The 49,532-nt window shown below is 66.8% G+C and carries 46 protein-coding genes and 2 pseudogenes; 14 read left to right on the top strand and 34 right to left on the bottom strand.

The annotated features are described in order from the left end of the window. Positions 1-429 precede the first annotated feature (429 nt). The 15 genes from V9K97_RS25480 to V9K97_RS25410 all read right to left on the bottom strand — a co-directional run bounded on the left by V9K97_RS25480 (position 430) and on the right by V9K97_RS25410 (position 15,009). Positions 430-1,233, bottom strand: a complete 804-nt coding sequence (locus V9K97_RS25480; RefSeq protein ID WP_337321502.1) for an enoyl-CoA hydratase/isomerase family protein — start codon at positions 1,231-1,233, stop codon at positions 430-432. A 21-nt stretch (positions 1,234-1,254) separates the two neighbouring features. Further along, on the bottom strand, positions 1,255-2,091 hold the full coding sequence (locus V9K97_RS25475; RefSeq protein WP_337321500.1) for an SDR family oxidoreductase: 837 nt from the start codon (positions 2,089-2,091) through the stop codon (positions 1,255-1,257). A 37-nt stretch (positions 2,092-2,128) separates the two neighbouring features. After that, positions 2,129-2,560 (bottom strand): PaaI family thioesterase, encoded by a 432-nt coding sequence (locus tag V9K97_RS25470; RefSeq protein WP_337321499.1) that lies wholly within the window; start codon positions 2,558-2,560, stop codon positions 2,129-2,131. A 13-nt stretch (positions 2,561-2,573) separates the two neighbouring features. Continuing rightward, the gene (locus V9K97_RS25465; RefSeq protein WP_337321497.1) at positions 2,574-4,115 is read right to left on the bottom strand and encodes an AMP-binding protein; all 1,542 of its coding nucleotides are present in this window, start codon (positions 4,113-4,115) and stop codon (positions 2,574-2,576) included. 22 nt (positions 4,116-4,137) lie between these two features. After that, a complete protein-coding gene (locus V9K97_RS25460) occupies positions 4,138-4,614 on the bottom strand; it encodes a PaaI family thioesterase (protein ID WP_337321495.1) in 477 nt (158 codons plus the stop codon). Then, positions 4,611-5,618, bottom strand: a complete 1,008-nt coding sequence (locus tag V9K97_RS25455) for a tripartite tricarboxylate transporter substrate binding protein (RefSeq protein ID WP_337321494.1) — start codon at positions 5,616-5,618, stop codon at positions 4,611-4,613. Before V9K97_RS25455 ends, V9K97_RS25460 begins: the two co-directional genes overlap by 4 nt. A 20-nt stretch (positions 5,619-5,638) precedes the next feature. Continuing rightward, positions 5,639-7,354: a long-chain-fatty-acid--CoA ligase gene (locus tag V9K97_RS25450; protein ID WP_443304205.1), complete on the bottom strand. Its 1,716-nt coding sequence runs from the start codon at positions 7,352-7,354 to the stop codon at positions 5,639-5,641. 10 nt (positions 7,355-7,364) lie between these two features. Continuing rightward, positions 7,365-8,525: an acyl-CoA dehydrogenase family protein gene (locus tag V9K97_RS25445; RefSeq protein ID WP_337321492.1), complete on the bottom strand. Its 1,161-nt coding sequence runs from the start codon at positions 8,523-8,525 to the stop codon at positions 7,365-7,367. Positions 8,526-8,541: 16 nt separating this feature from the next. Then, positions 8,542-9,375: an SDR family NAD(P)-dependent oxidoreductase gene (locus V9K97_RS25440; protein ID WP_337321490.1), complete on the bottom strand. Its 834-nt coding sequence runs from the start codon at positions 9,373-9,375 to the stop codon at positions 8,542-8,544. A gap of 31 nt (positions 9,376-9,406) precedes the next feature. Continuing rightward, a complete protein-coding gene (locus V9K97_RS25435) occupies positions 9,407-9,841 on the bottom strand; it encodes a MaoC family dehydratase (RefSeq protein ID WP_443304203.1) in 435 nt (144 codons plus the stop codon). Between the two features lie 21 nt (positions 9,842-9,862). Then, positions 9,863-10,306: a MaoC family dehydratase N-terminal domain-containing protein gene (locus V9K97_RS25430; protein WP_337321488.1), complete on the bottom strand. Its 444-nt coding sequence runs from the start codon at positions 10,304-10,306 to the stop codon at positions 9,863-9,865. An 11-nt stretch (positions 10,307-10,317) separates the two neighbouring features. Continuing rightward, a complete protein-coding gene (locus tag V9K97_RS25425) occupies positions 10,318-11,502 on the bottom strand; it encodes a lipid-transfer protein (protein ID WP_337321486.1) in 1,185 nt (394 codons plus the stop codon). 41 nt (positions 11,503-11,543) lie between these two features. After that, entirely contained in the window at positions 11,544-12,527 is a 984-nt protein-coding gene (locus V9K97_RS25420) for a tripartite tricarboxylate transporter substrate binding protein (protein WP_337321484.1), read from the bottom strand. A gap of 191 nt (positions 12,528-12,718) precedes the next feature. After that, complete coding sequence (locus tag V9K97_RS25415) at positions 12,719-13,756, bottom strand: AraC family transcriptional regulator (protein ID WP_157613891.1); 1,038 nt, start codon at positions 13,754-13,756, stop codon at positions 12,719-12,721. A gap of 83 nt (positions 13,757-13,839) precedes the next feature. Continuing rightward, positions 13,840-15,009 (bottom strand): CaiB/BaiF CoA transferase family protein, encoded by a 1,170-nt coding sequence (locus V9K97_RS25410; RefSeq protein WP_337321482.1) that lies wholly within the window; start codon positions 15,007-15,009, stop codon positions 13,840-13,842. Between the two features lie 225 nt (positions 15,010-15,234). On the opposite strand from V9K97_RS25410, the gene V9K97_RS25405 reads away from it, so the two are divergent. Both V9K97_RS25405 and V9K97_RS25400 read left to right on the top strand, forming a co-directional pair. Continuing rightward, a complete protein-coding gene (locus V9K97_RS25405; RefSeq protein WP_337321480.1) occupies positions 15,235-15,648 on the top strand; it encodes a Zn-ribbon domain-containing OB-fold protein in 414 nt (137 codons plus the stop codon). After that, positions 15,645-16,820: a thiolase gene (locus V9K97_RS25400; RefSeq protein WP_337321478.1), complete on the top strand. Its 1,176-nt coding sequence runs from the start codon at positions 15,645-15,647 to the stop codon at positions 16,818-16,820. Before V9K97_RS25405 ends, V9K97_RS25400 begins: the two co-directional genes overlap by 4 nt. A 13-nt stretch (positions 16,821-16,833) precedes the next feature. Here V9K97_RS25400 and V9K97_RS25395 read toward each other — a convergent pair whose 3' ends face one another. The 4 genes from V9K97_RS25395 to V9K97_RS25380 form a co-directional block, all read right to left on the bottom strand. After that, on the bottom strand, positions 16,834-17,043 hold the full coding sequence (locus V9K97_RS25395; protein ID WP_258506329.1) for a hypothetical protein: 210 nt from the start codon (positions 17,041-17,043) through the stop codon (positions 16,834-16,836). 168 nt (positions 17,044-17,211) lie between these two features. Then, entirely contained in the window at positions 17,212-17,913 is a 702-nt protein-coding gene (locus V9K97_RS25390; RefSeq protein ID WP_337321476.1) for an SDR family NAD(P)-dependent oxidoreductase, read from the bottom strand. Beyond that, positions 17,903-18,874, bottom strand: coding sequence for a Bug family tripartite tricarboxylate transporter substrate binding protein (locus tag V9K97_RS25385; RefSeq protein WP_337321474.1), 972 nt, complete (start codon positions 18,872-18,874; stop codon positions 17,903-17,905). The genes V9K97_RS25390 and V9K97_RS25385 overlap by 11 nt, the downstream gene beginning before the upstream one ends. Before the next feature lie 63 nt (positions 18,875-18,937). Beyond that, a complete protein-coding gene (locus tag V9K97_RS25380; RefSeq protein ID WP_337321472.1) occupies positions 18,938-19,876 on the bottom strand; it encodes a dihydrodipicolinate synthase family protein in 939 nt (312 codons plus the stop codon). A gap of 112 nt (positions 19,877-19,988) precedes the next feature. Between V9K97_RS25380 and V9K97_RS25375 the strand changes: the two genes are divergently transcribed. After that, positions 19,989-20,924 (top strand): LysR family transcriptional regulator, encoded by a 936-nt coding sequence (locus V9K97_RS25375; RefSeq protein ID WP_337321470.1) that lies wholly within the window; start codon positions 19,989-19,991, stop codon positions 20,922-20,924. A 22-nt stretch (positions 20,925-20,946) separates the two neighbouring features. On the opposite strand, the gene V9K97_RS25370 is transcribed toward V9K97_RS25375, so the two are convergent. Beyond that, positions 20,947-22,791, bottom strand: a complete 1,845-nt coding sequence (locus V9K97_RS25370; protein WP_337321468.1) for a pectate lyase — start codon at positions 22,789-22,791, stop codon at positions 20,947-20,949. A 367-nt stretch (positions 22,792-23,158) separates the two neighbouring features. Here V9K97_RS25370 and fusA point away from each other — a divergent pair, with 367 nt between their 5' ends. Next, on the top strand, positions 23,159-25,219 hold the full coding sequence (fusA, locus tag V9K97_RS25365; protein ID WP_337321465.1) for an elongation factor G: 2,061 nt from the start codon (positions 23,159-23,161) through the stop codon (positions 25,217-25,219). A 23-nt stretch (positions 25,220-25,242) separates the two neighbouring features. Here fusA and V9K97_RS25360 read toward each other — a convergent pair whose 3' ends face one another. Continuing rightward, positions 25,243-26,064, bottom strand: a complete 822-nt coding sequence (locus V9K97_RS25360; RefSeq protein ID WP_337321464.1) for an IclR family transcriptional regulator — start codon at positions 26,062-26,064, stop codon at positions 25,243-25,245. 135 nt (positions 26,065-26,199) lie between these two features. On the opposite strand from V9K97_RS25360, the gene V9K97_RS25355 reads away from it, so the two are divergent. The 3 genes from V9K97_RS25355 (at position 26,200) to V9K97_RS25345 (ending at position 30,024) form a co-directional block, all read left to right on the top strand. Next, positions 26,200-27,168 carry a Bug family tripartite tricarboxylate transporter substrate binding protein gene (locus tag V9K97_RS25355; RefSeq protein WP_337295706.1) on the top strand — a complete coding sequence of 323 codons (969 nt, stop codon included), beginning with the start codon at positions 26,200-26,202 and terminating at the stop codon, positions 27,166-27,168. A gap of 21 nt (positions 27,169-27,189) precedes the next feature. Continuing rightward, complete coding sequence (locus V9K97_RS25350; RefSeq protein ID WP_337321462.1) at positions 27,190-29,538, top strand: cytochrome P450/oxidoreductase; 2,349 nt, start codon at positions 27,190-27,192, stop codon at positions 29,536-29,538. A gap of 108 nt (positions 29,539-29,646) precedes the next feature. Beyond that, complete coding sequence (locus V9K97_RS25345; protein ID WP_337321460.1) at positions 29,647-30,024, top strand: YbaN family protein; 378 nt, start codon at positions 29,647-29,649, stop codon at positions 30,022-30,024. Positions 30,025-30,032: 8 nt separating this feature from the next. On the opposite strand, the gene acs is transcribed toward V9K97_RS25345, so the two are convergent. The 10 genes from acs to V9K97_RS25295 all read right to left on the bottom strand — a co-directional run bounded on the left by acs (position 30,033) and on the right by V9K97_RS25295 (position 40,641). Further along, complete coding sequence (acs, locus tag V9K97_RS25340) at positions 30,033-31,955, bottom strand: acetate--CoA ligase (protein WP_443304209.1); 1,923 nt, start codon at positions 31,953-31,955, stop codon at positions 30,033-30,035. Positions 31,956-32,047: 92 nt separating this feature from the next. After that, positions 32,048-32,953 carry an acyltransferase domain-containing protein gene (locus tag V9K97_RS25335; RefSeq protein WP_337321457.1) on the bottom strand — a complete coding sequence of 302 codons (906 nt, stop codon included), beginning with the start codon at positions 32,951-32,953 and terminating at the stop codon, positions 32,048-32,050. Then, the gene (gene mdcB, locus V9K97_RS25330) at positions 32,950-33,813 is read right to left on the bottom strand and encodes a triphosphoribosyl-dephospho-CoA synthase MdcB (RefSeq protein WP_337321455.1); all 864 of its coding nucleotides are present in this window, start codon (positions 33,811-33,813) and stop codon (positions 32,950-32,952) included. Before mdcB ends, V9K97_RS25335 begins: the two co-directional genes overlap by 4 nt. Then, positions 33,810-34,493 (bottom strand): malonate decarboxylase holo-[acyl-carrier-protein] synthase, encoded by a 684-nt coding sequence (gene mdcG / locus V9K97_RS25325; protein ID WP_337321453.1) that lies wholly within the window; start codon positions 34,491-34,493, stop codon positions 33,810-33,812. The genes mdcB and mdcG overlap by 4 nt, the downstream gene beginning before the upstream one ends. Before the next feature lie 26 nt (positions 34,494-34,519). After that, a complete protein-coding gene (gene mdcE / locus V9K97_RS25320) occupies positions 34,520-35,221 on the bottom strand; it encodes a biotin-independent malonate decarboxylase subunit gamma (protein ID WP_258506308.1) in 702 nt (233 codons plus the stop codon). A 23-nt stretch (positions 35,222-35,244) separates the two neighbouring features. Continuing rightward, positions 35,245-36,126, bottom strand: coding sequence for a biotin-independent malonate decarboxylase subunit beta (locus tag V9K97_RS25315; protein WP_337321451.1), 882 nt, complete (start codon positions 36,124-36,126; stop codon positions 35,245-35,247). Next, complete coding sequence (gene mdcC, locus V9K97_RS25310; protein WP_126749912.1) at positions 36,123-36,455, bottom strand: malonate decarboxylase acyl carrier protein; 333 nt, start codon at positions 36,453-36,455, stop codon at positions 36,123-36,125. The genes V9K97_RS25315 and mdcC overlap by 4 nt, the downstream gene beginning before the upstream one ends. A 14-nt stretch (positions 36,456-36,469) precedes the next feature. Continuing rightward, entirely contained in the window at positions 36,470-38,152 is a 1,683-nt protein-coding gene (gene mdcA, locus V9K97_RS25305) for a malonate decarboxylase subunit alpha (protein ID WP_337321449.1), read from the bottom strand. 40 nt (positions 38,153-38,192) lie between these two features. Next, positions 38,193-39,566 (bottom strand): SLC13 family permease, encoded by a 1,374-nt coding sequence (locus V9K97_RS25300; protein WP_337321447.1) that lies wholly within the window; start codon positions 39,564-39,566, stop codon positions 38,193-38,195. A gap of 160 nt (positions 39,567-39,726) precedes the next feature. Then, on the bottom strand, positions 39,727-40,641 hold the full coding sequence (locus tag V9K97_RS25295; RefSeq protein WP_337313157.1) for a LysR family transcriptional regulator: 915 nt from the start codon (positions 40,639-40,641) through the stop codon (positions 39,727-39,729). 113 nt (positions 40,642-40,754) lie between these two features. On the opposite strand from V9K97_RS25295, the gene V9K97_RS25290 reads away from it, so the two are divergent. Next, positions 40,755-41,375 (top strand): ATP-dependent DNA ligase, encoded by a 621-nt coding sequence (locus V9K97_RS25290; protein ID WP_337321445.1) that lies wholly within the window; start codon positions 40,755-40,757, stop codon positions 41,373-41,375. 1 nt (position 41,376) lies between these two features. On the opposite strand, the gene V9K97_RS25285 is transcribed toward V9K97_RS25290, so the two are convergent. After that, positions 41,377-41,742 carry a hypothetical protein gene (locus V9K97_RS25285; protein WP_337321443.1) on the bottom strand — a complete coding sequence of 122 codons (366 nt, stop codon included), beginning with the start codon at positions 41,740-41,742 and terminating at the stop codon, positions 41,377-41,379. Positions 41,743-41,913: 171 nt separating this feature from the next. On the opposite strand from V9K97_RS25285, the pseudogene V9K97_RS25280 reads away from it, so the two are divergent. Together V9K97_RS25280 and V9K97_RS25275 are read left to right on the top strand one after the other, a co-directional pair. Further along, positions 41,914-42,348 (top strand): annotated as a pseudogene (locus V9K97_RS25280) (SDR family NAD(P)-dependent oxidoreductase); the annotation flags it as partial. Between the two features lie 61 nt (positions 42,349-42,409). Then, positions 42,410-42,724, top strand: coding sequence for a hypothetical protein (locus V9K97_RS25275; protein ID WP_337321509.1), 315 nt, complete (start codon positions 42,410-42,412; stop codon positions 42,722-42,724). Here the strand turns inward: V9K97_RS25275 and V9K97_RS25270 are convergent. Continuing rightward, positions 42,708-44,141, bottom strand: a complete 1,434-nt coding sequence (locus V9K97_RS25270; RefSeq protein ID WP_337321442.1) for a diguanylate cyclase — start codon at positions 44,139-44,141, stop codon at positions 42,708-42,710. The genes V9K97_RS25275 and V9K97_RS25270 overlap by 17 nt on opposite strands. Before the next feature lie 628 nt (positions 44,142-44,769). On the opposite strand from V9K97_RS25270, the gene V9K97_RS25265 reads away from it, so the two are divergent. Beyond that, complete coding sequence (locus V9K97_RS25265) at positions 44,770-45,810, top strand: hypothetical protein (protein ID WP_337321440.1); 1,041 nt, start codon at positions 44,770-44,772, stop codon at positions 45,808-45,810. A 3-nt stretch (positions 45,811-45,813) separates the two neighbouring features. On the opposite strand, the gene V9K97_RS25260 is transcribed toward V9K97_RS25265, so the two are convergent. Next, entirely contained in the window at positions 45,814-46,983 is a 1,170-nt protein-coding gene (locus V9K97_RS25260) for an SMP-30/gluconolactonase/LRE family protein (RefSeq protein ID WP_443304189.1), read from the bottom strand. A gap of 266 nt (positions 46,984-47,249) precedes the next feature. Here V9K97_RS25260 and V9K97_RS25255 point away from each other — a divergent pair, with 266 nt between their 5' ends. The 3 genes and pseudogenes from V9K97_RS25255 to V9K97_RS25245 all read left to right on the top strand — a co-directional run. Then, positions 47,250-47,672 (top strand): tripartite tricarboxylate transporter TctB family protein, encoded by a 423-nt coding sequence (locus V9K97_RS25255; protein WP_337321438.1) that lies wholly within the window; start codon positions 47,250-47,252, stop codon positions 47,670-47,672. A 10-nt stretch (positions 47,673-47,682) separates the two neighbouring features. Further along, positions 47,683-49,206 (top strand): tripartite tricarboxylate transporter permease, encoded by a 1,524-nt coding sequence (locus tag V9K97_RS25250; protein ID WP_337321436.1) that lies wholly within the window; start codon positions 47,683-47,685, stop codon positions 49,204-49,206. 250 nt (positions 49,207-49,456) lie between these two features. After that, positions 49,457-49,532: pseudogene (locus tag V9K97_RS25245) on the top strand (type VI secretion system tube protein Hcp); the annotation flags it as partial.

Genomic DNA, 49,532 nt, shown 5'->3' with positions numbered 1-49,532 from the left:
CTCCAGCGTGCGTACGCCGGCCATGCCGTTGCCGACCATCACGAGCTTGAGTTTCTTCATGGGGTGGGGCCTTTCAAATGCAAATGCCGCAACGCAGCCTTGCGTGGCTGCATTGACGAGCGGGGTTGGGGGGAGGGGCGCCCGCAGAGTGCGGGCTGAAGGTGCTGGCGCCTCTTGCGCCGGGTGTTCGCAAGACCGCGAAAACCACACCAAAGCGGTGCTTCGTTACACCGTGATTTCCTGGTCATGCAAAGACCGTGCCTGCGCGGGTGAATCGCCGCTTCGCCAGTGAAGGCCTTTGACGCTACAGGCCAAGGACGGTGGTTGAAGAGAACTGGTGCTCGGAACTGGTGCGGCCGTGCACGTGGCACGTGCAATATTCAATTGGCGAGCCGCGGTAGCTCGCCGGTCAGAAGGCCCGTCGTGCGTTCAGCCCGGCCACTGGAAGCGCGGCGCGCGCTTGGCGAGGAAGTCCGCCACGGCTTCGCGGTGGCCCGTGGTTCCCATCGCCAGCGCCTGGGCGCTGGCCTCCAGTTCGAGCCGGGTGTCCAGGTCGTCCGAAGCAGCCAGGCTGCGCTTGATGAGGCTTACCGCCGAGGGCGATGCGCCTGCAAAGCTGTCCGCGAGCGCGCGTGCGCGGGGCAGCAATTGCTCGGGCGCCTGCAGCTCCATGGCCATGCCCAGGCGCAGCGCTTCTTCGCCGCCGACTTCGCGGCCTGAAAGCATCAGCTCCTTGGCGCGTTGCGCACCGACGATGCGCGGCAGGGTATAGAAGGTGCCGCAGTCGGGCACGAGGCCGATCTTGATGAAGGACACGCACAGGCGCGCCCGCGGCGTGGCAATCACGAAGTCGGCGGCCATGGCCAGGCCGAAGCCGGCGCCGAAGGCCGCACCGTCGACCGCCGCAACCACGGGGCGGTCGAGCGTGATGAGGTCGCGCAGCCAGCCGTGCAGGTCATGCAGGCGCTCGCGCCAGCCCTGGTTGTCCAGCCCCGCGCTTGCAATGCTGCGCAGGTCGCCGCCGGAGCAGAAGTGCCCGCCGGCACCGGTTATGACGAGCGCGCGCACGCTGCGGTCGCGCCGAACGCGCTGTACCGCATCGGCCACTTCTTCGCGCATCGCCGGGCCGAGCGCGTTGCGTGTGGCGGGGTCGTCGAGCGTCAACACGGCCGTTGGGCCCTCGGTTTCGAAGCGGATGCGCTCGTAGGTAGGGGAAGCTTCGGGTGTGGTCATGGCGTAGAAGAAGAGATGGATTCAGGCCGCCGGCTTGAGCGCGGAACTCAGGTCGCGCCCGCCGGCGAGCGAACTGCCGCCGTCCACCGGAATGACAGCGCCCGTGACGAAGCTGGACCAGGGCGAGCTCAGCATCAGCGCCATCAGCGCGACGTCTTCGGTGCGGCCGAAGCGTCCGAGCGGAATGGAAGCCGCCATGGCCGCAAGCGCCTCGGGGCCGGGCGCCAGCCTGCGCACGCCTTCGGTGTCGCCGATGGGGCCCGGCACGATCGAATTGACGCGCACGCCGTCGGCGCCCCATTCCATGGCCAGCACGCGCGTGAGCATGTCGACACCCGCCTTGGCGGCGCACACATGCGCCTGGTAGGGCGTGGGGTTGGCCGCCTGCGGCGCCGAGATGTTGATGACCGATGCGCCCGGCCGCCGCAGGAATTCATGCGCCGAGCGCAGCACGTTGAAGGTGCCCACCAGGTCGATGTCGACCACCGTGCGAAAGCCCTTGCTCGACATGCCGAGTGCAGGCGCCACGAAGTTGCCCGCAGCACCCGACACCAGCACATCGATGGGCCCGAAGGCCTCGTGCGCCGCGGCCAGCGCGGCGCCGATGCTGTCCGCATCGCGCACGTCTGCGCTCCAGCCTTCGGCGCGGCCGCCATGGCTGCGCAGCCGCTCGACGGCGGCCGCCACGCGTTCCGCCGAGCGGCTTGCAATGCCCACGCTGGCGCCGCGACGGGCAAAAGCCTCGGCAATCGAAAGATTGATGCCGCTGCTTCCACCGGCGACGAAAACCGCTCGGCCCTGGAAGTCGAAGGCCGCTTCGGGCGGCGGAGCGAGAGAAGCTTCTGCGTGTTCGGTCATGGGCGATGTATGAATGATGGAAAGGACACCGCCGCGCTCAGGCTTCCGACGGCGGCAGCGGCAGGTAGCGAAACGATCCGAGCGCGCTGGCGACCAGTTCGCCGCTTACGTCGCGCGCTTCGGCCGAGCAGGAAACGACGCCGTCGTTGGTCTCCAGCGCAAAGCCGTCGGCCACGATGCGGCCGAGCCCGGGCCGCACGAAGCTGGTGTTCAGGTTCAGCGTGACGGCGGTCTTGGTGAAGTCGACCAGCGAGACGGCCGCGCTCGCCATCACCACGTCGAGCATGGTGAGGATCACCCCGCCATGCACTGCGCCGATCACGTTTTGCAGCTCGGGCCGCGCATCGATCAAAAGCCGTGCCCGGCCGCCTTCCGAATAGGCGCGCTGCACACCCATCATCCGCGTGAAGGGCACGCGGGCGTAGGCGTTGCGGCGGGCTTCGGCTTCGGCGTGTTCCCCAGTGGACATCTCAGCGGCGATCTCATCGGCCATATGTGGCGCGCAAGGCGGTCTTGAGCACCTTGCCGGCGGCGCTCATCGGCAGGCTTTTGGCAAAGGCGATGCTGCGCGGGCATTTGTAGCCGGCCAGCTCGCGGCGGCACCACGCCGTAAGCTCGGCGATGAGTTCCGCGGCAATGGCATCGCTGGCCGCACCGGCCGCCGGGTGCCCTTGGCGCACCACGACCACCGCATGCACCGCTTCGCCCCAGCGCGTGTCGGGCACACCGATCACCGCGGCGTCGGACACTGCCGGATGGCTGCGCAGCGCCGCCTCGACCTCGCCGGAGTAGACGTTTTCGCCTCCCGAAATGATCATGTCCTTCAGCCGGTCGGCAATGAAGATGTAGCCGTCTTCGTCCATGCGCGCAGCGTCGCCAGTGCGAAACCAGCCCTCGTGGAACGCCTGTTGGGTGGTCTCCGGCAGGTTCCAGTAGCCGCGCGTGACCATGGGGCCGCGCACCACGATTTCTCCGACAACGCCGCGCGGCAGCTCGGCGCCCGATTCGTCGACGATGCGGATCTCCGCGCCCAGACCGGCCCGGCCGACAGAGCGCCAGCGGTCCGCAAGGCGCGCCGCACCGCGGTGGTTCTGCGGCGGGTTGATGCAGACGGCGCCTGCGGTTTCAGTCAGCCCGTACGCCTGGAAGAACTCGGCTTCGGGCCATGCCTGGAGGGCGCGGTCCAGCAGATCGGGCGGCATGGGTGCGGCGCCGAACGCAATGCGGTTGAGCGACTGCGCGCGCGCCGAGTCGAAATGCGGCCAGTCGAGCACGCTCTGCAGCATGCTCGGCACCATCACCGTGTCGGTGATGCCGTGGCGCTCGATGGCCGCGAGCACCGGCTCCGGGCGAAAGCTCGGCATCGTGAGGCAGGTGCCGCCGACCATCGACTGGCCCACCAGCCGCCCCATGCCGGCCACATGGAACAGCGGCGCCACCAGCAGCGCTACGCTGTCGGGCGAGTTCGGCAACTCGGCGCCGCGCGTCATCGAAGCCGTCCAAAAATTGGCATGCGAGAGCATCACGCCCTTCGAGCGCCCGGTGGTGCCGCCGGTGTAGAGCAGGGTGCACAGCGCGTCGCCGCCGGTGCGGCTGTCGGGCAGCGGGGCGCGGCCCGCGGCCTCGCCGGCCAGCGCGCTGAATGAAACCACGGGTGCCAGGTCGCCCAGCAGTGCGGCGGTTTCGCCCAGGGCGTTATCGGTAACCAGAAGCAGGGCGCCCGCATCGGCCAGTGCAAAGCGCAATTCGGGCACGCTCCAGCGCGTGTTCAGCGGGCACGCCACGGCGCCCAGCCACCAGCAGGCCCACAGCGCCACGATGAGGCGGTCGCTGTTGGGCGCCAGCAGCGCCACGCGGTCGCCGGGCCGTATGCCTCTTGCTTGCAGTGCCGCGGCATGGCGCGCGACCGCGTCCAGCAGCTCGTCAAAGTCGAGCGAGCGTTCCGAGTCTTCCGCCACGTGGCGCAGTGCTGTCTTGTGGGGGTGACGCTGCACGGCGCGGTGCAGGCCCTGTGTCAGGTACATGTGTGTCTCCAGCCGAGTGGGTTCAGTTGGGGCGAGGCGCGCCGGTGGCGTTTGCATCGGCCGGCGCGCGGTAGCGGAAGGTGCCCATTGCCTTGGCCACCACCGTGCCGCTGCCGTCGACCAGCTCGGCCTCGCAAAAGCACACCGAGCGCCCGCCGCCCGTCGCGCGGCCGGTGGCCACCAGCCGGCCCGACGCAGGGCGCATGAAGCCGATGTGCATGTCGATGGTCACCACTTCGCGGCTGTAGTCGATGCGGCTGAGCGCGGCGTGCGCCATGGCGCTGTCGAGCAGCGTCATGACCACGCCGCCATGGCCGCCGCCGTGGTTGTTGCACAGCTCGGGCCGCAGTTCGAGCGAGACGATTGCCTTGCCGTCGGCGGCGAAGTCGCGCCTGGCGGCCAGCAGTTCGAGAAAGGGCACATGGCGCTCCGGTCCTGCCACGGGGCGCGCGGTCGATTCCGGTTCGGTAAGGGTTTCGTTCATCTGCACGAGGTTCATTCGGGTTTGAAGCCGACTTCGTCGAGCATCTGCTTCTCGCGTGTGTACTGGGCTTGCGCGTAGGCGCGGAACGCCGTGCTGTCCATCGGCCACGCCGCAAGATCGAAGTCGCTCAAAAGGCGCTGGTAGGCCGGGTCTTCCATGCCCTTGCGCAGGGCCGTCTGCAAGCGGGCGGAAATCTTCGCATCGAGGTTCTTCGGTGCCACCAGCCCGAACGGCGACTGGATCACCAGGTCGTAGCCCTGTTCCTTCACGGTCGGCACGGCGGGCCAGCGCTTCAGCCGCTCTTCGGTGAAGGTGGCCAGCACGCGCACCTTGCCGCCCATCGCCATCGCACCGAAACCCGGGTCGCCCGACACATCGAGGTGTCGGCCGATGAGCGCGGTGAGCTGCTCGTTGCCGCCCTTGAACGGGATGAAGTTGAACTTGACGCCCGCCGCGCGCGCCAGCCGCTCGGCATAGATGCGGTTGATGCTGGTGCTGCCGACATTGCCCCAGCTGATCTCGCCCGGGCGCTTCTTCGCATCGGCCAGCAGGTCCGCAAGGTTCTTCCATGGCGCATCGGCCGCCACGGCAATGCCGGTGGCCAGGCTGGCCATGCCGATCACGTAGCTGAAGTCGGTCCGCGGGTCCCACGGCACCTTGATCATGTGCGGCTGGCGGATGACGGTGTTGTGCATCACGGCCAGCGTGTAGCCATCGGCATCGCCCATGGTGGTGAGGATGGCGGTACCGGTTACGCCGCCTGCGCCCGCCCTGTGCGTCAGCACGAAGGGCTGGCCGATCTCGTGCGAGGCCGCGTCCAGCATGGCGCGCACCACCGCGTCGAGCATGCCGCCCGGCGGAAACGGGAGGATGACGGTGATGGGCTTGGATGGAAACTCCGCCGCCAGTGCCGCGGTGTGCCGCCCGAGTGCCGCCGCGCCGAATGCAGCAAGCGCACCGGCGCCGAGTGCCCGGCGTGTCAGGCCCGCAGGAGCGGAAGAAAAAGATGAGGTCTGCATGCTTGTCTCCTTTGTTTTCGTCAATGCGCGGCGCGTTCGGCTTCGGCAATGGCCTCTTCCTGCAACAGCCGCCACTGCACCTTGCCGGTCTCGGATTTGGGAAGGGCGTTGCGGAACACCACGCTGCGCGGCACCTTGTAGGCCGAAAGCCGTTCGCGGCACCACGCGGCAATGCCTTCCGCGTCAACCTGCGCGCCGGGCCTGCACACCACCAGGGCCCGAACCGACTCACCCTGGCGGGCGTCTGGCACGGCCACCACGCAGGCCTCGTGCACGGCCGGGTGCTGGTGAAGAAGGTCTTCCACCTCGGCCGGCCACACCTTGAAGCCACTGACGTTGATCATGCGTTTGAGCCGGTCGCGCATGAAGAAGAAGCCGTCCGCATCGCGGCAGGCGAGGTCGCCGGTGCGAAAGAAGCGCTTGCCGTCGCGCTCGAAGAAGGCGGCTGCATTGGCCTGTGGGTTGTTCCAGTAGCCGAGCATGAGCTGCTCGCCGTGCGTGACGAGTTCGCCGACTTCGCCGTCGGGCAGCGGCGCCAGCGTGACCGGATCGACGATGCGCGATTCGACGCCGAAGGCCGGCAGGCCGAGCGAAAGCGTCTTGCCATTGCCCGGCGGATTGCCGTGCAGGAAAGAGGCCGTCTCGGTGAGGCCGTAGCCTTCCACGTACGAAATGCCGAAACGTTCCCGCAGCAGCGTGGCAACGGCCTGCGGCATCGGCGCACCGCCGCCGTTGAGCATGCTGAGGCTGCGCAGGTCGCGCTGCGCGGTTTCGGGGTGGGCGAAGAAGTCGTTCAGCATGGCGGGCGGTGCGGCCCAGGTGGTGACGCGGTAGCGCTCGATGGCGCGGCCCGCGGCCGCCACATCCCAGCGCGGCAGCATCACGACAGTCGCGCCTTGCGAAAGGGGCATCAGCATCGCGTTCTGCAGCCCGAGCATGTGAAAGAGCGGCGCCACCGCGAGCACCACTGCCTCGGCATGCAGGCCGCGCCACAGGACGGCGCCGTACGTCGAAGCCAGCACGGTGCGGTGCGTGTGCATGCAGCCCTTGGGGTGGCCCGTGGTGCCGGAGGTGTAGGGCAGCAGGCACAGGTCGGTGGGCTGCACGTCCATCTCGCGCGGCGGCGGTGCGTCGGCCAGTGCGGCCTGCCACGCCACCGCGCGGGGCACGTCGAGCGGCAGGCGTGCCGCCATAACGGCATCGGGCACCGGCTGCGTGGGCGGGTGCAGCAAAGCATCCGAGTAGGTGTGCACGACGGCATGTGCGAGCCGCCCGTCCTGCAGCGCCGGCGCCACCGCCGCGAGCAGCTCCTGTGCCACGCAAGCCACGCGGGCGCCGCTGTCGGCCAGGTAGTGCGACACCTCGGCCGCGGTGCTCATGGCATTGATCGGAACCACCACACCGCCCGCGCGCACGATGGCGTGGAACGCGACGACGAATTGCGGGCAGTTCTGGCTCAGAAGCAGCACCCGGTCGCCGCGATTCACGCCGTGCTGCTGCAGGTGCCCGGCCAGCCGCACGGCCTGGTCGCGCAGCGCGGCATAGGTGACGGCGTTCTCGCAGAAAAAGATGGCGGGCTTGTCCGGAAAGCGCAGCGCCGCCGATTCGAGCTGCTGCCAGAGCGTGATGCGCGGCACATGGATGCGCGCGGGCAGCCCGCGCGGCCAATGCGGTGGCGGAGTTTCCGCGAGAGCAGGGCAGTCGGTCATGGGCGGCGGAACCGGTTCTTGCTGCATGGCTTCGACGTCAGGGCTCGATCGCGCGGGCGATGATTTCCTTCATCACCTCGTTCGAACCGCCGTAGATGCGGCCGACGCGCGCGTCGGCCCAGATGCGCGCAATCGGGTACTCGGTCATGTAGCCGTAGCCCCCATGGATCTGCACGCATTCGTCCGCCACGCGGCACAGTGCGTCGGTGATCCACCACTTGGCCATGGCGGCGGTCGCGCCGTCGAGCTCGCCGCGCAACAGGCGCGCCATGCAGTCGTCGACAAAGCTGCGCGCCATGGTGGCCTGCGTCTGGCATTCGGCCAGCCGAAAACGGGTGTTCTGCAGGCTCATCAGCGTGTCGCCGAAGATCTGGCGCTGCGTGGCGTAGGCCACGGTGTCGTCCACCGCGCGCTGCATGGTGGCAGCAGCGCCCACCGCAATGAGCAGCCGCTCGCGCGGCAGCTGCTGCATGAGCTGAACGAAGCCGCGGCCTTCGGTGTCGCCGAGAAGGTTGCACGCCGGCACGCGCACGTCGTCGAAAAACAGCTCGACCGTGTCCTGGCCGCGCTGCCCGACTTTCTCGAGCAGCTTGCCGCGCCGGAAGCCCGGCAGGTCGGCTGTTTCCACCATCAAGAGCGAAACCCCCTTGGCACCGAGCGCCGGGTCGGTTTTTACCGCCACGCACACCAGGTCGGCATGCAGGCCGTTGGTGATGAAGGTCTTGGCGCCGTTCAGCACATAGCAGTCGCCGTCCAGCCGCGCCGAGGTCTTGATGCGCTGCAGGTCGGTGCCCGCGCCGGGTTCCGTCATGGCAATGGCGCCGACCATGTCCCCGGTGGCCATCTTCGGGAGCCAGCGCAGCTTTTGCTCTTCGGAGCCGTAGCCCAGCAGGTAGTGCGCGAGGATGCCGCTGTGCACGTTGAGGCTGAAGCTGTTGACCAGTGCGCGGCCTTGCTCTTCGCAGATGACCGCCTCGTGCAGCACGCCGCCGCCACCGCCACCGTACGCTTCCGGAATGCCGGGGCACAGCAGGCCGAGCTCGCCCGCGCGGCGCCAGATGGCGCGGTCTGGGTGGTGCTGGCGCGCCCATTCTTCCTGGCGCGGCACACATTCCGTTTCGAAGAAGCGGCGCGCGGTGTTGGCCAGCATGGACAATTCGGCGTCCATCCAGGGGCGGGCTGCGGTAGGCAAGGGCATTGCTCTCGGCTCCGGTTCAGGAGCGGCCGCCGCCGCAGACCAGCACCTGTCCGCTCACGTAGTCCGACTCGGGAATGCAGAACAGGTAGACGGCGCCTGCTGCTTCTTCGGCGGTGCCGCCGCGGCCCAGCGGAATGAGCGATTCGGCGTTCTTCAGGATCTGCGGGTTGACGCCGACCTTGATCTGGCGCCCGTCGATGTCGATGCTGGCGTCGGCATTGGCGTCCGCCTCGGTCAGCCGTGTCTTGATGAGGCCGAAGGCCACGCTGTTCACGTTGACCTTGTAGCGGCCCCATTCCTTTGCAAGCGCCTTGGTCAGCCCGTTGATGCCCGACTTGGCCGCCGCGTAGTTGGCTTGCCCCGCGTTGCCGTAGACGCCGGAGGTCGACGAGATGTTCACCACCTTGCGCAGCACCGGCGTGCCAGCCTCGGCCTCGCGCTTCGACGCTTTGCGGATGAAATCGGCCGCGGCACGCAGGATGCGGAAAGGCGCGGTCAGGTGCACGGCGAGGATGTCTTCCCACTGCTCGTCGCTCATCTTCTGGATGACGTTGTCCCAGGTGTAGCCGGCGTTGTTGACGATGATGTCCAGCCCGCCGTAGGTCTCGATTGCGGTGCCGACAAAGCGCGCGCCGAAGTCCGGCTGCGTCACGCTTCCGATGCAGGCCACGGCCTGCCCGCCGGCCTCGCGGATGGCGGCGACCGTTTCAGCGGCCGGAGCCTCGTCGAGATCGTTGACGACCACGCGAGCGCCTTCGCTCGCGAGCTTGAGTGCGATGCTGCGGCCGATGCCGCGGCCCGAGCCCGATACCAGGGCGACCTTGTCGTGCAACTTGTTCAACTTGTTCATGGATTGGAATGCGTTCGAGAAGATGAAGAGATCAGGGCAGGGCCACCACGGCGTCGCCGCTGAGCTTGACCTGGCCGTCCTGGTCGACGGTAGAGAGCTCGAGCCGTACGCGGCGCTCGCCGCCCGCTTCGAACTTCTCCGCCACGCGGCCTTCGCAGCGCACGCGGTCGCCCACATGCGTGATGGCCGCAAAGCGCACGCCGTAGCTGCGCAGCGCCGAGGGCGGCACCCAGTTGGTCAGCAGCCGGCCGAGCCAGGCCATCGACAGCATGCCGTGGGCGAACACGTCGGCCTGCCCGGCACTGCGCGCGAAGTCGATGTCGACATGAATCGGGTTGTGGTCGCCCGATGCGCCGCAGTACAGCGCGAGCATCAGGCGCGAAACGGGTTCGAGTTGCAGCGCAGGCAGCGTGTCGCCGACCTGCAGGCTGTCGAACCGGGGAGTGTGCGAGGTTGTTGAAGTCACGGTGATGCGGTTCAGACCCGTTCAGGCGTTGCGCAGCACGGTCACGGTGCGCAGTTCGGCCACGCATGCATCGCGCTGGTTGTGCACCTGCGTGCGGCGCACCACAAACTCCAGCGCGCCGCCTTTCTTGTCGTAGATGTCTTCGATGCGCTGCTCGAAGCGCAGCGTGTCGCCGGCATGCGCCGGTGCGTGATACGTGAACTGCTGCTCGCCGTGCAGGAGCTTCCGGTAGTCCATGCCCAGCAGATTGCGGATGGCGGCCGGATCGGGCGCGTCCATCTCAAGGCAGAACAGGAATGTGGGCGGTACGAGCAAGCCGGGCAGGCCGGCCGCGCGCGCGGCTTCTTCATCGACATACAGCGGATCGGTCTGGCCCGTGGCCTTGGCGAAGAAGCGCAGCCGGCCGGCCTCCACGCGCACATCGAAGGCCGGCAGGGTGTGGCCGATGAAGCTACGGTCGATCATGCGGCTGCCCCTCAAGCGCGCTGGTAGAGCGTGACCACGCAGGCGCCGCCCAGCCCGAGGTTGTGCTGCAGCGCGAGGCGCGCGCCTTCCACCTGCCGCTGGTCGGCCTGGCCGCGCAGCTGCCAGGTGAGTTCGGCGCATTGGGCCAGTCCGGTCGCGCCCAGGGGGTGCCCCTTAGAGAGCAAACCGCCGGAAGGGTTGGTGACCACGCGGCCGCCATAGGTGTTGTCGCCTTCCAGAATGAACTTCTCGGCCGTGCCTTCGGGGGTGAGGCCGAGCCCTTCGTAGGTGATGAGCTCGTTGGCGGTGAAGCAGTCGTGCAGCTCCACCACGTCGATGTCTTCGGGGCCGATGCCGGCTGCCTCGTACACCTGGCGGGCAGCCGCCACCGTCATGTCGTAGCCGACCACCTTGCGCATGTCGTGCGAGTCGAAGGTGCTGGGCGTGTCGGTCGTCATGGCTTGCGCAGCAATCGAAACCGTGGTGTCGATGCCGTGGCGTCGCGCAAAGTCTTCCGAGCACACCACCGCCGCGGCGGCGCCGCAGGTGGGCGGGCAGCACTGCAGCCGCGTCATGGGCTCGAACACGGTGGGCGCGGCCATCACCTCGTCGAGCGTGACGGTGTCGCGAAACACCGCCATCGGGTTGCGCGCCGCATGCTGGCGCGCCTTGACGGAGATACGGCCGAAGGTGTCGGCGCGGATGCCGTGTTCCTTCATGTAGTCGCGCCCCGCGCCGCCGAAAAACTGCGCGGCGCGCGGCGCGGCCGGGTCGAAGCCCTGGAGGGTCGTCATCTCTTCGGCGAAGCGCGCCATCGGCGAGGGCCGGTCGTCGTACGCGCCCTTCAGCGCGCCCGGCACCATCTGCTCGAAGCCGAGCGCCAGCGCGCATTCGACCATCCCGCTCTCGACGGCCTGCCGCGCCAGGAAGAGCGCGCTCGATCCGCTGGAGCAGTTGTTGTTGAGGTTGAACACCGGCACCCCGGTCAGGCCGACGCGGTAGATGGCGGCCTGGCCGGCGGTCGAGTCGCCATACACATAACTCACATAGGCCTGCTGCACTTCGGCATACGGCACGCGTGCATCGTCGAGCGCAAGGCGCGCGGCACGCTCGCCCATCACGAGATAGGGCTCGCTCTTGCCCGGCTTGCTGAACGGAATCATGCCGACGCCGGCAACGATGACTTTGCGTTTCATGGTCTTTCCTGGATCACGGGATGGAAGAAAAGGGAGCTCGGCTACTGCAGCTTGATGCCGAGCTGTTCGATGAAGGTCTTCTCGCGCGCCGTCTGCTCGGCGGCGTATTGCTGGTATGCGGCGCTCGACATGTAGATGTCGGGCTGGTCGTAGAGCTCCAGCGCGCGCTGGTAGGTGGGGTCTTTCATCGCGCGGTGGAATGCGTCGTGCAGCGTCTTCACCAGGGCCGGGTCCATGCCCTTGGGGCCGACGATGCCGACCGGCGAATTGACTGTGATGTCGTGGCCCATTTCTTTCAGCGTGGGCACTTGCGGCCAGCGCTTCAGGCGCTTGTCGCCGAGGGTGGCGAGCACGCGGGCCTTGCCGCTTTCGACCAGTGCGCCCCACCCGGGGTCTGAAATGACGTCGATATGCCCGCCGAGCAGCGCGCTGGTTTCCTCCGCCATGCCCTTGAATGGAATGAAGTTGAGCTTCACGCCCGTGGCGCGCGACAGGCGTTCCATTGCAATGTGGCCGCCGCTGCCCACGCCGGTCGAGCTGTAGCTGATCTGCCCCGGCCGGCGCTTGGCATCGTCGAGCAGGTCTTGCAGCGTTTTCCACGGCGCGTCGTCGCGAACGACAAGGCCGTTGGTGTAGCCCGTGAGATTGATGATGTAGGTGAAGTCGGTCACCGGGTCGTAGTTCACCTTCTGCAGATGCAGCAGGCGAAACAGCGTGGCCGGAACGACGGAGATGGTGTAGCCGTCGGGTGCGGCGCTGCGCGCCATGGCCGCGGGCGCCAGGGTGCCGGCCAGGCCCGGCTGGTTGACCACGACGACCGTCTGGCCGATTTCCTTGCCCAGCGCCAATGCGATGGCGCGCATCTGCGCATCGGTTGCACCGCCCGCGGGAAAGGGCAGGATCAGCGTCACGGGTTTGTGCGGATAGGCGGGCGGCTGGGCCAGGGCTGCCGGCGTTGCAAGGCACGCGGCCGATGCGGCAAGTGCGCCGAGGGCCTGGCGGCGGGAAAGAGCGCGATACGTCATCTCTGTCTCCTGTCTTTTTCGGCAGCTGTACCGCTGCCTGTGGGCGATCACCGGCGGTGGCCGGTGTCATGTCGAACCTTGCGAAGTTCGCAAGGCCGATGAGGAAAGTCTAGGGAGACGATGCAGTGCGGCCCATGGCCGAACCGATGAATCGGATTGGCACGATCGATCAGCGTGCCACTCCGAAGGGCTCAGTGCTCGCGCAGTCGCGTGGTGCGGTATTCGCCCGGGGCCACGCCGGTCCAGTGCTTGAAGGCGCGGTGAAAGGTGCTGGCTTCGGAGAAGCCGAGCCGCTGCGCGATTTCGACCAGGTTCAGCTCGGGCCGCGCCAAGTACTCGATGGCGGCATCGCGCCGCAGGTCGTCCTTGATGGCGCGGTAGCCCTGGCCTTCTTCGGCCAAGCGGCGGCGCAGTGTTTGCGGCGTAACGGCCAGCTGCTTGCCGACCGCCTCGAGCGAGGGCAGTTCATCGGCCAACTGCCGCCGAAGGATGCGGCGGATGCGCTCGGTCATGCTGGTCTGGTCGCGATACTTCACCAGCAGGCTGGCCGGCGCCTGGCGAAGAAACTCCTCCAGGCTCTGCTCGTTCTGCACCACCGGCAGTTCGAGCCAGCGCGCCTCGAAGCGCCAGCCGGTGCAGCCCGCGCCAAAACGCACCGGTGCCTGGAACAGGGCTGGCGCGTCGCTGGCACGCTCGTCCTGGTGCGGGTAATCCACCTGCAGCAGCGGCACGCGCCGCGCAACCAGCCAGGAGACCAGGCCATAGGCAAGAAAAGAAAACGCCCGCTGCGCATAAGCCACAGAAGCCGTGAGCGGCACGCGCGGCACCAGCGCGAACGTGGCCTCGCCTTGCTGCACATGCAGGCGCGGCACGAAGTCGCTGAGCAGCAAACGGTAATGGCGCAGGCCCAGCGTCAAGGCCTCTCCGAGCGTGCGGCAGCGAATGAGGAGGCGCGTGGCCTGCGCAAAGCTCCCCGTCGGCACCGGCTGGCTGCACAGGCCCCACAGCTCGTCGCGCAGGCGATGCCGAAGCGCGAAGATGAGGGCCGCGAACTGGTCCTGCGTGACGCGGGAGAGCGGCGCATCGAGCAGCGCTGCAGAGATGCCGGCACGCTGCAGCAGTGCATCCACATCGGCGCCCCGCGCACGCGCGCCGATCAGGATCTGGTCGACGTGCTGGATGCCGATGGTGTGGCGCGTGCTGTGTGTCGGTGTGTGCCTGATGGCCATGGGCGTTCGAGGTGCGGCAGCGCCCCGTGCGGCGCACGCATGGCGGGATTCTAGGAGCAGCTGCACCGGGCGGCGGCGCGCTCTCAGCCCACCACGCCGCGCCGGCGCAGGTCGGCGCGGGCGGCCTCGTCGTGCCCCAGCGCGGCGAGCACCTCGTCGGTGTCCTGGCCCGGCGACGGTGCCGGCCGCTCGATCGAAAACTCGAAACCGGTCATCTTCACGGGGCAGGCCAGTTGCGGCGCACTGCCTTCGGCGACCGGTGGATGCACCATGCCGCGCGCGATGAAATTCTCATGCGCCAACGCTTCTTCGAGCCGCAGCACGGGTGTGACGCAGCACTGCCGGCCATGGAACACATCGGCCCAATACGCAAGCGGCCGCGCTTCGATCAGGGCGGCCACGTCGGCGCGCACCCGCTCGGCGGTGGCGCGGTCGGGCGGCATGTGCATCGGCTTCAGGTCGGGCCGGCCGAGCACGTCGCAGAAGCGCTCCCAGAACTTGTGCTCGAGCGCGCCGACCGAAAGGTGCCGTCCGTCCTGCGTGCGGTACATGGCATAGCAGGGCAGGGCGCCGCTGAGCTTGTCGAGGCCCGCGCGGCGCGTGGCGCCCTGCGTGGCCAGCGTGACCAGCGGCACCAGCGCATGCGCCAGAACGCCGTCGGCCATCGAGATGTCGACATGGCGGCCGGTGCCGGTGCGCGCCGCATCGAACAAGGCTGCGAGGATGCCCATCACCGCGTTCATCGAGCCGCCGAGCAAGTCTGCGATGGGCAGGTTGGAGAGGGCGGGGCCCGCGTCGTCGCGGCCAATCTGGTCGCTGACGCCGCTGAGCGCGCAGTAGTTCAGGTCGTGCCCCGGTTCGTCGCGGTAGGGCCCGGTCTGGCCGAAGCCGGTAATGCTGCAATAGACCAGCCGCGGGTTCATCGCCGAAAGCGCGGCATAGCCCACGCCCAGCCTGTCCATCACGCCCGGCCTGAAGCCTTCGACCAGCACGTCGGCGCTCTCGGCCAGGCGGTGGAGCAGCGCCACGCCGTCGGCCTGCTTCAGGTCGAGCCGCATGCCTTTCTTGTTGCGCTGGACCATGGCGCGCAGGGCCGGTGCGGCGTAGTCGCCAAGGCCGGTGTCTTCGATCTTGAGCACCTCGGCGCCAAGGTCGGCCAGGTGCAATGTGCAGACCGGGCCGGGCAGCAGGCGGGTCAGGTCGAGTACGCGAATGCCGGCCAGCGGCGGGCGCGATGCGCCGGTTGTCTCCATCGATTTTGTCCTGGGTGAATTTGGAACGGGCGCGTTGCAGTCTAAAAACAGGGGCCTCGCGTGCCCATGGCACAAAGCCTGAAAGCGGTTGGCAGAAAGAATCATTTGCACACACGCTCCGGTCGGTTCGGCCACGCCGAGGGGTCCCTTCGCGAATCGCGAATGGCGCGGATGGGGCGTAGCCGGCATGCTCGACGCAACCCATGCCGAACTCCGGCCATTTCAATGACGCATTCATCGACGACATCAAAGCCGACCGGCACCGGTGTGCTGGCGCGCCACCAGGCCGAGCTGGACGCGGGCCGCTTTCTCATCCAGCGCTGCGGGGCCTGCCAGCGCGCGGTGTACTTTCCGCGGGTGCTGTGCCCCCACTGCGGCGCTGAAGAGCCCGCGCTGGTGGCACCTGCCGGCACCGGCGCCGTGTACGCCGTGACCACGGTGCGCCGCAAGCCTGAAGCAGGTGGCGACTACAACGTGAGCATCGTCGAGCTGGACGAAGGCGTGCGCCTGATGAGCCGCGTCGAAGGCATGCCGCCGGCCGACGTGCGCATTGGCCTGCGTGTGCGGGCGCGCGTGGTGGTGCCGCCCGGCGGCAGCGGCATTGTGGTTTTCGATGCCATCACGGGAGACGCCGCATGACCACGCTGAAGCAACTGCGCGGCAGCGCCGCCATCGCCGGCGTGGCCACCTATGGCTGCGGCGAGTCGCCCGGCCACACCGACATGGAACTGCTGGCCGAAGCTGCGCGCCGCGCTGTGTCCGACGCCGGGCTGGCCATGAAGGACATCGACGGACTCTGCACCGCCAGCGCAAGCGCAACGATGTGGGCCATGCCGGTTGTCGAGTACCTGGGCCTTCGCCCAAGCTACATCGACAGCACGATGCTCGGCGGCTCGAGCTTCATCGCGCACCTGCTGCCGGCCATGCAGGCGCTGGCTAGCGGCCAATGCAACGCGGTGCTCGTCTGCTACGGAAGCGCGCAGCGCACGGCCACCTTCGGGCGCAGGGAAGTGGTGGCAAGCCGCCGCTACCTCGACCCGCAGCCTTACGAAACGCCTTATGAACCGATGCAGCCGCTCTCGGCCTATGCGCTGGCCGCGTCGCGCCACATGCACGAGTTCGGCACCACGCGACGCGACCTTGCAGAGGTAGCGGTGGCCGCGCGCGCCTGGGCCCGGCTGAACCCCGAGGCGTTCATGCGCGACCCGCTTTCCATAGACGACGTGCTGGTCGCACGCATGGTCTGCGACCCGCTGACCGTGCGCGACAGCTGCCTGGTGACCGACGGTGCGGGCGCCTTCGTGCTGGTGCGCGCCGACCGTGCACGGGACTTGCCGCGCGAGCCGGTGCATGTGCTGGGCACCGGCACGGCCGTGTGGAACCGGCAGATTTCATCGATGCACGACCTGACGACGACAGCTGCGCGCGACAGCGGGCGCGCCGCATTTGCCATGGCCGGCCTGGCGCCGAGCGACATCGATGTGGTGCAGCTGTATGACGCCTTCACCATCAACGTGCTGCTTTTTCTTGAAGACCTGGGCTTCTGCGCCAAGGGCGAGGGCGGTGCCTTCGTGCGTGGCGGTGCCATTGCGCCTGGCGGTAGGCTGCCGGTCAACACGAACGGCGGCGGGTTGTCCTGCGTTCACCCGGGCATGTACGGAATCTTCGCGTTGATCGAGGCGGTGCGGCAGCTTCGCGGAGAAGGCGGCGACCGGCAGGTGGCCGGTGCCCGCACGGCGCTGGCACATGGCAACGGCGGCACGCTGTCCAGCCAGGCCACAGCCGTGCTCGGGCTGGCGCAAACGTTGTGATGAGTGAAGCGCGTCAGCCGTATTCCGCGGCCAGCTCCGTTCGCCCCACCGGCGTGATTTCCCTCACCACCGCGCACTCGTAGTCTTCGAACGAACTGCAGAGATCGAGGGGCGGAGAAATCTCCGCCTCGACGCAGCCAATCGCCTTCAGAACCGCGATGGCCTGGATCGCATCGCGGTCCCGGATATGCACCGGGAGGCTGGCGTGCTCGAGTTCGAGCAAGTACTCAATGGGTCTGGGTGTTGCTGGCACTGTATGGAAATACTAGCCCAACAACTTCGGCTTGTGCTCAGGGTGTCACCCCAGTAATCGTGCGGAACACGCTACAAGAGGTGTCGGAAAACTCGCACCACTTTCGACTCAATGCGCCTTGGCATGGGTGCATTGGTATTAGCGGTGCAGCGATGCACCACCGCAAATGGCGATGTCCTCGCCGGTGATGGCGGCAGCCGGCGCCGAGAGAAGAAAGGCAACCAGCGCGGCAATTTCCTCGGGCTGGATCAGCCGCCCGATGGGTGGCAGGCGCGGTGCGCTGCCCGCGCGCGCCGGGTCTTGCAGCATCGCGGTCTGCGTGGCGCCGGGCGACACCACGTTGATGGTGACGCCGCTCGCGGCCACCTCCGCCGCCCAGCTGCGCGCGAGCGCGACCAGCGCCGCCTTGGTGGCGGCGTATTGCCCGCGGCCAGGCATGCCTTGCGCAACACGGCTGCCGACGAGCACCACGCGGCCGCTGCCGCGCGCAGCCATCGCGGGCACGAGTGCATCGGCCAGGCGCGTGGCCGCATCGACATGCAGGCGCCACATCAGCTCGCCGCCCGCATGGTCGAGCTGGCCCAGCGGGCCGACACGCAGCACGCCGGCGGCATGCACCAGCGCATCGGCATCTTGCAGGGCTGACATGGCATGCGTGATGGCTTCGGCATCCGACAGATCCACCGCCGTGTGAAGAAAGGCTGTATGCGACAGCGTGGGCGCCGCAAGGTCGAGCCCGCTCACGCGCCAGCCTTGTTCCAGCAGATGCGAGGCGATGGCGCGGCCGATGCCGCTGCTGCTGCCCGTGACCACCGCGTGCGGAGCCGCCTTATTCGACACGGATGTTGCCCTCGGTGATGATCTTCTTCGAGCGCTCCATGTCGGCCTGCTGGAACTTTACGAAGTCTTCGACGCTGCCCGGCGTGAGCAGCAGCCCCTGCGTGTTGAGCGTTTCGCGCATGTCGGTGGCCAGGGCCTTGTTCACTTCGGCGTTGAGCCGCTGCGTGATGGCCGGCGGCAGCTTGGCCGGACCCCACAGGCCGTACCAGCTGTAGAACTCGTAGCCCGGAATGCTTTCGCCCACCGTGGGCACGTTCGGCAGGCTGGTGGCGCGGTTGGCCGAGGTAACGGCAACCACGCGCAGCATGCCGCTCTTGTGGTACTGCAGCGAGCCGAGGATGGGGTCGATGAAGCCGTCGATCTGCCCGCCGATCAGGTCCTGAAAGGCCGGTGCCGTGCCTTTGTACGGCACGATCAGGTAGTCGAGCCCGCCCGCGCGCTTGAGCAGTTCGGTCGACAGGTGGCCGGCCGAGCCGATGGAGCCGACCGCGAAGGTCATCTTGCCCGGGTTCGCCTTGGCGTACGCGATGAGCGACTTGACGTCGGTGATCGGCAGGTTCTTGTTGATGGCCACAGACAGCGGCGCCTTGGCCACCAGCGCCACCGGCGTGAAGTCGCGCACGATCTCATAGGGCACGGACTTCATCGTCATCGGCGCCGTGGTGAAGGTCGATGCGTTGAACAGCAGCGTGTAGCCATCGGCCGGCGCCTTCGACACCACGTCGGCACCGATCACGCCGTTGCCTCCGGGCCGGTTCTCGACGATGAAGGGCTGGCCCAGCTGATCGCCAAGCTTCTGCGCGAGCAGGCGGCCGACCGTGTCGAGCGTGCCGCCCGGCGGAAACGGAATGACCACGCGCACCGGCCGCGTGGGCCATGCTTGCGTCTGTGCGAAGCCGCAGGAAGCCGCGCCAAGCGCGAGAACCGCGAGCGTGGCGCGCAGGAAATGGTTGCGTTGCATGTCTCTTGTCTCCTTCTGGTTTTTGGGGGAGGGCGCTGGCAGTGCCGGGCCGCTTGTGCTCGATCAGCGCTGCGACAAACCGGCTTGCCGCACCGCGGCACGCAGCGCCTCCATCTCGCGTTCGTTCGGCGCCTCGGTCGGTGGGCGCACCGTGGCGTTGTCGAGCACGCCGGCCAGGAACATGCCGCCCTTCATGCGCGCGTGCGCTTCTCCGGTCGGCTCGCCGCCGCCATACACGGCGTCTTTCAGCGGTGTGATGAGGGCCTGCACGGCCATGGCCTTCTTCAGGTCGCCGGCCTTCACCGCGCTCCACAGGTCGATGATCAGTTGCGGAATAAAGGTGGCAAAGCCGACCAGCGCGCCGTCCACGCCTTGCACCATCGAGGCCAGCAGGTACTCGTCGTGACACGTGAGAATGGCCTTGGACGCATCGGCCTCGCGGATCGCCTGGATGTCGCGGGCGTACTTGTTCATGTCGCGCTGGCCGACCTTGAAGGCCTGCAGGTAGGGCAGGCGGGCCAGTTCGGCCAGCAGCTGCGAAGAGTAAGAGGCGCGTGTCCAGGCCGGGTATACGTGGCAGACCAGGTCGAGCTCCGGCGCGGCGCGGTGAATGGCCTCGAAGTACTGCAGCGCATGCCCCGGCGTGAAGCCGAAGCGCAGCCAGTGGTGGGGTGGCATCACATCGAGCGCCACGGCGCCGGCGGCCTGCGCGGCGCGCGCATGCTCGGCGGCTTCGGCCAGGCCTTCGCACACGATGGACGAGATGACCGGCGTGCGGCCGCGCAGCTCGTCGGCCACGATGCGGGTAACCTCGGCGCGCTCGGCCGGCGTCAGCGAAAACACCTCGCCGGTGTGGCCGTTGGTCATGACCGCCACCACGCCGTCGTGCCCCGCCAGCCATGAGGCGAGCTTGCGCAGCGCCGGCTCGTCGATGCGGTGGTCGGCCGTGAAGGGGCAGGAAATGGCGGGAATGATCCCGCGATAATTCGCGATGGAAGGCATGCTGTGTCTCCGTTGTGGTTCAAGGTGCAGGAATGGGTGCATCTTTTGCCGGCGAGGCATGCACCGTCCAATACTCGAATCGCATACAACTATTCAACCGATTGCGCAGCACATGGGCCCCGGCAACCGCCCCCTCGATCTCGAATGGCTGGAAGACTTCATTGCCTTGGCCGAGACGGGCAATTTCTCGCGTGCGGCGCAGGTGCGTTCCATCGCGCAGCCCGCGTTCAGCCGGCACATTCGCGCGCTGGAAGAGTGGGTGGGCGTCGACCTGTTCGACCGCAGTGCACACCCCGCGGCGCTGACGGCCGCCGGCAAGCGTTTTGAGCCGCTGCTGAAGGAGCTGCTGGCCGGCCTGGAAGCCGCCCGTATCAAGGCGCGTGCGGCACACGACATGGCCGCGGCCAGCCTGAGATTTGCAGCCACGCATGTGCTGTCGCTGACCTTCTTTCCGCGCTGGCTGGGGAGCGTGGAAAGCCGGCTGAGCCTGGGACCGATCCAGACGATGTCGGACAGCTCGCAGGCCTGCGAAGACCTGATGCTTCAGCGCCGCGTGCAGTTTGTGCTGTGCCATGGCCATGTTGGCGCGCCGGGCCGGCTCGACGAAGGGCAGTACCCGGTTCTGCGACTGAGCGAAGACCTGCTGGTTCCGGTCTCGGCACCGGATGCCCAAGGCATGCCGCAGCATGCGCTTGGCACTGCGCAGGCGCCTTCGGTGCTGGCCTACAGCGAAGCCTCCGGCTTGGGGCGAATCATGCGTGCCATACAGGACAGCGAGTTCGGCAAGGATTTCGCATCATCGCTCTCGGTGGTTTTTACGGCGCACCACGCCGCGCTGCTCAGAACCATGGCGCTCGAAGGGCGCGGCCTTGCATGGCTGCCCATGAGCCTGGTCGCGGACGACTTGCACAGCGGTGCGCTGGCCGATGCGGGCAAGGGCGCCTGGCGGGTGCCGGTGGAAATCCGGCTGTACCGCCAGGCTGCAAACATGGCCCCCGTGGCAGAGGCTCTTTGGCAACTGGTGAGCGACGGGTCACCCACTCCCTAGGTGATTGCCTGGTTGGCCCGGCTCAGGCCACCGGCGAGATGAACGAGATCAACCGTCCCATGCGGGCGATGAAGTTCGACGTGACGATGAACTGCGGCTTGTCGCGCTTCACATACGGCTCGATCTCCGGCGGCGCATCGGCCGGATATGGCGAGGTGTCGTAGATGTCGCCCACGTGGCGGCTGCGGTACGCCGTGCCGGTGTAGGGCGTCGTCGGTCCGTTGCCGCGGTACGGGTTCACGATCTCTGGCACGGGCGCGGTCCAGTAGTTGCCGTCCACCAGCGCGGCCAGGATCGTCTGCACTTCCGATTCGGGCACCACCGGCGTCTTCAGCACCGCGCCTTCGAAAAGGTCCGGAAAATCCACTTCGCGAACGGCGGCAAAGTACTTTGGCAGCGGCCGGGGCGTGGTGGCCCGCAGCGGCGACTTGGCAACCATGGCATCGATCTGCGGCTGCGTCATCGCGTTGAGTTCGTCCAGGCGCTTCTGCAGCGCCGCGGCATTCACCGAGCGGCCCGACGAGTAGTGGCTGATCGTGTTGGTGATGTCCTTGTCGAAAAAGTACGCGCCGTTATGGATGTTGGAGCCGTAGCGGTGAACGAAGAGCGGCTCGTTCGTGTCGAGCTCGATGAACGTGGCCACGTTGCGCCCGGCCAGCAGCGGGTTGATGGTCGCGACATCGGCCGGAAGCTGGATGGATGGCGACTTCAGCCAGTCGATTGCCTTCTGCAGCTGCGACAGGTACTTCTTGTCGCCGGTGAGCGTGAAGTAGCCGAGCAGCTGCTGGATGTTGGTCTGCGTGGTGTGCGTCGCCAGTGAGCGTGGCTCGTACGAGCGCGCACCGGCCGGAGCGCCCGCCGGGCGGCCGTTCGTTTCACGCGACAGGTGCTGAAGGCTCCATCCCGATTGCAGCGGCAACACCCCCGAGGTCCACTGCATGCGCTGCATGCAATCCATCGCCCGAATGATGTTGGCCACCAGCTCGTTGCGTCCCAGCGTCATCACGCACATGGTCAGGAACTTGATGTTCTCGCCCATGACGTCGTCGTTGAAGGTCACGTGCAGCGTGTAGTCGCTGTCTTCCATGCCCGCCCGCGCGCCGGCAGGCAGCTGCTGCGGGTTGGGCAAGGGCATCGACGTGATCGCGTTCGGGTTGTGCGGAAAGCGCTGCGGCCAGCCGCCGTCGGCAATGCCGAACTGGGGACCGAACTGCGCGTCGGTGATGAACTTGATCGCCTTCTCGGTCGCGGCCTGGTAGACCGGGTCTTTCTTCTCCAGGTACATGCGCAGCATCAGCTGCGATGCGACGGCGGTGGTGGCGTCGTCAAAGGTGGCGTTGCCGTAGTAGTGCTGGAACTCCTCCAGGCGCCAGCCGTTCATGCCCACCGTTTCGTACCAGTGCTGCAGCGAGGCCTCGCCGTTGAAGTCGTAGATGTAGTTCCAGCCGCCCGAGCTGTGCTGGGCCGCGGCAACTGCCTTGGCCGTGCGGTCGGCCGCCTGGTAGAAGCGCTCGTCGCCGGTCGCATGATAGGCGTCGAGGTAGATATGGCCGATGGAAGATGTGCCGGGCGGCTGCAGCCACAGCATGGTGCGCTTGGCTTCCATTTCTCCGAAAGTCTGCGTGAGATCGGGCGAGTACGACCACACATAGCCGCCCTTGTAGGAGACCACTTCGTCCATGTAGCTCGCCGCGCGCTTGAGTCCTGCCGCGGCGGTGGCTTGCGGCGTTGGCGCGGGAGGGGGAGCAGGGGGCGGTGGTGCTGGCGGAAGAGGAATCGGGAAGGTCGGCCCGTCGCTGCCGCCACCGCCACAGGCGGCGAGCGCGACGGGAGACAGGACCGAAATTGCAAACTGTCGGCGTTTCATGGCATTTCCCTTTATTGATCGAATGTCCGGGGTTGGTCGGGCAGCGTCGTCAGATGTCATACGACATCAGTTGTCTTACGACGCGGCGCGCGGATTATTCGGGCAGCTTCAATGCCACGTCAATCGGGAGTTGCGAAGAAATTCGCTTCAAAGTATCACCAGTAGTTACATAGTTGTAGGACAACGTATGAGTGGATGGGTGGGCTGCGCGTTTTCTCACCATTGCCTGCGAACGAAAAGCCGGCCGGGGTTGGCGCCGTTGCGTCGGCACTGCCAATCCCGTAGGCTGACTCTCAGCGTTCACACGCGGTGCCCGAGCCTGTGCAGGCCGCCGGGCCGGCCTCCCGGACGCCAAGGAGTCCACGCCATGCCAAGCCGATCGAACGGCCTCGCGGCCGAAATGGAAGCAGTGCGAACGCTGGCGCTCGTCGGGCCCGCCGCCGCGGGCAAGAGCTCCCTTGCCGAGGCCTTGCTGCACAAGGCGGGTGCCATCGGCGCGTGCGGCAGCATCGAACGCGGCAGCACCGTCAGCGACCATGACCCGCTCGAGCGCCGCATGCTGCATTCGCTCAACGCATCGGTAATGCACCTCAAGCACGCCGGCACGCGCATCCACCTCATCGACACGCCCGGCGGCCCCGACTTTCTCGGCCAGAGCCTGCCGGCGCTGGAGGCCGTCGAGACTGCGGCGGTGGTGATCAACGCCGCCACGGGCATCGAGCCGATGGCGGTGCGCATGATGGAGTACGCGGCGTCGCGCCACCTCGCGCGCATGATCATCGTCAACAAGATCGACTCGCAGGGCGTCTCGCTGCAGGGCCTGCTGGCCGATATCCAGGCAGCCTTCGGCCGCGAATGCCTGCCGCTCAACCTGCCCGACGGAGTCAACAGGCAGGTGGTCGACTGTTTCTTCAACCGCTTCGGGCGCTCCGACTTCGGCCCCGTCGAAGCAGCGCACCGCGCGCTGGTGGAGCAGGTGGTCGAGGTCGATGCGGCCTTTGTCGACCGCTACCTCGAAGAGGGCGACGTGGACCCGGCGGAACTGCACGCGCCGCTCGAGCAGGCGCTGCGCGAAGGCCACCTGATACCGGTGTGCTTCGTCTCGTCGCGCAGCGGCGCCGGCGTGGCCGAGCTGCTGGACGTGATCGTCAAGCTGCTGCCCGATCCCACCGAAGGCAATCCGCCGGAGTTTCTGCTTGGCGAGGGCGCGGAGGCCAGGCCGATGGAAGTCCGACCCGATTCTTCGCTGCACGTGCTGGCGCATGTGTTCAAGGTCACGGTCGACCCCTACGTCGGCAAGATGGGCATCTTCCGCGTGCACCAGGGCACGCTCACGCGCGACAGCCAGCTCTACATTGGCGATGGCCGCAAGCCCTTCAAGGTGGGGCACCTGTTCATGCTGCAGGGCAAAGACCATGTGGAGGTGTCGCATGCGGTGCCGGGCGACATCGTGGCGGTGGCCAAGGTCGACGAGATTTATTTCGATGCAGTGCTGCACGACGCCGCGGAAGACAGCCATGTTCATCTCGCGCCACTCGCGTTTCCGGTGCCGGTGCATGGCCTGGCGGTAGAGCCCAAGCGCCATGGCGACGAACAGCGTGCGTGGGAGATCCTCGGCAAGCTCGCCGCCGAGGACCCGTGCCTTCGCATCGAGCATGTGGCCGCCACCAACGAGACGGTGCTCTACGGACTTGGCGAGCTTCACCTGCGCATCGTGCTCGAGCGCTTGCGCGAGGTGTACCGCTTCGAGGTGTTGGCGCGGCCACCGCGCATTGCCTACCGCGAAACCGTGACCGCGACGGCCGAGGGCCACCACCGCCACAAGAAGCAGACGGGCGGCGCGGGCCAGTTCGGCGAGGTCTTCCTGCGCATCGAACCGCTGCCGCGCGGTGCCGGCTTTCAGTTTGCCGACGAGGTGCGCGGCGGCGCGATTCCGGGCCAGTTCATTCCCGCGGTGGAGAAGGGCGTGCGCGAGGTGCTGGCAGGCGGCGCCATTGCGGGCTACCCAGTGGTCGATGTGCGCGTGGTGGTGTACGACGGCAAGCACCACAGCGTCGACAGCAAGGACATCGCCTTTGCGACCGCCGGCCGCAAGGCCTTCATGGCCGCGATCCGCGAGGCCCGGCCCGTGGTGCTCGAGCCGATCGTGCAGATAGGAATCGACGTGCCGGAGCATTCCGTCGGCGATGTCACGAGCGACTTGTCCGCGCGGCGCGGCGTGGTCACCGGTACGTCAGACGTCGGGGCTGGCACCGTGAGCGTCGGCGGGCATGTGCCCATGGCCGAACTGGCCAACTACCAGTCAAGGCTCAATGCAATGACCAGCGGCCAGGGCCGCTACACCATCGCGTTGTCGCACTACGAAGCCGTGCCGCCGGGGGTTCAGCAGACGCTGACGGGGCAGTACCGGGGGCACGAGGAGGAGTAGCAGGGCATTGGCCGCGGCCGCTGCTAGTCCTGCTTGCGGTAGCCCAGCAGCTCGCTGGCCGCGCAGGCTTCCCGCCGCACTGCAGTCGCGATGGGTCCATCGACGGCAGGGTCGAATCCACCTGTCGCTCCCAATGCCGTCAGCACAGCGCACACGCGGCCCGCATAGTCGTAGACCGGCGCCGCCACGGCGCTGATGCCGCGCAGGTAGGTGTCTTTCACGCTCGCGCAATGCGCCTTCTGCACGTCGCGGCGCAGTTGTCCGATGGGGTCGGCCGCGTCGAGCGTGGCACGCATGTCCTCGGGCGATTCGGCGAGCTCCTGCTCGGCAAGCGCGAGCACCCGCGACTCATCGAGCAAGCCCAGGAACGCGCGGCCCGTGGCGGACCAGAGGATCGACATCACCGAGCCGGCGCGCACGTTCACCGTGACAGGCAGGCCCGGCTCCTCGAAGCGCACGATGGTCGGCCCCTTGTTGCCCATGACGGCGACAAAGCAAGTGACCTCCAGCGACTCGCGCAGCCGCACCAGGCAGGGCTCGGCCGCGCGAATCGGGTCGGCCTGGCGCATGGCGGCCAGGCCGATCTGGATGGCTTCGGTTCCCAGGTAGTAGTGCTGAGAGACGGCATCCTGCAGCACCAGGCCTTCCTCCATCAGGCTGGCAAGGTAGCGGTGCACCTTGGCCGGGCTTTCGGCGACATGGGCCGAGAGTGCGGTGAGGCTGCTGCGGCCGCCCAGGTGGGCAAGGCCCTTGAGCACTGCCATGCCCGTCTCGGCCGATTGCACGCGCTGGCGGCGCTCGCGGGTTGCGGGAGGAAGGGAAGAAGGCTCCAGGGCTTTGGTCATGTGCACTTGATGTTAGTTGCTGGGGCTGAGTGGCAAGGGGAGCGCTCGGATGCAGGGTTAGCCCTGAAAGTACATCATTACGCAATGCGTATGATATTTACGCAATACGAAACTACGCTAACTGGAGACTCCCCCATGAAAAAACGTCTTGTCCGGTGCCTTGCTGCTCTTTCCCTTCTTGCCGCGGCCGGCGTCAGCGCCCAGACCTTTCCGGCCAAGCCCATCCGCTGGCTCGTTCCCTACGCGGCGGGTGGCGGCTCCGATTTCTTGGCGCGCACGGTGGCGCAGACACTCTCCACCCAGGTGGGCCAGCCGGTGCTGGTGGACAACAAGCCCGGCGGCAACACCGCGCTGGCTGCGGCTGAAACAGCACGCGCACCGGCCGATGGCTACACCGTGCTGTCGGCCGACAACGGCACGCTGGTGTTCAATCCGGCGCTGTACAAGTCGCTCTCGTACAGCCCCACCAAGGACCTGGCACCCGTCACGCTGATGGGCAAGTTCCCGATGATCCTTGTGGTCGGTGCCAACTCCGGCATTGCCACGGCCAAGGACTTCATCGCCAAGGCAAAGGCCAAGCCCGGCGACGTGAGCTACGCCTCGGCAGGCGCGGGCAGCCCGCATCACCTGGCGATGGAACTGCTCAAGGTGGAGGCCGGCCTGTTCATGGTTCACGTGCCGTACCGCGGTGCCGCGCCGGCGCTGGCCGACGTGGTGGGCGGACAGCTGCCGGCCATGATGGTCGACCTGGCGGCCGGTGCCGGCTTCATCAAGGGCGGCAAGGTCCGCGCGCTGGCGGTGGCCAACCCCACGCGCCTGCCGCAGCTGCCCGATGTGCCCACCTTCGCCGAGCTCGGCTACAAGAACGTCGAAGCCGCGGCGCTGGTCGGCGTGGTGGTGCCCTCGGCCACGCCGCCGGAGGTGGTGAACACGCTCAATCGCCAACTGGTGGCGGCGATCAACGAGCCCTCGGTGCGCACGCGCATGGTCGATTTCGGCGTCGAGCCCGTGGCCAACACGCCCGCCCAATATGCCGCGCTGCTCAAGAGCGAGACGGCGCGCTGGCACAAGCTGATTCGCGACCTGAAGATCACGCTCGACTGACGCGACCGGGGAACACCGCCTATGTCAGATACCGCCATTCCCTCGCGTTCGCCGGGCTGTCCTGTCGCGCACGGGCCGCTGTCGGCAGAGCGCACGCCCACCGGCTGCCCCGTGAGCGCGCGCGCCGCCGAGTTCGATCCCTTCGAAGACGGCTACCAGCAGGACCCTCCCGAGTACGTGCGCTGGGCGCGCGAGAAGGAGCCGATCTTCTACAGCCCCAGGCTCGGCTATTGGGTGATCACGCGCTACGACGACATCAAGGCGGTGTTTCGCGACAACATCACGTTCAGCCCCTCGAATGCGCTGGAGAAAATCACGCCGACGAGCGACGAGGCCAATGCCGTGCTCGCCTCCTATGGCTTTGCGCTGAACCGCACGCTGGTGAACGAGGACGAGCCCGCCCACATGCCGCGCCGCCGCGTGTTGATGGACCCGTTCACGCCCGAGGCGCTCAAGCACCACGAGCCGATGGTGCGCGAGTTGGCCCGCACCTATGTCGACCGTTTCATCGACGACGGCAAGGCCGACCTCGTGGACCAGATGCTGTGGGAAATTCCGCTGACCGTGGCGCTGCATTTCCTTGGCGTGCCCGAGGAAGACATGGACACGCTGCGCAAATACTCGATTGCGCACACCGTCAACACCTGGGGCCGGCCCAAGCCGGAGGAGCAGGTGGCCGTGGCGCATGCCGTGGGCAATTTCTGGCAGTACGCCGGCAAGGTGCTCGAGAAGATGCGGCAAGACCCCGATGCGCCCGGCTGGATGCAGTACGGCATCCGCAAGCAGAAGCAGCACCCGGAGGTGGTGACCGATTCGTACCTGCACTCGATGATGATGGCCGGCATTGTGGCCGCGCACGAGACCACCGCCAATGCCACCGCCAACGCGGTGAAGCTGCTGCTGCAGCACCCCAAGGCGTGGCAGGAGCTGTGCGAAGACCCGGGCCTCATTCCCAACGCGGTGGAAGAGTGCCTGCGGCACAACGGATCGGTGGCCGCGTGGCGGCGCCTTGTCACCAGGGACACGCAGGTGGGTGGCGTGGATTTGCCCGCCGGGTCGCGGCTCCTGATCGTCACCTCGTCAGCCAACCACGACGAGGCGCATTTTGCCGACGCCGACCTGTTCGACATCCGCCGAGACAACGCGAGCGACCACCTGACCTTCGGCTACGGGTCGCACCAGTGCATGGGCAAGAACCTTGCGCGCATGGAAATGCAGGTCTTCCTCTCGGAGTTCACGCGGCGGCTGCCGCATATGAAGCTCTCGGAGCAACGCTTCACCTATGTGCCGAACACCTCGTTCCGCGGACCCGAGCACCTGTGGGTCGAGTGGGACCCTTCGGCCAACCCCGAGCGCCGGAACCCGGCGCTGCGCGAGGCGCAATTGCCGGTACGCGTCGGCGAAACTTCGCGGCATGCCGTGTCGCGGCCTGTGGTGGTGGAGCGCGTGACGCGCGTGGCCGAAGGCGTGGTCAAGCTGCGCCTCGTGTCGCCCGACGGCAAGCCGCTGCCGCGCTGGACCGCGGGTTCGCACATCGACGTGGAATGCGGCTCGCCCGAGCTGTCGCGCCAGTACTCTCTTTGCGGTGACCCGGACGAAGCCGGCGTGCTGGAGATTGCGGTGCTGCACGAGCCCGAGGGCCGCGGCGGGTCGGCCTGGGTGCACGCGCAAGTGAACGCCGGCGACCGGCTGCGCATTCGCGGGCCGCGCAATCACTTCCGCCTCGACGAGTCGCTGAAGAAGGCGGTCTTCATCGCGGGCGGTATCGGCATCACGCCCGTGAGCGCAATGGCGCGCCGCGCGAAGGCGCTGGGCATCGACTACGAGCTGCACTACAGCGGCCGCAGCCGCAAGCACATGGCCTTTCTGGACGAGCTTGCGGCGTTGCACGGCGAGCGGCTGCACGTCTATGCGGGCGACGAAGGCCGGCGCTGCGATCTGCCTTCCCTGCTCGCCGAGCCGGTGCCTGGTGCCCAGGTCTATGCCTGCGGTCCGCTGCGGATGCTCGAGGCGCTCGAGGGCTGTTGCACCGCATGGTCCGAAGGCGCCTTGCGCCTCGAGCATTTCGAATCGACGCTGGCCACGCTCGACCCTTCGAGGGAACATGCGTTCGAAGTCGAGCTGAAGGATTCAGGCCTGGTCGTCACCGTGCCGCCGGACCAGACCCTGTTGTTCGCCTTGCGCGCGGCAAACGTCGATGTGCAGAGTGACTGCGAGGAGGGCCTTTGCGGTTCGTGCGAAGTGCGGGTGCTGTCCGGCAAGGTGGACCATCGCGACATGGTGCTGACCCGCCCGGAGCGAGAGGCCAACACGCGGATGATGGCCTGCTGTTCGCGTGCTTGCGAGGGGCGGTTGGTGCTGGAGCTGTAGGCAAGGGATCGGCCAGGCATTCGACCAGGTTGTTCCAGTTGGCATTGGCTACCATCGGCCGATGCTGCAACCTTCATTCCCGGCAGGGCATTCCAGAGGACGCGCCCGTTGAAGCGGCTCGGCGCTTCGGTCGCGAAACTGCTCTGGCGTGTGCTGGCGCTGTTGCTGGTCGCTCTCGGCCTGCTCGGCGTCTTTCTGCCCGTTCTGCCCACGGTGCCTTTTCTGCTTGCCGCCGCCTGGGCCGGCGGACACGGCTGGCCGGCCTTGGAGCAGTGGCTTGTCGGGCACCCGCGCTACGGCAAGTACATCCGGCAATGGCGGGAGGGAGGCTGCGTACCGCGCCGCGCAAAGTGGGCGGCCAGTTGGATGATGGCCTTCAGTTCGGCCCTGCTGCTTGCCACCAGCGCCCACATTGCCGTGAAGATCGGCGCGCCGCTGCTCATGGCCGCGGTTGCCGTCTGGCTATGGAGGCGGCCGGAGCCGTGATGGCGCCCTCAGTTCCGCTCTGCTAACTGCTCCAGGATGGCCGGGTTCTCGAGCGTCGATGTGTCCTGGGTAATGGCCTCGCCCTTGGCCACGGACCGCAGCAGCCGTCGCATGATCTTGCCGCTGCGCGTTTTCGGCAGGTTGTCGCCAAAGCGGATGTCCTTGGGCTTGGCGATGGGGCCGATCTCCTTGGCAACCCAGTTGCGCAGTTCGTTGGCGATCTTCTTAGCTTCTTCTCCGGTGGGTCGTGCGCGTTTCAGCACGACGAAGGCGCAGATCGCCTCGCCCGTGGTGTCGTCGGGGCGGCCGACCACGGCGGCTTCGGCCACGAGGGCGGTGCAAGACACCAGCGCCGATTCGATCTCCATCGTGCCCATGCGATGGCCCGATACGTTGAGCACATCGTCGATGCGGCCGGTGATCGTGAAATAGCCCGTCTTCGCATCGCGTATGGCGCCGTCGCCCGCGAGGTAGTAGCCCTTGAGTTCCGGCGGGTAGTAGCTTGCCTTGAAGCGTTCCGGATCGCCCCAGATCGTGCGGATCATGCTCGGCCAGGGCTTCTTCACAACCAGGATGCCGCCTTGGCCGTTGGGCACATCGGCACCGGTCTCGTCGACGATGGCCGCCGCAATGCCCGGGAAAGGCAGGGTGCACGAGCCCGGCACCAGCGGCGTGGCGCCCGGCAGCGGCGTGATCATGTGGCCGCCCGTTTCCGTTTGCCAGAAGGTGTCGACGATGGGGCAGCGGCCGCCGCCGACATGCTGGTGGAACCACTCCCACGCGGCCGGGTTGATCGGCTCGCCGACCGAGCCCAGGATGCGCAGGCTCGACAGGTCGTAGCGCTTGGGGTGCACGGCTTCGTTGGCCTCGGCCGCCTTGATCAGCGAGCGGATGGCTGTCGGTGCGGTGTAGAAAACGCTCACCTTGTGGTCCTCGATCATCTTCCAGAAGCGGCCGGCGTCCGGGAACGTGGGTACGCCCTCGAACACGACTTCGGTGGCGCCCAGCGCCAGCGGGCCGTAGGCAATGTAGGTATGGCCCGTGACCCAGCCGATGTCGGCGGTGCACCAGAACACGTCGTCCGGCTTCAGGTCGAAGGTCCATTGGGTCGTGAGCGCCGCATGCAGCAGGTAGCCGCCGCTGGAATGCTGCACGCCCTTGGGCTTGCCGGTCGACCCCGAGGTGTAGAGCACGAACAGCGGATGCTCGGCGCCCACCCATTCGGGCTCGCAGGTCTCCGGCTGCGCTTGCGTTTCTTCGTGCAGCCAGCGGTCGCGCAAGGCAACCCATGCGATGGGCCCGCCGGTGCGCCGGTAGACGATGATGTTCTTCACGCTCTCGCAGCCGCCCAGTGCGATGGCCTCATCGACGATGGCCTTGAGCGGAAGCTGCTTGCCGCCGCGCACCTGTTCGTCGGCGGTGACGACCATCACCGCGCCGGCATCCTGAATGCGGTCGCGCAGGCTTTGCGCCGAGAAGCCGCCGAACACCACCGAATGTGTGGCGCCGATGCGCGCGCAGGCCTGCATGGCGACCACGCCCTCGATGCTCATCGACATGTAGATGACGACGCGGTCGCCTTTTTTTACGCCGCGCGCCTTCAGCGCATTGGCCATGCGGCAGGTGCGCGCGAGCAGATCGCGATAGCTGACGCGGGTGACCTGGCCGTCGTCGGCTTCGAAGATGATCGCGGTCTTGTCGCCCAGGCCGCGCTCCACCTGGCGGTCGAGGCAGTTGTAGGACGCGTTGAGCGTGCCGTCCTCGAACCACTTGAAGAAAGGGGCCTGGCTGTCGTCGAGCCCTTGGGTGAACGGCGTTTTCCAGCTCAGGAACTCGCGCGCAAAGCGCGACCAGTAGCCGCTGTAGTCGGCCTCCGCCTCGGCCACCAGCTTGTCGTACGCGGCCATGCCGTACACGTGGGCATCCTTCATCTCCGAGGTGGGAACGAAAGCGGTCGAGGGTTCTTTGCTGCTCACGATGGATCTCCTGTTGTTCGATTCAAGACGCCATGCGGACTGGTTCATCAGTCCGCATGGCTGTTCAGCCAGGCTGCAATGGCCGCGGCGCTGCGGAAGTCGTCGCAGGCGCGTGCCGGAACGGTGGGATAGCGCTGGTTCCACATGCGCGCCAGCGCCTGGCCCGGCCCCACCTCCAGCACGCAGCGCACCTGGCGCGCCATGATGTTTTCTATGCATTCGTCCCAGCGAACCGTCTGCGCGATCTGGGCCGCCAATGCTGTGCGCGCAGTGTTCGCATCGCGCATGCGCTCCCCCGTGTTGCTGAACAGCACGACGCGAGGCGCGCGAAAAGGAACTTGCGCGAGGGTCTGGAAAAAGCTCTTTGCCGCCTCGCGCATCCAGGATGTGTGGGACGCGACGTTGACCCGCAGCCGCGTGCAATGCGCACCGGCTGCCATGGCCATCTGCTCGGCCTTGTCCAGCGCGGCAACCGGGCCGCCGAGAACCACGCTGGCAATGCCGTTGCGAATGGCGAGCTCGAGTCCCGCTTCGATACGCAACTGCTCGAGGCGCTGCTCCGGCAGGCCGCTGACAGCCAGCAAGCCACCGGGCCCATGCGCGGCGCAACGGTCCATTGCCTCGGCCCGCTGCGTCGCAAGCGCTGCCGCAGCGCCGGGATCGATGACGCCGGCTGCGCTGAAGGCGGCCAGCTCGCCGACGCTGTAGCCGGCCACCGCGGCCGGCGGCGGCACCCAGGGCGCGAGCTGCCCCCAGGCTGCCAACGCAAGGCTCGTCAGGAGCAATTGCGCGTTGCTGTTCCGCCCGGCCCATTCCGGATCGGCGAGCGCACGGCGCCAGTCGTCGATGCCAAGCCGCACGCACATGCCGCGCACGATGGCGTCGTCCGCCAGCCAGGGGAGCATGGCAGGGTGCTGGGTGCCCTGGCCGGAAAAGAGCAGTCCGTAGCTCATGGCGCCGAACACACGCGCTGGAGCCAGCAGGCGGCGGCGAGCGTGTCTGCCGCGCCGCCGGGCGACAGGCGCTGCCGCACGAAATCGTCGGCAATGGCTTGCGCCTCCTGCAACCCTTGGGGCCGCGCGATGCCTCCCCGGTCCAGGAAGCCTCGCGCCGCGCGTTGGGCGCCGCGCAGGCCCGCAAGGCCGCCGCGGTGCGCCAGGTTGCTGTCGTCCAGCACCGCGATGATGTGGAACAAGGCATCGAGACGGGCCTGGCGAGCCGTGAGGCCACGGGCCAATGCGCCCTGCAGTGCCGGCAGGGCTGTTTCGAACAGCACCGGAAAGCCCAGCGCCGCCTCTTCGGATGCGCTGCGGAGGCCGTGGCGCCGCGCGGCGATGCCGCCGGGCAATGCGGATGGCCTCTGGCTGCGACTGGCCAGTGCCTCGCCCCAGTGGCGGTGCAGTGCATCACGCAAGCCGGCCGGGTGCAATGCGCCGCCTTGCTCTCGCAGCGCGGCACCCGCCGCGGCGCACAGCAGGCCGAGCATGAAAATGGCGCCGCGGTGCGTGTTGACCCCGCCGGTGGCGGCCAGCATTCGCGCCTCGGCCGCAATGCCGTGTCGTTCGAGCACCGGAAAATCCGCGCCTTCCGCGCCGGCCTCGGCAATCTGCAGGAAGTAGCGGCGCAGCGAGAACAGGCTGCGCATGAAGGTGTGCGCGTCCATGTCGTCGTGGCTGCCTCGGTCGATCAGCGTGACCAGCCCGGGCTTGGGCGACAGCGAGAGTTCGTCGTAGAGCGCGAGCGTGGCGGCGCGGCCGATCATCGGCGGCGTGAGCGGCGCCTGCGCCTGCAGCAAGAGGGCGGAGTTTTTCATGCAGCCAGTTCCGTCATCGCGGCGCGCTCGCACCAGGTGGCATCGCGTTGCAGGCACACGCCATCGAGCCGCTTGACCAACACGGCCCGCGCGCGGCCGGCGCGCCACTCGCTCCATTCACGCCACGCCACCGCCGAGCCGTCGTTGAACAAAAGCTCGCCGTCCAGCCGCAGCCGTGGCGAATCGAACGACGCAAGCGCCTGAACCACCGCATCCGCATGCGCCGCGCCCTCGACGGTGACCGACAGATCGAGATCGGAGGCCGCGTGCACGTGATCGAGGCCGCTGATCGCCTGCCAGCCGTAGCTGCCGAACACGCGCGCCGTGGCGTGGCATCCGTCGAGCCTGCCAAGCAATTCGCGGATTGCACCTTGTGCCGGCGGTGGCAGCAGATCGTGCAGGCCGGCGAGCCGCGGGAACTCGTCGATGCCAAGCACCGCGGTGTGCGGCACCTGCAGTGCAAGCCGGCGCTTTGCCCAGCGCGCGGGTGCCGGCAAGCCGAGCGCGATCCGTTCGCTGGCAGCGGAATCGGCTGGCTGCCGCGTCACGACCAGCGGCAGTTGATGCGAGGCCCAATGCGCGAGGCATTCGCGCGCCTGCTCGTCCCACGGGCGGCCCAGCACGGCGGCCCAGCCGCTGGTGGAAAGCCGGGCGAGTTGATGGCGACGCAGTGGAGCCATGGCGGTTGTGCGCATTCAGGCGATGGTCAAGCGGCGTCAAGCACGCGCTGCACGACCGCGGCGGCCATGCGGCGTCCGCCGCGTTCGGCGCCGTCCCGCGCACGTTGGTCTTCCGTCGGCGTGTGCGCCAGCGCCTCGCGCAGGCAGGCCTGCAAGTCGCCCTGCCAAAGCGCACGCACACCGCCCATCGCCACGTAGTTCTGCACACCGGGTGCGAACACCGGGTTGGACTGCGACAGGGCCGTGAGCTTTTCTTCCGGCAGCTTGGTCACGCGGGCCATGGCGGGAATGCGCATCACGCGGATCTCGGCGTCAGGCAGCGCGTAGCAGGCGTCGGCGATCAAGCCCGAGGTGATGAAACCGCCGGACAGCGCCTGGTCGTAGACCAGGCCGATCACTCGGTGGCCGCGCCGCCGCGCCAGGTCGATGCTCGCGCCCAGGTGCGCCATCGCGCGGTTGATGCCGAGCAGTTCGTCGCGCCGGCGCAGTTGCTGGCCCTGGGTGTCGATCAAGAGCAGGATCGGCCGGCCGGGGTGCTGCGTGACGGTGTCCAGCACCACGCGGGCTTGCGCCAGCGCGAGCCGCACCCCGATCGGGGCATGGTTCGTTGTGCCGATCACCGCCACAGGCTCGCCGTCGAAGATGACTTCGCCCTGCAGAAAATCGCCGTCCTCGCGCATGCCGTGGTACGGGCCGAAGAGTTGGGTGACGAGTGAATTCCACTGCATGGAGTGCCTCTCTCTGTTTTTTCTCAAACGGTGCGCAGCGCGCGGACGGCATCTACCGAGAGTTCGGGTACCCGCTGCGCATCGGGAATGCCGAGCGCGGTCCAGAGCAGCGTCGCTTCGTCGCTGTCCGTGGTGCCGGTGGAGGGCAGGGCGTGCAGGCGCTCCGTGAGCAGCAGGTGCTCCTGTTCCAGCGCCGCAAGAGTCAGCGGCTTCGAGCCATCGATTGCCGCGATGGCTGCCGCGCGAAAAGCGGCAACGTCGTCTTCCACCAGCGCATCGCAGTCGCCAGTGAGCCAGCGGTGCTTGCCGCCCGTGGTGCGCCAGACCAGCGCGCGGTCGCGCGAATCGAATTCATCCACGCCGTGCGAAGCCTCGATCACCTCGGGGCCCGACATCGCGAGCCGGCCGACGTCGCTCATCACGATGTGGTCGGCGCAGCGCGCCACGATACCCATGCCGCCGAAGCAACCGTTGGCGCCGCCGATCAGCACAATCACCGGGATGCCGGTGGCGCGCACGTCGAGCAAGGCGCGCATCACTTCCGACACCGCGATGAGCCCGGCGTTGGCCTCGTGCAAGCGCACGCCGCCCGATTCGGCCAGCAGCAGCACGGCCGCCGGCCGGTCGCGCAGCGCACGCTGAAGCAGGCCGACCAGCTTGGCGCCGTGCACCTCGCCCACGCCACCGCCCATGAACGCGCCTTCCTGCGCGGCGACGAACACGCTGCGGCTATCGAGCATTGCGCGGCCGACCGCCGCGCCGTCGTCGAACGCACAGGGCACGCCAAGCTGCGCCAGGTGCGGGCTGGTGACCCGCTCGCTCGGAGGCAGCCATTCATGAAAGCTGCCGGCATCGAGCAGCAGCGCCAGCCGCTCGCGCGCCGAGCATTCGGCATAGCTGATCATGGCCGGCCTCCTGCAATCTCGGCCACCGCCTGGTCGAGCCGCAGGCTCACCACTGCGGGCGTGGCACCCATGTCGTTGATCGAGACGCGCACGCCGGCCAGCGGATGGCGGGCATGGAAGTCGTTCATCACGGCCTGCCAGATGGGGCCGAAGCCACGTGCCGACGTTTCGACACGTACGGCGCAGCCGTTGCCGGCGTCGGGCTCGAGCATGACCTCGAGATTGCCGGAGCCGACGACGCCGACCAGCACCGGCGCAAAGGCACCGGCCTGTCGGCCGCCGGAAAAAGAAAAGTCCAGGGTTTCGAGCCCTGCGGGAACGTCGCTCATCGTTGGATCTCCTGCTACCAGTTTCTGAAGCGCTTGGGCGGCTGGTACAGCCCGCCGGAGGCGCGCACCAGGTCGCGCATGTTGCGTGCCGCCAGCAGGTTGCGCGTGGCCTGGCGGGGGTCGATGCCCAGGTCCTGCGGCCGGCGGATCACGCCGCGGTCGCGCAGGTTCTCGACTGCGCGCTTGTCGCGTGCCAGCCCCACCGCGGTGTAGCCGGCCACGCCGCGAATCGCCTGCTCGCGCTCCTCATCGCTGCGGCACAGCAGCAGGTTGGCAATGCCCTCTTCGGTGAGGATGTGCGAGACGTCGTCGCCGTAGATCATGATCGGCGGCAGGTCCATGCCGGCCTGCTCCTGCAGCGTCCAGGCATCGAGCCGGTCGACGAAGGCCGGCTGCATGTGCTCGCGGAAGGTCTCCACCATTTGCACCACCAGCTTCTGCCCGCGCGGCGTGCCGGCTGCGCCTGTGCGGCCGGCGCGCGCTTCGCGCCCCGCCTTGAGCCAGGCCGGGCTCGAGTGCCGGCGGCCGCGTGCGTCGGCGCCCATGTTGGGCGCACCGCCAAAGCCCGCGATACGGCCCAGTGTGGCGGTGGAGCTGTTGCCATCCAGGTCGACCTGCAAGGTCGAGCCGATGAACATGTCGCAGGCGTAGTGGCCGGCCGCCTGGCAGAACGCGCGGTTGCTGCGCAGGCTGCCGTCGGGGCCGGTGAAGAACACATCGGAGCGCGCGCGAATGTAGTCTTCCATGCCCAGCTCGGAGCCGAAGGAATGCACCGATTCGACCCAGCCCGCCTCGATGGCCGGAATCAGCGCCGGATGCGGGTTCAGCGCCCAGTGCTTGCCGATCTTGCCCTTCAGGCCGAGCGATTCGGCATAGGTCGGCAGCAGCAGTTCGATGGCCGCGGTGTCGAAACCGATGCCGTGGTTCAGGCGCTGCACGCCGTACTCGGCGTAGATGCCCTTGATCGCCATCATCGCCATCAGGATCTGGACCTCGCTGATCTGCGCCGGGTCGCGTGTGAACAGCGGCTCGATGAAATTCGGCCGCGGTGCCTTCACGACGAAGCTCACCCAGTCGGCCGGAATGTCGATGCGCGGCAGGGTGGTCGTCTTGCCGTCGACCATTTCATTGACCTGCGCAATGACGATGCCGCCCGAGAACGCAGTGGCCTCGACGATGGCTGGCGTGTCTTCGGTGTTGGGGCCGGTGTAGAGGTTGCCTTCCGCGTCGGCCGCCTGGGCGGCGACCAGCGCCACCTTGGGCGTCAGGTCGACGAAGTAGCGCGCGAACAGTTCCAGGTAGGTGTGGATGGCGCCGATCTCGATGCGCCCGGCGGACACGAGCTTGGCCAGCCGCGCACCCTGAGGCCCTGAAAAGCTGAAGTCCAGCCGGGCGGCCACGCCGTTCTCGAAAACGTCCAGATGCTCCGGCAGCGCCAGCACCGACTGCACCATGTGCAGGCCATGCACCTTGGCCGGATCGACCTGGACCAGGGCGCGCGCGAGAAAGTCGGCTTGCTTCTGGTTGTTGCCCTCGAGGCAGACGCGGTCGCCTGGCGAGAGCACCGACTCGAGCAGGGTGGCGATGGCTTCGGTGTCGACGCGCTTGCCGGCGAGCCGGTTTCCGAGTGCATCGGCCGCGCGTGCCAACCGCATGCTGCGGTCGTCGGCCTTGGAGGTCCAGGATCTGGAGATCATAGGAAGAGGAGTTGAAGTTCGATCGAAAACAGTGGCGCCCTCACAGCACCACGAAGAGCAGCCACACCACCACCGGCGCCACCAGCGTCACGATGGCGCCGTACACCATCAGCTGCCGGAAGAACACGTCCCGGTCCACGCCCTTGGCGTTGGCAAGCACCAGCGCCCCGTTGGTGGAGAACGGACTGACGTCGACGATGGTCGAGGACACGGCCATTGCCGCGATAAAGCCGATGGCACTGACGCCGCTGTCGCCCTGCAGGAACGGCACCGCCAGCGGAATCAGCGAGCCGAGCACGGCGGTCGACGAAGCGAAGGCCGAGACCACGGCGCCCACGAAGCACAGCAGCAGCGCGGCGACCATGGGAGAGGTGAGCCCGGCCACGCTGTGGCCGACGAAGTCGATGGTGCCCATCTTGTCCATCACGCCTACGTAGGTGCTGACCCCCACGATCAGCATGATCTCCGGCCACGACACCTGGCCAAGGGCGCGCTTCTGCAGGTTGGGCGCCATGAGCGTCAGCACGAGGCCGATGCTGATCGAGACGAAGCCGATGTCCTGCTTGAAGAACAGCGTCAGCACGGCCAGCGCCAGCAGCCCGGCCACGGTGGCGATGCGGTAGGCATGCGAGCCGGGGTGCGCGGCTTCGGCGCGCGATGACTCCATCAGCGAGTTTTCCGCCCGCGCCGCGATGCGCCGCTCTTCGGGAAACGACTCGCCCTCGGCGTCGCCATACACCTGCGCGCCGCTCTGTCCATGCGTCGCGCGCGGCACAACCGGCGCACTGCCGTCGGCATTCGCGCGCTGCCGCAGCAGCTTCATGCCGCCCATCAGGAAGAACAGCAGCAGCGACACCGACAGGTTGACCCCGAGGCTTGCCAGCATGGTGGCAACCTCGTTCAGCGGCAGGCCGGCCTTGGCGACGATCTTGTTGGTGATGCCGCCGTAGATGCTGATCGGCGAAAAGCCGCCCCCTTGAGCGCCGTGCACCACCATCAACCCCATGAGCAGCGGGTTGATGCCGTACTTGGCGGCAAAGCCAAGCGCGATAGGCGCAATGATGGCCACCGCCGCCGGGCTGACCGCGCCCACCGCCGTGAGCAGCGCGGCAATGAGAAACATGATCCAGGGAATGGCGGCAATGCGCCCGCGCACGGCGCGCACCGCCAGCCTGACCAGCCAATCGATGGTGCCGTTGTTCTGCGCCAGCGCGAACAGGTACGTGATGCCGACGAGCGTGAGAAACAGGTCGGCCGGAAAGCCGCCCATGATCGCCTTCGTGTTCATGCCGGCCACCAGCGTGCCGACCAGGAACGCGCCGACGAAGGCGATCACGCCCATGTTGATGGGCAGCACGGTGGCCAGCACGAACATGCCGAACAGCGCGTAAATCGAAATCCAATGTGAACTCATCGATGCGTCTCCGGTGTTTTAGGTACGACGCACATGGCACCACGCGTCTGGGTCCGTACGGTACGCACCCCCTCCGGGACGATCAATGAAGCGGCGTTGCCGACCTTTACGCCTTGTGAAACGATCGAGGGTTAACCCTGATCGGTCGGATGCCTGGCGCTCAGCCGAGTTCGGCTCTTGCCAGGCGGCACACCGACAGCAGCGCGAGCAGGTTCGGGTCGCGCTCGCGCGTGCGCAGAAAGTTGAGCGCAATGGTCTGGCGCATCAGGTACCGGGGTTGCAGCGGAATCAGCTGCACCTTCTGCGGCATCACGCCGCGCACGCGCCCCGGCAGCAGCGTGTAGCCGACGCCGCCGCTCACCAGGTTCATCAGCGAGAAGATGTCGTCGGTCTTCATCACCACGTTGGGCGTGAAGCCGGCGATGCGGAAGGTTTCGACAAAACCCCGGTAGGTGACGAAGCCTTCGCTCAGGCTCACGAAGCGCTCGCCGGCGCAGCTGCTCAGGTCGATTTCAGCCAGCGCGGAGTAGGGGGAGCCGACCGGGGCGGCAAACTGGATATCGTCTTCGAACAGCGGTTCCGACTCGACGTCGGAAACGTCTTCCGGAATGGCCATGAGTGCGGCGTCGATTGCGCCGTCCCGCAGCTTTTGCAGCAGGTGCGCGTTGGAGCCAAGCACGAGTTCGGTGTGCAGGTCGGGCTTGCGCAGCTTCATGCCCATGATCAGCTGCGGCACTGTGCGGCTGGTCAGGGAATAGAGCGAACCGATGCGAATCCGGTCGGCCGAGTAGCCGGCAACTTCCCGCGTGGCACGAACGCCCTCGGACATGGTGCGAAGCACATCGCGCGCTACCTCGGCCAGCGCATGGGCGGCTTCGGTCGGGTGCAGGTTGCGGCCTTCGTGCCGGAACAGGGCGCAGCGCAAGCCGGTTTCCAGTGAATGCAGCGCGCGGTGCACGCTCACGGCGCTGATGTCGAGCTTTTCCGCCGCGCGGGCCAGATTGCCGGCTTCCATGAAGGCCAGCAGGATCTCGAGCTTGCGGAAAGTGATTTCTTCGTCGACGTGGAGGAGCATGGGCGGCCTGCGGATGACACCGGATCGTACCCCTGGCGATCATGGACGGCATCGGCTTCAGATTGCGACATTGGCTGACAGCCAGCCGATGCCGCGAGGTACAGCGTCCCGCCATGGCCAAGCTCGACCGCTACCCGCCAATGCTGCTCGACGAACGTCCGATCGTCCTCGATGAGCCGGGGTGGATCTACGAACTGAAGCTGAACGGCTATCGGGTGCTGGCCGAGTTTGGCGGTGCCGTGCAGCTGCGCACGCGCAATGGAACCGATGCCACCACGTGGTTCCCGGAAATCACGCAAAGCCTGGGCACGCTGAAAAGCGGGCAGTGCGTGGTGGACGGCGAGGTCTGCGTGTTCGACCAGGCGGGCCGCAGCGACTTCAGCCAACTGCAAGATCGTGGGGCCCGAGGCCGGTATCCGGGTGGCCCTAACGTCGTCTACTGCGTCTTCGACTTGCTGGTGCACCGCGGCGTCGACATCACGCAGCAGCCGCTGCTCGAGCGCAAGGCCGTGCTCGCCGGGATCTTCAAGAAGAGGCCGCGGCCGTACATCATGTACGTTGACCACTTCGAAACGGGCGCTGCCCAGCTCTTTGCCGACGTCGTGATCCCGATGAAGCTGGAAGGCCTGGTCGCCAAGCGCGCGGGCAGCGTCTACCAGGCGGGCGTCCGGTCGAGCGATTGGGTCAAGGTCAAACGCAGCGCCGTCCCGGCGGGGCGGGGCGCGCAAACCTGACTCAGGCGGGACGCGTATCCGGCCAGGCCGAGGTCCTTGCAGGGCCAGGGGCGCGAGGGCCCATGCGCTCGTCCAGCGCGTAGCCTTCGAGCGCTCTCACGCCGGCACGCAGCGCATCGAGCCAGATTTCGTAGGAGAGCTCGGCGGACTCCAGTTCTCTCCAATGGCTTGCGTCGTCGCATTGCTCCGTCAGCACCCAGAAGAAATGCCCAGGGTGCGGTTCGTCGACATAGATGGCGATCCGCCTGACGTGGCTCATTGCAGTGTCCTGGCAAGGCACTTGCTCAAACAGCCTGGCCGCGCGGAGCTTGTCCCGCGCGGCCTGCTTGTCGTCGACAACGCCGGTTTTCTGGGAAGCGTCGGCCATGGTGGTCTCCTTGGGTCTCGCGCAAAGGGTGTTCTGGCAATCGACATGCCTGTGGCTGCAGGGGTATCCGCATCCCGTGAATCGGCGATGAAGAAACAAATCCACGCGCGCGCCACTGCGCCTGTGAATCCGGCGGTGCAATGAGCAGGTGAGGCAAGAAATACAGCAAAAATGCCAGCGCGAGCAAAGCCGTCGCGCCCTGGAGTCCCACGCTCGTGGGCCGTGGCGCTGGGCCTGCCGCTTGCCAGTCGGTCGGTTCAACCCTTGTCCCGGCCGCCTCATGGACGGATGCAGCCGCAGTGCCTTCGAGTGTGCTGTCTGTGTTGCCACTGGGCTCAGGGCGGTCAAGGAGCACCCATGAACTCATCCGCCGCGATTCGCTTGTTCGTGACCGCGCTACTCACCTTCGCACTCGGTGGCTGTGCGCTGGCGCCGACAGTCGGTGCTGACGATGCGCGCCGCATTGCCGGCAAGACCTATGTGGTCACAGGTGCATCGAGCGGTTTCGGCCGCGGCGTTGCCGTGAGGCTTGGCGGGCTGGGAGCCAATGTCGTGCTTGCAGCGCGCCGCACCGAACTGCTGGAAGAAGTCGCCCGCGAGGTGCGCAGCGCCGGAGGCAACGCCCTGGTGGTGACGACCGACGTGGTACAGCGGACGAGAGCCGAACATGGTGGCGCTCGATCCACCGGAGAAGGTGGTGGAGGCGATTGTGTGGGTGTCCGTCAATCCGCGAGAGGAGCTCCCGGTCGGGTGGAAAGCAGGGGTGTCGACCGCGAGTCACCGGCTCTTTCCCGACCTGACCGAGCGCTTGTCGGCCGACATGGTGCACAAGGCGCAGATGGAACGGGCGCCGCCGGCGCCGAACGGCCCTGGCGCAGTGCACCAGCCGCTCGAGGCCGGACGAGGGGTGAGCGGCGGCATGCTGCGGCCCGGGCCAGACGGCGCACTCCGGCGATCCGAACGGGTCATTCGTGCACCATGACCGCGTTTCGCCCCTCCTGCTTGGCGAGGTAGAGCGCCTCGTCTGCGGCTTTCAGAAGCTCGAACGGCGTGCTGTCGGGCTGCGGCACTCCGGCCGCCACGCCAAGGCTGATGGACACCGTGCCCAGCGCCGACGCCGCATGGGGAATCCGCAGATCGGCCACCGCCAGCCGCGCCCGTTGCGCGACTTCGAGCGCACCTTCGGCGTCGGTCGCGGGCAACAGCAGGACCATTTCCTCGCCCCCATAGCGCGCGACGAGGTCGCCCGAGCGCCACACGGCTGAGCGCAGTGCGTGCGCGATCTGGCGCAGGCACTCGTCGCCTCCGAGATGGCCGTACAGGTCGTTGTACTTCTTGAACTCGTCGACGTCGACCATGACGACCGCCAGCGGCGTCTGGCCTTCCAGCGCCTGCTGGAAGTTGAAGAGCAGGCGGGCGTCGAAGTAGCGGCGGTTGGCCAGGCCTGTGAGCCCATCTTCCTGCGCAAGATGTTCCAGGCGCTCATTGGCCTCGGTCAGTGCGTCGCGCGCGCTTCGCAAGTGCAGTTCCGCCACCAGCCGCCGGCGCATCGAGCGGATCAGGTAGCGGCCTGACACACCGACGATCAGGCACAGAAGGACCACCCAGGTCGTTTGATAGATCGACGCGGATTTCCATTCCTGCAGCGCCTCGTCCTTGCCGACGGCAACGGTCACGAAGAGCGGATAGTCCAGCAGGTGTTCGAAGCTGATGATCCGCGTCACGCCGTCGATCGCCGATCTTCCTTCGACGGTACCCGAGCGCGAGGCCTGGAAGCGCTTCTGGAACGGCGAATCGGTATTGCGCCTGTTCATGTCGGCTTCCCTGAAGGGGCGGCGAACCAGGAGCTGGTCCGCTCCGAACAGCGCAATCGCTCCTTGGTCGCCGATCTGAAAGCGGTCCAGCACGCTCAGCAGGTGCTTGACGCTGAGCGTGACCAGCACCACGCCCGCAAAGTTGCCGTCGGGGTCGTTGATCCGTCGCGAAACGGGAATCACCCACTCGCCGGAAGAGCGGCTCACGATGGGCCCGCTGATCAGCGTGCGCGCGCTCGGGTTGGCCCGGTGGTAAATGAAGTACTCGCGGTCCGAGTTGTTTTTGGTGCCCGCCGGGGATGCCTCGGAATAGACGAGCCAGCGGCCTTCCTCGTCATAGATGAAGAGCCCCTTGATGGCTTGCACTTCGGAGGCGTGGTTCACGAGAACGGGCTGAAGACGCTGCAGGGTCTCGGGCGTGATGTCCGCGCGCTCGAGTTCGAAGACGATGCCCGAGATGATGTGTTCGGCCAGGGCGACGGTGCTGTCGATCTGCTGGCTGACCGCGCGTGCGAGGTTGGTGTTCGCCCGCTCGATCTGCTCGTTTTCTGCGGTGCGCGCGCGAATGACCAGCCATGCGTTCATGACCAGCAACGCCACGCACACAAAGACTACAAACAAAGTAGTACCGAAGATGACGCGACTTTTTTGCGCGTCCGTTTTTCGGGCGAGTGAGCTCGCGTCGTTCGATGACCTCGAGCCGATGGACGTATCTGGAACCGTCTCGGGCGACGGAGGAGCGGGCGCTTTTTTCATCGAAGGCTCGACTCTACAAAAAAAACGTCGGTCGCCGTCTCTACCGGCGCTGCGGGGTTTCTTTTTTGTCGCACGCCGAGCCTGAAGCGACGCTTCGTGTCACCTTTGGAGGTAATTCGCGTGCTTTTCTTCGAGGGCAACGCGGGCATGGATCGTGCGCCATGTGCCGCGGTCGATTCTTTTCAAATCAAAAAAAGCGCTTTTCATGATCATGTCTTTTCGAGGGTGCATTTCAGCACTGGTGTTTTCGGTGCTTCTGTTTGGCTGTGGCGGAGGAGGTGGTGGCGGTCAAGGTGGCGGCTTAGGCAGTCTGGCTGGGTTCGCCGGCAACGGTGCGATTCAAGGCAGCAATGGCGCCAACCAAGGCGGCGATGGCCAGAGTGCAGGCGGGGCAGGGAACACGGGCAGTACGGGTGGAACAAGCGGGGCCGGCAATACAGGAGGAAGTACCCCGCCCATGCCGACAACCGTCGCACTGGTGACCAGGCTCGGCAAGCCTGCCCGGGTGCTGGTCGGGCTCGGTGGGAGCAGCATCGACCAGATGAAGATCCAGGACATTCACCCGGATATCGTCGACACCTACCTCGTGGGCGTCGGCGCAGGCGCCTGGCCCAGCTGGAACAGCCCCGACGGGGCATACGTCACAGTCACCGCGCAGTCCAACCAAGCCTACGGCGCGATTCCCATGTTCACGCTCTACCAGATGCAGGGCGATCTGAGCAACATCAACGACGCGACCTTCATGAACAAATATTGGGGGCAGACGCGGCTGATGTACCAGCGCATTGCAGCCCTCGGTACGCCCATGCTGGTCAATCTGGAGCCGGACTTCTGGGGATTCGTTGCGGCACAAGCGCCGAATCGCGATGCGACGCAAGTGGCAGCCGTCGTGAACAACCAGCCCGAATGCGCCGGGTTACCGAACACCGTCGCAGGCCTCGGCCAATGCCTCGTGCAGATGAGCAGGCAGATCGCGCCCAAGGCGCTGGTGGGGTTCCCGCCTGCCTTCTGGAGCGGCACCCCTGCCGAGATCGGCGCGCAGATGAAGGCGGTCGGGGCAGACAAGGCGGACTTCATCGTCGCCCAGACCAGCGACCGCGACGCGGGCTGCTGGGAAGTCGCATCGCCTCCTGATGAATGCACAGGGCGAAGCGGTCCGTTCTATTGGGACGCAACCAACCAGACCTCCCCGAATTTCCATGAGTCCCAGAGCCAGATCTCGGCCTATCGCGCGGCCCTGGGCAATGGCCTTCCGATCCTGTGGTGGCAGACACCGATGGGCGTGCCGTCCGACACGCCGGGCGGCACCGATCAGCACTACCGGAACAACCATGTCGACTACATGCTGCGCAACACGCAGGAGTACGGCGATACCCACACGTTCGCGATCGTCTTCAGTCCGGGTGGCAGCCATCAGACTTCGATCAGCACCGATGGCGGCCAGTTTGCCCGCCTCTCGAGTCAGTACCTCGCGCGAGGCGGCGCCACCCTGAAGTAGCGCCTAGCCCGGCGCCGCGCCCTGTGTCGCTGTATAGACGGCATACAGCGACTGGCTGGCCGCCATGAACAGGCGGTTCCGCTTGGGGCCGCCGAAGCAGACGTTGCCGCAGACTTCCGGCAGCCGGATACGCCCGATGAGCCGGCCCTGCGGCGTCCATACCGTAACGCCGCTGTAGCCCACGTTGCGGCCCGCATTGCTGGAGCACCACAGGTTGCCGTCGACATCGGCGCGCACGCCGTCGGGCGCGCATTTCACGCCGTCGACCATGAAATTGCTGAAGAGCTTGCCGTTGCTGAGCTTGTTGTCGGAGCCGACATCGAACACATACATGTCGCCCTTGCCGCCGGGAATGGTGTCGCCCGGTCCTTGCCCGGTGCTAACGATGTAGAGCTTCTTGAAGTCCGGCGAGAAGCACAGGCCGTTCGGGTCCGGCACCAGGTCTTCGCCGGCCACCTGCGTGAGCGTGCCGCTCTTGTCCAGGCGATACACCGCAGTCGGCAGTTCGCGCTTGTAAGAGCCGATTTCGGGCGGCTGTCCAAGCCTCGGATTGAGCCGGCCGGCCTTGTTCGCGGGCCCGCCCGGTGCGTCTACCGCGCCCTCGTAGAGCTGGGCGCCGTAGGGCGGATCGGTGAACCAGTAGCTGCCGTCAGGGTGAGGGACGATGTCGTTGGGCGAGTTGAGCCGCTTGCCGTTGAAGCTCGAGGCGAGGACGGTGACTGAGCCGTCGAGCTCGTAGCGCACCACGCGCCGCGTCAGGTGCTCGCAGGACAGCTGCCTGCCTTGGTAGTCGAAGGTATTGCCGTTGCTGTTGTTGGAAGGCGCGCGAAACACGCTCACGTGCCCGTCGTCTTCGCTCCAGCGCAACTGGCGGTTGTTCGGTATGTCGCTCCACACCAGAAAGCGGCCGACGGAATTCCACGCCGGCCCTTCGGACCACAGCGCGCCGGTCCACAGCCGCTGGATGGGGGCGTTGGGCTGGCGCAGGCCATCGAAGGCCGGGTCGACGGTGAGCACGTCGGGGTCGGTGAAGTAGGTGGTCGGCGCCCCGCCCGGGCCGAAGTCGCGCGGCGGCTGGGTGATGGTGCTCGGCGGCACCGCCGGTTTGCCGGAGGCAGCTTGCGCGTGCGTCCATCGCGGAAAGACGAAGGAGGCGCCTACCGCGGCGCCCACGCCGCCAAGAAGCTTTCGGCGTAGTACCGAACTATTCAAACCTGGATCGACTTTTTCTTGTGCCACTAATCACTCCATGAAAAGGATGGAAGAAGCTGGAGAAGGGCGGGACGTCTCCAGGCTCGCTTGATACATCAGCCCGCCATTGCGGTCAACGGCGCGGGTTGTCGGCGGATACGTAGTTCCCCTCGCGGCCTCGTCAGATTGCGATCAGGCCGGCGCAAGAGCATGCCGTTGCGTTCGACAACCCACCACATCGGGCACGTATGAAAAACAGAAATCTTGCCAGGGGGCTCTTCCTCATGGCAATTGCGCTGGCCTTCGGCCTCACGGCGCTTCGCTATCCCATCGGAGACCTGAGCCGCGCCGGGCCGGGGCTTTTTCCGGTGATGGTGAGCAGCCTGCTGCTGCTGATCGGCGTATCGACCGTGGTGCGGTCGTTCTTCGTCGAGCCGGTGCGGTTGGACCTTCATTTCAGGAACATCGCACTCATCCTCGCAAGCCTTTGCGGCTTCGCGTTGATCTCGATGTACCTGGACATGGCCGTGGGCATTGTCTTCATGGTGTTCTGCTCGGCCTTTGCCGGTAGCTCGAACTCGTGGGTGCGCAACGTCAAGATTTCCGCCGGGCTGATCGCCATGGCGTTCGCGCTCCAGAAACTCCTCGGCCTGAACCTGCCGCTTTTTTGAGGCCACTGCCATGGAAGTCTTGAACAACCTGGCGTTCGGTTTTTCGCACGCCCTCACCTGGCAGAACCTGCTGTTCTGCGCCATCGGCTGCACGGTGGGAACGCTGGTCGGCCTGCTGCCGGGCCTCGGTCCGCTGGCAACCATCAGCCTGCTGCTGCCGCTGACCTATTCCATCCCGACGACCGGCGCGCTCATCATGCTGGCCGGCATTTACTACGGTGCGCAATACGGCGACAGCGTGAGCGCCATCACCATGAAGATCCCGCATGCGAGCAGCATCGTGGCCTGCATCGACGGGTATGCGATGACGCTGAAAGGGCAGACCGGCCTGGCGCTCTTCACGGCCGGTTTCTCCAGCTTCATCGGCGGCACGGTGGCCATCCTGGTGCTGTCGTTCTTCGCACCCATGCTGGGCGAAGTCGCCTTCCTGTTCGGCCCCGCGGACTACGTCGCGATGATGCTGGTGGGCTTTGTGTGCGTGAGCTTCGTCACCACCGGCAGCCTGCTGAACGGCCTGGCGATGTGCATGATCGGCGTGCTGCTGGGAACGATTGGCACCGACGTGAACAGCGGCATGGCGCGCTTCACGCTGGACATGCCGTTTTTGACCGACGGTGTCGGCATCGTGAGCATCGCGCTGGGCTGCTTCGGCATTGCAGAAATCACCAAGAACCTCGACTCCCGCGAGGAGCGCTCGCCCTTCAACGGCAAGATCAACCTCATTCCCACCTGGGCGGAGTTCAAGCGGATCATTCCCAGCGCGCTGCGCGGCAGCGTGGTCGGCTCGCTGCTGGGTATCTTGCCCGGCGGCGGCCCGACCATTGCGCAGTTTGCGGCCTACGCGCTCGACAAGAAGGTGAGCAAGTACAAGCATGAGATCGGCTCCGGCTGCATCGAGGGTGTGGCCGGCCAGGCGGCGGCCGATGAAGCGGCCGCGCGCACGAGCTTCATTCCGCTGATGAGCATCGGCATTCCAGAAAACGCAGTGATGGCGTTGATGCTCGCGGCCTTCGTCATCAAGGGCATCCAGCCGGGGCCCAACATGATCGGCGCGCACCCCGAATTGTTCTGGGGCCTGGTGGCCAGCATGTGGATCGGCAACGTGTTCTTGCTGGTGCTGAACGTGCCGCTGGTGCGCTACTGGCTCTCGGTGTTCAAGATTCCGTACAGCGTGCTTTTTCCGTCGATCCTGTTCTTCTGCTGCATTGGCACCTACAGCGTCAACAACAACCTCGAAGACGTCTTCATCACGTCCGCCTTCGGCTTCATGGGCTACATGTTCATGCGGCTCGAGCTGGACGCCGCGCCGCTCATGCTCGGATTCATCCTCGGGCCGATGCTGGAAGAGAACTTCCGCCGGGCCATGCTGCTGAGCCGCGGGAGCTTCAATGTTTTCGTCAACCGGCCCATCAGCGGCACGCTCATGGCGCTGATCGCCGTGTTCACCGTTTGGCAGGTTGTGGCCTTCGTCATCAAGGCACAGAAGAAGAATGCCGGCGCGGGCATCGTGCATGGCGCGTTGGCAGAGGAGTGACTTTGCGCCGCCTTGCTGAGAACTAAACAGAAAGCAATATCGAGTTGGAAATTACTCCCAATTTCTGATGGAAAAATTTCACAAATGTTCGACAAATGAATGCAAGTAGAAATTTTCGTCACGCATGAGTAACGGACTCTTTCTAGAGTCACATGCGTGATCAATGACTCCGGAGGGAAGCTCATTGATGCATATCGCGCTGTCGGCACCAGACAGCTTTTTGCTTTCAATGACTTCAGGAGAAATCACCATGGCAGTAGACATGTTCATGCGCGTCGAGGGCGCAAACGGCGAATCCAAGGACTCGAACCATAAGGACTGGACGG

It is taken from the genome of Variovorax sp. CCNWLW186 (assembly GCF_037203865.1).
Lineage (GTDB): Bacteria > Pseudomonadota > Gammaproteobacteria > Burkholderiales > Burkholderiaceae_C > Variovorax.
The sequence above is the reverse complement of the archived record's forward strand: the minus strand, read 5'-3'. Positions and strand labels throughout refer to the sequence as shown.

Excerpts from the sequence above, each read along its gene's own strand:
- V9K97_RS25480 (WP_337321502.1), bottom strand. The coding sequence starts at position 1,233 with ATGACCACACCCGAAGCTTCCCCTACCTACGAGCGCATCCGCTTCGAA.
- V9K97_RS25475 (WP_337321500.1), bottom strand. The coding sequence starts at position 2,091 with ATGACCGAACACGCAGAAGCTTCTCTCGCTCCGCCGCCCGAAGCGGCC.
- V9K97_RS25470 (WP_337321499.1), bottom strand. The coding sequence starts at position 2,560 with ATGTCCACTGGGGAACACGCCGAAGCCGAAGCCCGCCGCAACGCCTAC.
- V9K97_RS25465 (WP_337321497.1), bottom strand. The coding sequence starts at position 4,115 with ATGTACCTGACACAGGGCCTGCACCGCGCCGTGCAGCGTCACCCCCAC.
- V9K97_RS25460 (WP_337321495.1), bottom strand. The coding sequence starts at position 4,614 with ATGAACCTCGTGCAGATGAACGAAACCCTTACCGAACCGGAATCGACC.
- V9K97_RS25455 (WP_337321494.1), bottom strand. The coding sequence starts at position 5,618 with ATGCAGACCTCATCTTTTTCTTCCGCTCCTGCGGGCCTGACACGCCGG.
- V9K97_RS25450 (WP_443304205.1), bottom strand. The coding sequence starts at position 7,354 with ATGCAGCAAGAACCGGTTCCGCCGCCCATGACCGACTGCCCTGCTCTC.
- V9K97_RS25445 (WP_337321492.1), bottom strand. The coding sequence starts at position 8,525 with ATGCCCTTGCCTACCGCAGCCCGCCCCTGGATGGACGCCGAATTGTCC.
- V9K97_RS25440 (WP_337321490.1), bottom strand. The coding sequence starts at position 9,375 with ATGAACAAGTTGAACAAGTTGCACGACAAGGTCGCCCTGGTATCGGGC.
- V9K97_RS25430 (WP_337321488.1), bottom strand. The coding sequence starts at position 10,306 with ATGATCGACCGTAGCTTCATCGGCCACACCCTGCCGGCCTTCGATGTG.
- V9K97_RS25425 (WP_337321486.1), bottom strand. The coding sequence starts at position 11,502 with ATGAAACGCAAAGTCATCGTTGCCGGCGTCGGCATGATTCCGTTCAGC.
- V9K97_RS25420 (WP_337321484.1), bottom strand. The coding sequence starts at position 12,527 with ATGACGTATCGCGCTCTTTCCCGCCGCCAGGCCCTCGGCGCACTTGCC.
- V9K97_RS25415 (WP_157613891.1), bottom strand. The coding sequence starts at position 13,756 with ATGGCCATCAGGCACACACCGACACACAGCACGCGCCACACCATCGGC.
- V9K97_RS25410 (WP_337321482.1), bottom strand. The coding sequence starts at position 15,009 with ATGGAGACAACCGGCGCATCGCGCCCGCCGCTGGCCGGCATTCGCGTA.
- V9K97_RS25405 (WP_337321480.1), top strand. The coding sequence starts at position 15,235 with ATGACGCATTCATCGACGACATCAAAGCCGACCGGCACCGGTGTGCTG.
- V9K97_RS25400 (WP_337321478.1), top strand. The coding sequence starts at position 15,645 with ATGACCACGCTGAAGCAACTGCGCGGCAGCGCCGCCATCGCCGGCGTG.
- V9K97_RS25385 (WP_337321474.1), bottom strand. The coding sequence starts at position 18,874 with ATGCAACGCAACCATTTCCTGCGCGCCACGCTCGCGGTTCTCGCGCTT.
- V9K97_RS25380 (WP_337321472.1), bottom strand. The coding sequence starts at position 19,876 with ATGCCTTCCATCGCGAATTATCGCGGGATCATTCCCGCCATTTCCTGC.
- V9K97_RS25375 (WP_337321470.1), top strand. The coding sequence starts at position 19,989 with ATGGGCCCCGGCAACCGCCCCCTCGATCTCGAATGGCTGGAAGACTTC.
- V9K97_RS25370 (WP_337321468.1), bottom strand. The coding sequence starts at position 22,791 with ATGAAACGCCGACAGTTTGCAATTTCGGTCCTGTCTCCCGTCGCGCTC.
- fusA (WP_337321465.1), top strand. The coding sequence starts at position 23,159 with ATGCCAAGCCGATCGAACGGCCTCGCGGCCGAAATGGAAGCAGTGCGA.
- V9K97_RS25360 (WP_337321464.1), bottom strand. The coding sequence starts at position 26,064 with ATGACCAAAGCCCTGGAGCCTTCTTCCCTTCCTCCCGCAACCCGCGAG.
- V9K97_RS25355 (WP_337295706.1), top strand. The coding sequence starts at position 26,200 with ATGAAAAAACGTCTTGTCCGGTGCCTTGCTGCTCTTTCCCTTCTTGCC.
- V9K97_RS25350 (WP_337321462.1), top strand. The coding sequence starts at position 27,190 with ATGTCAGATACCGCCATTCCCTCGCGTTCGCCGGGCTGTCCTGTCGCG.
- acs (WP_443304209.1), bottom strand. The coding sequence starts at position 31,955 with ATGAAGGATGCCCACGTGTACGGCATGGCCGCGTACGACAAGCTGGTG.
- V9K97_RS25335 (WP_337321457.1), bottom strand. The coding sequence starts at position 32,953 with ATGAGCTACGGACTGCTCTTTTCCGGCCAGGGCACCCAGCACCCTGCC.
- mdcB (WP_337321455.1), bottom strand. The coding sequence starts at position 33,813 with ATGAAAAACTCCGCCCTCTTGCTGCAGGCGCAGGCGCCGCTCACGCCG.
- mdcG (WP_337321453.1), bottom strand. The coding sequence starts at position 34,493 with ATGGCTCCACTGCGTCGCCATCAACTCGCCCGGCTTTCCACCAGCGGC.
- mdcE (WP_258506308.1), bottom strand. The coding sequence starts at position 35,221 with ATGCAGTGGAATTCACTCGTCACCCAACTCTTCGGCCCGTACCACGGC.
- V9K97_RS25315 (WP_337321451.1), bottom strand. The coding sequence starts at position 36,126 with ATGATCAGCTATGCCGAATGCTCGGCGCGCGAGCGGCTGGCGCTGCTG.
- mdcC (WP_126749912.1), bottom strand. The coding sequence starts at position 36,455 with ATGAGCGACGTTCCCGCAGGGCTCGAAACCCTGGACTTTTCTTTTTCC.
- mdcA (WP_337321449.1), bottom strand. The coding sequence starts at position 38,152 with ATGATCTCCAGATCCTGGACCTCCAAGGCCGACGACCGCAGCATGCGG.
- V9K97_RS25300 (WP_337321447.1), bottom strand. The coding sequence starts at position 39,566 with ATGAGTTCACATTGGATTTCGATTTACGCGCTGTTCGGCATGTTCGTG.
- V9K97_RS25295 (WP_337313157.1), bottom strand. The coding sequence starts at position 40,641 with ATGCTCCTCCACGTCGACGAAGAAATCACTTTCCGCAAGCTCGAGATC.
- V9K97_RS25290 (WP_337321445.1), top strand. The coding sequence starts at position 40,755 with ATGGCCAAGCTCGACCGCTACCCGCCAATGCTGCTCGACGAACGTCCG.
- V9K97_RS25285 (WP_337321443.1), bottom strand. The coding sequence starts at position 41,742 with ATGGCCGACGCTTCCCAGAAAACCGGCGTTGTCGACGACAAGCAGGCC.
- V9K97_RS25275 (WP_337321509.1), top strand. The coding sequence starts at position 42,410 with ATGGTGGCGCTCGATCCACCGGAGAAGGTGGTGGAGGCGATTGTGTGG.
- V9K97_RS25270 (WP_337321442.1), bottom strand. The coding sequence starts at position 44,141 with ATGAACGCATGGCTGGTCATTCGCGCGCGCACCGCAGAAAACGAGCAG.
- V9K97_RS25265 (WP_337321440.1), top strand. The coding sequence starts at position 44,770 with ATGCCGACAACCGTCGCACTGGTGACCAGGCTCGGCAAGCCTGCCCGG.
- V9K97_RS25255 (WP_337321438.1), top strand. The coding sequence starts at position 47,250 with ATGAAAAACAGAAATCTTGCCAGGGGGCTCTTCCTCATGGCAATTGCG.
- V9K97_RS25250 (WP_337321436.1), top strand. The coding sequence starts at position 47,683 with ATGGAAGTCTTGAACAACCTGGCGTTCGGTTTTTCGCACGCCCTCACC.